General features: G+C 72.7%; 50 protein-coding genes and 4 pseudogenes (1 of these 54 cut by a window edge). 22 read left to right on the top strand and 32 right to left on the bottom strand.

Going from position 1 to position 56,576, the window contains the following annotated elements; translation table 11 throughout:
• Both IH00_RS0129080 and IH00_RS0129075 read right to left on the bottom strand, forming a co-directional pair.
• On the bottom strand, positions 1–231 hold the 5' portion of the coding sequence (locus IH00_RS0129080; protein ID WP_031078765.1) for a GNAT family N-acetyltransferase. The gene continues 636 nt to the left of window position 1, outside the view; the window shows 231 of its 867 coding nt (coding positions 1–231); it begins with the start codon at positions 229–231; its stop codon lies off the left edge, out of view.
• Between the two features lie 143 nt (positions 232–374).
• Positions 375–1,622 (bottom strand): extracellular solute-binding protein, encoded by a 1,248-nt coding sequence (locus IH00_RS0129075; protein ID WP_031078763.1) that lies wholly within the window; start codon positions 1,620–1,622, stop codon positions 375–377.
• Positions 1,623–1,915: 293 nt separating this feature from the next.
• Between IH00_RS0129075 and IH00_RS0129070 the strand changes: the two genes are divergently transcribed.
• On the top strand, positions 1,916–2,158 hold the full coding sequence (locus tag IH00_RS0129070; RefSeq protein WP_031078761.1) for a dodecin: 243 nt from the start codon (positions 1,916–1,918) through the stop codon (positions 2,156–2,158).
• Between the two features lie 215 nt (positions 2,159–2,373).
• Here the strand turns inward: IH00_RS0129070 and IH00_RS0129065 are convergent, their stop codons facing one another.
• Positions 2,374–2,862: a phosphatase domain-containing protein gene (locus tag IH00_RS0129065; RefSeq protein WP_031078759.1), complete on the bottom strand. Its 489-nt coding sequence runs from the start codon at positions 2,860–2,862 to the stop codon at positions 2,374–2,376.
• 47 nt (positions 2,863–2,909) lie between these two features.
• On the opposite strand from IH00_RS0129065, the gene IH00_RS0129060 reads away from it, so the two are divergent.
• The gene (locus tag IH00_RS0129060) at positions 2,910–3,953 is read left to right on the top strand and encodes an MsnO8 family LLM class oxidoreductase (RefSeq protein ID WP_031078756.1); all 1,044 of its coding nucleotides are present in this window, start codon (positions 2,910–2,912) and stop codon (positions 3,951–3,953) included.
• A 28-nt stretch (positions 3,954–3,981) separates the two neighbouring features.
• Here the strand turns inward: IH00_RS0129060 and melC2 are convergent, their stop codons facing one another.
• The 5 genes from melC2 to IH00_RS0129035 all read right to left on the bottom strand — a co-directional run bounded on the left by melC2 (position 3,982) and on the right by IH00_RS0129035 (position 8,920).
• Positions 3,982–4,806 carry a tyrosinase MelC2 gene (gene melC2 / locus IH00_RS0129055; protein ID WP_031078754.1) on the bottom strand — a complete coding sequence of 275 codons (825 nt, stop codon included), beginning with the start codon at positions 4,804–4,806 and terminating at the stop codon, positions 3,982–3,984.
• Positions 4,807–4,829: 23 nt separating this feature from the next.
• Positions 4,830–5,231 carry an apotyrosinase chaperone MelC1 gene (melC1, locus tag IH00_RS0129050; protein WP_031078752.1) on the bottom strand — a complete coding sequence of 134 codons (402 nt, stop codon included), beginning with the start codon at positions 5,229–5,231 and terminating at the stop codon, positions 4,830–4,832.
• Positions 5,232–5,527: 296 nt separating this feature from the next.
• A complete protein-coding gene (locus IH00_RS0129045; RefSeq protein WP_031078751.1) occupies positions 5,528–6,277 on the bottom strand; it encodes a succinate dehydrogenase/fumarate reductase iron-sulfur subunit in 750 nt (249 codons plus the stop codon).
• Complete coding sequence (locus IH00_RS0129040) at positions 6,274–8,214, bottom strand: fumarate reductase/succinate dehydrogenase flavoprotein subunit (protein WP_031078749.1); 1,941 nt, start codon at positions 8,212–8,214, stop codon at positions 6,274–6,276. Before IH00_RS0129040 ends, IH00_RS0129045 begins: the two co-directional genes overlap by 4 nt.
• 1 nt (position 8,215) lies before the next feature.
• Complete coding sequence (locus tag IH00_RS0129035; RefSeq protein ID WP_078888011.1) at positions 8,216–8,920, bottom strand: succinate dehydrogenase cytochrome b subunit; 705 nt, start codon at positions 8,918–8,920, stop codon at positions 8,216–8,218.
• Between the two features lie 83 nt (positions 8,921–9,003).
• On the opposite strand from IH00_RS0129035, the gene IH00_RS0129030 reads away from it, so the two are divergent.
• Positions 9,004–9,891: a LysR family transcriptional regulator gene (locus IH00_RS0129030; protein WP_031078746.1), complete on the top strand. Its 888-nt coding sequence runs from the start codon at positions 9,004–9,006 to the stop codon at positions 9,889–9,891.
• 277 nt (positions 9,892–10,168) lie between these two features.
• On the opposite strand, the gene IH00_RS0129025 is transcribed toward IH00_RS0129030, so the two are convergent.
• From IH00_RS0129025 to IH00_RS0129015, 3 genes are all read right to left on the bottom strand, one after another.
• A complete protein-coding gene (locus IH00_RS0129025; RefSeq protein ID WP_031078744.1) occupies positions 10,169–12,343 on the bottom strand; it encodes a putative bifunctional diguanylate cyclase/phosphodiesterase in 2,175 nt (724 codons plus the stop codon).
• Complete coding sequence (locus IH00_RS0129020; RefSeq protein ID WP_031078742.1) at positions 12,340–13,152, bottom strand: SAM-dependent methyltransferase; 813 nt, start codon at positions 13,150–13,152, stop codon at positions 12,340–12,342. The genes IH00_RS0129025 and IH00_RS0129020 overlap by 4 nt, the downstream gene beginning before the upstream one ends.
• 419 nt (positions 13,153–13,571) lie before the next feature.
• Positions 13,572–14,585, bottom strand: a complete 1,014-nt coding sequence (locus IH00_RS0129015; protein WP_031078740.1) for an SCO0930 family lipoprotein — start codon at positions 14,583–14,585, stop codon at positions 13,572–13,574.
• 813 nt (positions 14,586–15,398) lie between these two features.
• Between IH00_RS0129015 and IH00_RS0129000 the strand changes: the two genes are divergently transcribed.
• Both IH00_RS0129000 and IH00_RS0128995 read left to right on the top strand, forming a co-directional pair.
• Positions 15,399–16,163, top strand: a complete 765-nt coding sequence (locus IH00_RS0129000; RefSeq protein WP_031078737.1) for a bestrophin-like domain — start codon at positions 15,399–15,401, stop codon at positions 16,161–16,163.
• A 156-nt stretch (positions 16,164–16,319) separates the two neighbouring features.
• Positions 16,320–16,865 carry a hypothetical protein gene (locus IH00_RS0128995; protein ID WP_031078735.1) on the top strand — a complete coding sequence of 182 codons (546 nt, stop codon included), beginning with the start codon at positions 16,320–16,322 and terminating at the stop codon, positions 16,863–16,865.
• Positions 16,866–17,003: 138 nt separating this feature from the next.
• Here the strand turns inward: IH00_RS0128995 and IH00_RS0128990 are convergent, their stop codons facing one another.
• A complete protein-coding gene (locus tag IH00_RS0128990; RefSeq protein ID WP_031078734.1) occupies positions 17,004–17,510 on the bottom strand; it encodes a hypothetical protein in 507 nt (168 codons plus the stop codon).
• A 314-nt stretch (positions 17,511–17,824) separates the two neighbouring features.
• Here IH00_RS0128990 and IH00_RS0128985 point away from each other — a divergent pair, with 314 nt between their 5' ends.
• Entirely contained in the window at positions 17,825–18,481 is a 657-nt protein-coding gene (locus tag IH00_RS0128985; RefSeq protein ID WP_031078733.1) for a class F sortase, read from the top strand.
• A gap of 48 nt (positions 18,482–18,529) precedes the next feature.
• Here IH00_RS0128985 and IH00_RS0128980 read toward each other — a convergent pair whose 3' ends face one another.
• Together IH00_RS0128980 and IH00_RS44355 are read right to left on the bottom strand one after the other, a co-directional pair.
• Entirely contained in the window at positions 18,530–19,441 is a 912-nt protein-coding gene (locus IH00_RS0128980; protein WP_031078731.1) for a polysaccharide deacetylase family protein, read from the bottom strand.
• A gap of 137 nt (positions 19,442–19,578) precedes the next feature.
• Positions 19,579–19,844, bottom strand: a pseudogene (locus IH00_RS44355) (amino acid--tRNA ligase-related protein); the annotation flags it as partial.
• A gap of 179 nt (positions 19,845–20,023) precedes the next feature.
• Here IH00_RS44355 and IH00_RS0128975 point away from each other — a divergent pair.
• On the top strand, positions 20,024–21,478 hold the full coding sequence (locus IH00_RS0128975; protein ID WP_031078729.1) for an amino acid permease: 1,455 nt from the start codon (positions 20,024–20,026) through the stop codon (positions 21,476–21,478).
• A gap of 6 nt (positions 21,479–21,484) precedes the next feature.
• Here IH00_RS0128975 and IH00_RS0128970 read toward each other — a convergent pair whose 3' ends face one another.
• Positions 21,485–22,681 (bottom strand): CapA family protein, encoded by a 1,197-nt coding sequence (locus IH00_RS0128970; protein ID WP_031078727.1) that lies wholly within the window; start codon positions 22,679–22,681, stop codon positions 21,485–21,487.
• Positions 22,682–22,944: 263 nt separating this feature from the next.
• Between IH00_RS0128970 and IH00_RS0128965 the strand changes: the two genes are divergently transcribed.
• Entirely contained in the window at positions 22,945–23,475 is a 531-nt protein-coding gene (locus tag IH00_RS0128965) for a sigma-70 family RNA polymerase sigma factor (RefSeq protein ID WP_031078725.1), read from the top strand.
• 183 nt (positions 23,476–23,658) lie between these two features.
• Positions 23,659–24,159: a hypothetical protein gene (locus IH00_RS0128960; protein ID WP_031078723.1), complete on the top strand. Its 501-nt coding sequence runs from the start codon at positions 23,659–23,661 to the stop codon at positions 24,157–24,159.
• A gap of 56 nt (positions 24,160–24,215) precedes the next feature.
• On the opposite strand, the gene IH00_RS0128955 is transcribed toward IH00_RS0128960, so the two are convergent.
• The 5 genes from IH00_RS0128955 to IH00_RS0128935 all read right to left on the bottom strand — a co-directional run bounded on the left by IH00_RS0128955 (position 24,216) and on the right by IH00_RS0128935 (position 28,743).
• Positions 24,216–24,437 (bottom strand): DUF6296 family protein, encoded by a 222-nt coding sequence (locus IH00_RS0128955; protein WP_031078721.1) that lies wholly within the window; start codon positions 24,435–24,437, stop codon positions 24,216–24,218.
• 60 nt (positions 24,438–24,497) lie between these two features.
• The gene (locus tag IH00_RS0128950) at positions 24,498–25,718 is read right to left on the bottom strand and encodes a histidine kinase (RefSeq protein WP_031078719.1); all 1,221 of its coding nucleotides are present in this window, start codon (positions 25,716–25,718) and stop codon (positions 24,498–24,500) included.
• Complete coding sequence (locus IH00_RS0128945) at positions 25,715–27,448, bottom strand: sodium/solute symporter (RefSeq protein WP_031078717.1); 1,734 nt, start codon at positions 27,446–27,448, stop codon at positions 25,715–25,717. Before IH00_RS0128945 ends, IH00_RS0128950 begins: the two co-directional genes overlap by 4 nt.
• A 19-nt stretch (positions 27,449–27,467) precedes the next feature.
• Positions 27,468–27,872 carry a membrane protein gene (locus IH00_RS0128940; RefSeq protein ID WP_031078715.1) on the bottom strand — a complete coding sequence of 135 codons (405 nt, stop codon included), beginning with the start codon at positions 27,870–27,872 and terminating at the stop codon, positions 27,468–27,470.
• A 112-nt stretch (positions 27,873–27,984) separates the two neighbouring features.
• Complete coding sequence (locus IH00_RS0128935) at positions 27,985–28,743, bottom strand: LytR/AlgR family response regulator transcription factor (protein ID WP_031078713.1); 759 nt, start codon at positions 28,741–28,743, stop codon at positions 27,985–27,987.
• 112 nt (positions 28,744–28,855) lie between these two features.
• Between IH00_RS0128935 and IH00_RS0128930 the strand changes: the two genes are divergently transcribed.
• On the top strand, positions 28,856–29,482 hold the full coding sequence (locus IH00_RS0128930) for a zf-HC2 domain-containing protein (RefSeq protein WP_031078710.1): 627 nt from the start codon (positions 28,856–28,858) through the stop codon (positions 29,480–29,482).
• 57 nt (positions 29,483–29,539) lie between these two features.
• Here IH00_RS0128930 and IH00_RS0128925 read toward each other — a convergent pair whose 3' ends face one another.
• The 4 genes from IH00_RS0128925 to IH00_RS0128910 form a co-directional block, all read right to left on the bottom strand.
• A complete protein-coding gene (locus IH00_RS0128925) occupies positions 29,540–30,436 on the bottom strand; it encodes an Fpg/Nei family DNA glycosylase (RefSeq protein ID WP_031078708.1) in 897 nt (298 codons plus the stop codon).
• 14 nt (positions 30,437–30,450) lie between these two features.
• Positions 30,451–31,824 carry a wax ester/triacylglycerol synthase family O-acyltransferase gene (locus IH00_RS0128920; RefSeq protein ID WP_031078706.1) on the bottom strand — a complete coding sequence of 458 codons (1,374 nt, stop codon included), beginning with the start codon at positions 31,822–31,824 and terminating at the stop codon, positions 30,451–30,453.
• Positions 31,825–31,975: 151 nt separating this feature from the next.
• A complete protein-coding gene (locus IH00_RS0128915) occupies positions 31,976–34,084 on the bottom strand; it encodes a SpoIIE family protein phosphatase (RefSeq protein WP_052411703.1) in 2,109 nt (702 codons plus the stop codon).
• A gap of 73 nt (positions 34,085–34,157) precedes the next feature.
• Positions 34,158–35,450, bottom strand: coding sequence for a DUF6777 domain-containing protein (locus IH00_RS0128910; protein ID WP_063835450.1), 1,293 nt, complete (start codon positions 35,448–35,450; stop codon positions 34,158–34,160).
• Between the two features lie 172 nt (positions 35,451–35,622).
• Here IH00_RS0128910 and IH00_RS0128905 point away from each other — a divergent pair, with 172 nt between their 5' ends.
• Genes IH00_RS0128905 through IH00_RS0128895 form a run of 3 tightly spaced genes read left to right on the top strand, consistent with a single transcriptional unit; the run spans position 35,623 to position 38,433 of the window.
• A complete protein-coding gene (locus tag IH00_RS0128905) occupies positions 35,623–36,450 on the top strand; it encodes a YndJ family protein (RefSeq protein WP_031078701.1) in 828 nt (275 codons plus the stop codon).
• Positions 36,447–36,989: a DUF1990 family protein gene (locus IH00_RS0128900; RefSeq protein ID WP_078888009.1), complete on the top strand. Its 543-nt coding sequence runs from the start codon at positions 36,447–36,449 to the stop codon at positions 36,987–36,989. Before IH00_RS0128905 ends, IH00_RS0128900 begins: the two co-directional genes overlap by 4 nt.
• Before the next feature lie 22 nt (positions 36,990–37,011).
• Positions 37,012–38,433, top strand: a complete 1,422-nt coding sequence (locus IH00_RS0128895) for a lipase maturation factor family protein (RefSeq protein WP_031078697.1) — start codon at positions 37,012–37,014, stop codon at positions 38,431–38,433.
• A 115-nt stretch (positions 38,434–38,548) separates the two neighbouring features.
• Here IH00_RS0128895 and IH00_RS43475 read toward each other — a convergent pair whose 3' ends face one another.
• Both IH00_RS43475 and IH00_RS0128885 read right to left on the bottom strand, forming a co-directional pair.
• A complete protein-coding gene (locus IH00_RS43475; protein WP_199819828.1) occupies positions 38,549–38,719 on the bottom strand; it encodes a hypothetical protein in 171 nt (56 codons plus the stop codon).
• A 284-nt stretch (positions 38,720–39,003) separates the two neighbouring features.
• A complete protein-coding gene (locus IH00_RS0128885; RefSeq protein ID WP_031078694.1) occupies positions 39,004–40,467 on the bottom strand; it encodes an SDR family NAD(P)-dependent oxidoreductase in 1,464 nt (487 codons plus the stop codon).
• A 220-nt stretch (positions 40,468–40,687) separates the two neighbouring features.
• On the opposite strand from IH00_RS0128885, the gene IH00_RS0128880 reads away from it, so the two are divergent.
• Positions 40,688–41,659 carry a DMT family transporter gene (locus tag IH00_RS0128880; protein ID WP_031078692.1) on the top strand — a complete coding sequence of 324 codons (972 nt, stop codon included), beginning with the start codon at positions 40,688–40,690 and terminating at the stop codon, positions 41,657–41,659.
• Here the strand turns inward: IH00_RS0128880 and IH00_RS40655 are convergent.
• Positions 41,540–42,763: a transglycosylase family protein gene (locus IH00_RS40655; protein ID WP_039947525.1), complete on the bottom strand. Its 1,224-nt coding sequence runs from the start codon at positions 42,761–42,763 to the stop codon at positions 41,540–41,542. The two genes, IH00_RS0128880 and IH00_RS40655, sit on opposite strands and share 120 nt — an antisense overlap.
• A gap of 250 nt (positions 42,764–43,013) precedes the next feature.
• On the opposite strand from IH00_RS40655, the gene gndA reads away from it, so the two are divergent.
• The gene (gndA, locus tag IH00_RS0128870; RefSeq protein ID WP_031078688.1) at positions 43,014–44,453 is read left to right on the top strand and encodes an NADP-dependent phosphogluconate dehydrogenase; all 1,440 of its coding nucleotides are present in this window, start codon (positions 43,014–43,016) and stop codon (positions 44,451–44,453) included.
• Between the two features lie 332 nt (positions 44,454–44,785).
• Here the strand turns inward: gndA and IH00_RS0128865 are convergent, their stop codons facing one another.
• A complete protein-coding gene (locus tag IH00_RS0128865; protein ID WP_039947524.1) occupies positions 44,786–45,442 on the bottom strand; it encodes an aspartate/glutamate racemase family protein in 657 nt (218 codons plus the stop codon).
• 32 nt (positions 45,443–45,474) lie between these two features.
• On the bottom strand, positions 45,475–45,903 hold the full coding sequence (gene panD / locus IH00_RS0128860; protein ID WP_031078682.1) for an aspartate 1-decarboxylase: 429 nt from the start codon (positions 45,901–45,903) through the stop codon (positions 45,475–45,477).
• A gap of 260 nt (positions 45,904–46,163) precedes the next feature.
• Between panD and IH00_RS44350 the strand changes: the two are divergent.
• Positions 46,164–46,368, top strand: a pseudogene (locus IH00_RS44350) (SpoIIE family protein phosphatase); the annotation flags it as partial.
• A gap of 60 nt (positions 46,369–46,428) precedes the next feature.
• On the opposite strand, the gene IH00_RS0128855 reads toward IH00_RS44350, so the two are convergent.
• A complete protein-coding gene (locus tag IH00_RS0128855; RefSeq protein ID WP_031078681.1) occupies positions 46,429–46,668 on the bottom strand; it encodes a hypothetical protein in 240 nt (79 codons plus the stop codon).
• Between the two features lie 543 nt (positions 46,669–47,211).
• Between IH00_RS0128855 and IH00_RS0128850 the strand changes: the two genes are divergently transcribed.
• The 6 genes and pseudogenes from IH00_RS0128850 to IH00_RS44345 all read left to right on the top strand — a co-directional run.
• A complete protein-coding gene (locus IH00_RS0128850) occupies positions 47,212–49,878 on the top strand; it encodes a SpoIIE family protein phosphatase (protein ID WP_031078679.1) in 2,667 nt (888 codons plus the stop codon).
• 122 nt (positions 49,879–50,000) lie between these two features.
• A complete protein-coding gene (locus IH00_RS0128845; protein WP_031078678.1) occupies positions 50,001–51,143 on the top strand; it encodes an ABC transporter substrate-binding protein in 1,143 nt (380 codons plus the stop codon).
• Between the two features lie 980 nt (positions 51,144–52,123).
• Positions 52,124–52,240: pseudogene (locus IH00_RS43470) on the top strand (IS5/IS1182 family transposase); the annotation flags it as partial.
• 29 nt (positions 52,241–52,269) lie between these two features.
• The gene (locus tag IH00_RS37795; protein WP_234334992.1) at positions 52,270–52,665 is read left to right on the top strand and encodes a hypothetical protein; all 396 of its coding nucleotides are present in this window, start codon (positions 52,270–52,272) and stop codon (positions 52,663–52,665) included.
• Positions 52,666–52,672: 7 nt separating this feature from the next.
• Positions 52,673–53,314 (top strand): nucleotidyltransferase domain-containing protein, encoded by a 642-nt coding sequence (locus IH00_RS0128835; protein ID WP_052411706.1) that lies wholly within the window; start codon positions 52,673–52,675, stop codon positions 53,312–53,314.
• Positions 53,315–53,592: 278 nt separating this feature from the next.
• A pseudogene (locus IH00_RS44345) lies at positions 53,593–53,872 on the top strand (IS5/IS1182 family transposase); the annotation flags it as partial.
• Between the two features lie 43 nt (positions 53,873–53,915).
• On the opposite strand, the gene IH00_RS0128825 reads toward IH00_RS44345, so the two are convergent.
• Together IH00_RS0128825 and IH00_RS37790 are read right to left on the bottom strand one after the other, a co-directional pair.
• Positions 53,916–54,344, bottom strand: coding sequence for a DUF5959 family protein (locus IH00_RS0128825; protein ID WP_031078670.1), 429 nt, complete (start codon positions 54,342–54,344; stop codon positions 53,916–53,918).
• A 304-nt stretch (positions 54,345–54,648) separates the two neighbouring features.
• A partial coding sequence (locus IH00_RS37790; protein ID WP_039947523.1) for a DUF4118 domain-containing protein occupies positions 54,649–56,576 on the bottom strand: 1,928 nt, incomplete at its 5' end.

Below are 56,576 nucleotides of genomic sequence, written 5' to 3'. Positions count from 1 at the left end.
GCGCGCACCGAACTCACCGGCGAACACCTGGTGCCGCAGCCGCTGGGCGGCCCGGACCTCGTCCTGCTCGCGGGCGAGCGAGACGACGTACCGGGGCTGCGGCCCGTCGCCCGGTGCGGCGCCGGGCCGGCGCGCGCCCCGGGCGACGGGCGCGGAGGGCGTCGCGAGCGCCGGTACGGGTGCGGCGGGCGGGGCCGGTTCGGGGGCGAGGGGGGCGGGGAATGCGGGCACGGCGGTCTCCTCTGCCGGACGTAAGGGGCCGGACCACGACTGCGGTGCCCGGCTCCTTACTTCTTCCGTGACCGGCTGGATTCGACGTGACCGCCCGGCGGAGCGTGGATGTGCGCCTGCTGAATGGCCGGTACGGCAACTGCTCAGCCGCCGAGCGCCTCGGTGATCCGCTCCGACGCCGCCCTCGCCGCCCGCCGCGGGTCCTCCCCCTGGAGGACGGCCGTCATGTAGGGCTTGATGGGGTTGTTCTCCTCGACCGAGGCCCACTGGGGCGAGTTGGGCGTCGCCCGCCCGCGGGCCGCTCCCGCGGCCATCGCCGCGGTGGCCTCCTGCCCTTCGACGACGGGGGCGAGGGACTTCTTGTTGGGGACGTAGCTCATGGTGCGGGCGAGGTCGGTCTGCCACTTCTCGCCCGCCAGTGCCGTGACGAGTTCGATGGCGGCGTCCCGTTCCCTCGCCTTCTCCGGGACGATGAGGTCCGAGCCGCCGGTGAAGACGGTGCACGGCTCGTCGGCGCTCCTTCCGGGGATCGGGAAGAAGCCGAGCTTGCCCCGGAGGGCCGGGTTGCGCTCCTCGATGGCCGCGGCGACGCTCGGCGGCGCGATGATCTGCGCGACGTCGCCCCGGGCGAAGACGCCGGCCTGCGGCGGGGTCTCCTCGTCGGCGGCCTTCGGGCCCGGCCCGAGCTCCTGGAGCCGCTTGTAGAAGGCCATGCCACGCAGGGCTGCGGGGCTGTCCAGCGCGCCGGTCCACTCGCCGCCCTTCTCGACGGCGAGGTCGCCGCCCTCGTCCCAGATGAACCCGGCGAGCGTGTACCAGTCCTGTCCGGCGAGGTAGATGCCGTGCTTCCCGCCGGTGCCCAGTTCCTCGGTCAACTCGATCCACTGGGTGCGGGTCTTCGGCAGCCGGGTGATGCCGGCCCGCTCGAACAGCTCCTTGTTGTAGACGACGACGCGGTTGGCCGCGTACCAGGGGATGCCGTACTGGGAGCCGCGGAAGCGGCCGGGCTCCTTCAGGCCGGGCAGCCAGTCCTCCTGGCCGAGGTCGCGGACGGCCTCGAGCGTCAGGTCGTGGAGCAGGCCGGTCTCGGCGTACTGGGCGACCTGGGTGTTGCCGACCTCGATGACGTCGGGGGCGTCGTCGCCGGCGAGGGCCGCGGTGACCTTCTTGCCGATGCCGGTCCACTCCTGGACGGTGACGTCCAGTTCGACTGCGTGCTCCTCCTCGTACGCGAGGGTGAACCGCTGCAGGAAGTCGTCGGACACGCTGCCCTTCATCAGCCAGATCCGCACGGTGGGCCGGGCCGCCTCGCCGCCGGGCAGGAGGCCGCAACCGGAGGCCGTCAGGGTCAGGAGCAGAGCGACGGCGCAGGTGAGAAAGCGCTTCTTCACGTAGGTCACCTTTTGCGTGTGCTGGTGAGTGGACCCGACGTGGGGGGAAGCGAAGAGGGGTTCGCCACGGGTGTGATGGCTGGATTTTGGTATGGACCAATGGACGGGTCAAGTCCCCGGGCGCCGGGAGAAGGCCTCCGGGACGGGTGACACGTGTGCACCGGCCGGGGGCCGGTGTGCCCGCTCCCCGACCGGGCCGGTCCGCCGACGCCTCGCGGACCCCGGCGCGGTGCGGCACCGTGGAAGGACGCACCCAGGAAGGTGCGGGCCACCGGGCGAACGAGGAGACCTCCATGTCGCACCACACCTACCGCGTCACCGAGATCGTCGGCACCTCGCACGAGGGCGTGGACGACGCCCTGCGCAACGGCGTCACGCGCGCGGCGGAGACGCTGCGCAACCTCGACTGGTTCGAGGTGACGCAGGTCAGGGGCCACATCGAGAACGGCAGGATCGCGCACTACCAGGTCGGCCTGAAGGTCGGCTTCCGCCTGGAGGAGCCGTCGGAGCACGGCGCCGAAGCAGCCGGCGCCTGAGACGGCCGCCGCCCCGGCCCGCGCTCCCCGACCGGCGCCGACGGCCGCCGCTCGTGCTGGAACCACGCGTACGCGCGGGCGTCGGTGGCCGGGCCCGCCCCGACGCGCCCGCCATCGGCCACCGCCTCCGGCCCCGCTTCCCGGCCGCCGTCTCACGGCACCGGCGCACGCCTGCACGGGCGCGCGGCGCCGGCGGCAGCCGGCGCCGCGGGCTCTCAGGTGCGGCCCTCGTCCTCCTGGGCCTTCTTCAGCTCGGGAGAGCTGTCGGCCCACCGGGCCCGTACGACCCGGAAGCCCGCCCGTTCGGCCGCTTCGCAGACCAGCTCGTCGTCGTCGACGAGCACGCGGATATCGCGGCGGGCGGCCAGCCTGCGCAAGATCTCCAGCTTGGTGTGCCGGGCCGGCCGCCGGTCGTCGTTGCGCCGCATGTGGACACGGCCCTCGGGCAGGTCCTGCGCGGCCAGCCAGTCCAGCGTGTCCTGACGGCACCGCTCGGGCCGGCCGGTCAGGTAGACCACCTCGCAGTCCTCGGCCGCCTCCCGGCACATCGCCACGCCCTCGGCGAGGGGCGGGTCCTGCGGTGCGGCGGCGAAGAAGGCGTCCCAGTCACGCGGCCGGCGCTCCAGGAAGCGCTGCCGGTGACGGGCGTCGGACAGCGTGTTGTCCAGGTCGAAGACGGCCAGGGGCCTGCTGCTGCGTGTCACGCGCCCAGCGTAGGGAATCCCCGTGCGGCACGGGCGTTGAAAGAGGCGTGAGCACATTGATCGCCTCGACCCGGTTCTCGGTGCTGGACCGCTCCCGTACCCGTGAGGGGCACGACGGCCCCCAGGCGCTGCGCGACACCGTGCGCCTCGCCCAGGAGGTGGAGGCCCTCGGCTACCACCGGTTCTGGGTCTCGGAGCACCACGGGGTGCCGGGGGTGGCGGGCTCGGCGCCCACCGTGCTGGCGGCTGCCGTGGCCGCCGCGACCCGCACCATCCGGGTCGGTACCGGGGGTGTGATGCTGCCCAACCACCGGCCCCTGGTGGTGGCCGAGCAGTTCGGGGTGCTGGAGTCCCTCTTCCCGGGCCGGATCGACATGGGGCTCGGCCGTTCGGTGGGGTTCACGGACGGTGTACGGCGCGCACTCGGGCGGGGCAAGGAGGACGCCGACGACTTCGCGGGGCAGCTGGACGAGCTGCTGGGCTGGTTCCGGGGAGCCGGGGACCGTACCGCGCAACGGTCCGGGGTCCGTACGCCGCCTCCGCGGGTGCGCGCGCTCCCCGCCGACGGCCTGCGGGTCCCGCCGTACGTCCTGGCCACCGGCGGGGGCGCCGACATCGCCGCCGCGGCCGGTCTGCCGCTGGTGATCGGGGACCTGAAGGGCAGGTCCGAGGTGCTGGCCGCGATCGACCGCTACCGTGCCGCCTTCCGCCCGTCGGAGTGGTCCGGGGAACCGTACGTCGTCGTGGCGGGGACGGTGGCGGTCGCGGGCACGGAGGAGGAGGCGGCGCGGCTGCTGGTCCCGGAGGCGTGGGCGCTGGCGTACTCCCGCACGCGGGGCGACTTCCCGCCGCTCGCGCTGCCGGAGCGGATCGCCGGCCTGGCGATGACCGCGAAGCAACGGGAGTTGTACGAGTCGGGGCTGCGCGGCCACGTCCACGGCACCGAGGAGCAGGTGCGGGACGCGCTGGAGGAGGTCGTGAAGGAGACGGCCGCCGACGAGATCCTGGTGACGACCAGTACGTACGACCGCGCGGCGCTGCTGGACTCCCACCGCCGTCTGGCGCACGTGGCGGGCCTGGCCGGGGCGTGACCCCGGCCGGGCCCGGTCGCACGGGCCGTCAGGCCGCGGTGTCGTAGGTGTAGTGGGGGGTGTGGTCGAGCATGTCGGCCGGGGTCACGTCGTTCCACGGGCGCATGGTGTCGCGCAGGTCCACGACGTTGGGGGTGCCCGCGGCCGGGAGGTAGCCGGAGCCGGGGTGGCGGGCCTGCCAGTCGGCCCACAGCTTGTCGATGAAGGCGTGGTGCAGCCAGAACACCGGGTCGTTCGGGGATGCCCCGGTGGCCATGTGGCCGCCGACCCAGACGTGGACGCGGTTGTGCAGGTTGACGCCGCGCCAGCCCTCCAGGTGGTTGCGGAAGCCGTCGGAGGCACTGTTCCAGGGCGCCATGTCGTACGTCTCGATGGCGAGGACCGAGTCGACCTCGGCGCGGGTGGGCAGCTCACGGCCGCCGCCGAGGGAGCGCCGCAGGTAGTCCCGGCCGTCGACGCGCACGGTGACGCGCCAGCGGCCGCCGGACGCGGCGAACGGGCCGTCCGTGACCTGCCCGTCGCGGCTGCGTCCCGTACCGCCCATGAAGTCGGGTGCCCAGAGCGAGGCGCGGGGGGTGCGGTCGACGGTCCAGTCCCAGTAGGGCAGGGCGACGGACGGGTCGACGGCCTGGAGGGCCTGCTCGAACTGGAGGAGGAACCTGCGGTGCCAGGGCAGGAAGGACGGGGAGCGGTGGCCGACACGGTCCCCGTTGTCGGTGTCGCTCATGATGAAGTCGTTGTGGGTGGAGACGAAGGTGTCGTACCGGCCGCTGCGCTTGAGTTCCAGAAGGGCGTCGACGAAGCGCTTCTTCTCGGTGGCGGTCAGCTGGGCCTGGTTCTTGCGTACGGTCATGGTGGTGCGGCTCCGGGATCGGGTCAGGACGAGGCGAGCGGGACGAGCGGGGCGCCCTGCAGTTCGCGGACGGCGGCGCGGGCCGCCGCGAGGGGTGTGGCGACCGGTTCGTAGTGCGAGATCACGCTGATCCAGGTGCCGTCGGCGTTCTGCATGACGTGCAGTTCCTCGCCGTCGATCCGTACGGAGTAGCCGTTGGTGTGGCCGCCGCCGTGGTGTCCCCCGTGGTGACCGCCGGTGTTGTGCGCGGGGCCGCCCTGGATGCGGCGGCCCATGAATATCTCGTCGAAGGGAGCCGGGCCGGTGCCGGGGCGGGCCGGCGCGGCCTGGGCCTCGGCAGGGGCTGCGACGGTCCGGGCGGCGGCGAGGCCGGCGGCGGCCCCGGCGGCGACGCCGAGGGCACGGCGGCGGGTGATTCTGGACATGGGTAACCCCCTGGTGGTGCGGTGGTGCGGTGCGTCCGGGGGGTGGTCGTGTGCCCCCGGCATGTGCCATGCCTACCGGGGAGTAGTCGGAGCCTGGAATTCCGCATGAGGCAGGCGGCCGCGATACGGACAACTCGCCATTTTCAGTACGGATTTGAACCAGGTTGATCTTGCTGCCGCAGAGCACGAAGATGCCCCGGACCGAAGATTCTGCGGAGAACAAGCTGTTCTCCCGAAGGATCTTTCGTTCCGGGGCGTCCGGCGTGGCCCGGGTCACGCCCGGGAACTGACCGGAATCAGCTGCGGCGCACCGTGCGGGTGGCCCGCAGCCACTCCTTGTTCATGGCCGCGATCGACGGCAGCGGAATGCCCTTCGGACAGGCCGTCGCGCACTCGCCGGTCAGCGTGCAGCCGCCGAAGCCCTCCTCGTCCATGGCCTGCACCATGTCCAGCACGCGGGTCTCCCGCTCCGGCGCGCCTTGCGGCAGCACGTTGAGGTGGTTGATCTTCGCCGAGGTGAAGAGCATCGCCGAACCGTTGGGGCACGCCGCCACACAGGCGCCGCAGCCGATGCACTCGGCGTGCTCGAAGGCGTGGTCGGCGTCCGCCTTGGGCACCGGGGTGGCGTGCGCCTCCGGTGCGGAGCCGGTCGGTGCGCTGATGTAACCGCCGGCCTGGATGATCCGGTCGAAGGCGGAGCGGTCCACCACCAGGTCCTTGACGACCGGGAAGGCCGCGGCGCGCCACGGCTCGACGTCGATGGTGTCGCCGTCCCGGAAGGACCGCATGTGGAGCTGGCAGGTGGTGGTGCGCTCCGGGCCGTGCGCATCGCCGTTGATGACGAGCGAGCAGGCCCCGCAGATTCCCTCGCGGCAGTCGTGGTCGAAGGCGACGGGCTCCTCGCCGCGGAGGATGAGCTCCTCGTTGAGGGTGTCGAGCATCTCGAGGAACGACATGTCGGGCGAGATGCCGTCGACCTCGTAAGTGGCCATGGCGCCGGGGGCACCGGCGGTCTTCTGGCGCCAGACGCGCAGGGTGAGCTTCATGCGTAGCTCCGCTGGGTGGGGTGGACGTACTCGAAGACGAGGTCTTCCTTGTGCAGGACGGGGGCGCCGCCCGTGAACTCCCAGGCGGCCGCGTAGGAGAACGCGTCGTCCTTGCGGGCCGCCTCCCCCTCCGGGGTCTGGGACTCCTCGCGGAAGTGGCCGCCGCAGGACTCCGTGCGGTGCAGCGCGTCGAGGCACATCAGCTCGGCGAGCTCCAGGTAGTCGACGACGCGGTTGGCCTTCTCGAGGGACTGGTTGAGCTCCTCTCCGCTGCCGGGCACCTTGACGCGGCGCCAGAACTCCTCGCGGATCTCAGGGATCCGGCCGAGCGCCTTGCGCAGCCCCTCCTCGGAGCGGGCCATGCCGCAGAACTCCCACATCAGCTCGCCCAGTTCCCGGTGGAACGAGTCGGGCGTGCGGTCGCCGTCGACGGCGAGGAGCCGGGCCAGCCGCTCCTCCGTCCCGGAGACCGCCTCCCTCACCACCGGGTGATCCGCGGTGAGGGTGTCCGGCAGCGGGTTGCGGGCCAGGTAGTCGTTGATGGTGGACGGCAGGACGAAGTAGCCGTCGGCGAGGCCCTGCATCAGCGCGGACGCACCGAGCCGGTTGGCGCCGTGGTCGGAGAAGTTGGCCTCCCCGATGGCGAACAGGCCGGGGACGGTGGTCCGCAGGTCGTAGTCGACCCACAGACCGCCCATGGTGTAGTGCACGGCGGGGTAGATCCGCATCGGCACCTCGTACGGGTTCTCCGCGGTGATCCGCTCGTACATGTCGAAGAGGTTGCCGTACTTCTCCTCGACCCGGGCCCGTCCCATGCGGCGGATGGCGTCGGCGAAGTCCAGGTAGACGCCCTGGCCGCCGGGGCCGACGCCGCGGCCCTCGTCGCAGACGTTCTTGGCGGCCCGGGAGGCGATGTCGCGCGGCACGAGGTTGCCGAAGGACGGGTAGATCCGCTCCAGGTAGTAGTCGCGCTCGTCCTCGGGGATCTCGTGCGGCGGACGGGTGTCGCCCTTCGCCTTCGGCACCCAGATGCGGCCGTCGTTGCGCAGCGACTCGCTCATCAGGGTCAGCTTGGACTGGTGGTCACCGGTCCGCGGGATGCAGGTGGGGTGGATCTGCGTGAAGCAGGGGTTGGCGAAGTACGCGCCGCGCCGGTGCGCCCGCCACACGGCGGTGGCGTTGGAGTTCATGGCGTTCGTCGACAGGTAGAAGACGTTGCCGTACCCGCCGGTCGCCAGCACCACCGCGTCGGCGAAGTGGGTGGAGATCTCCCCGGTGATGAGGTCACGGGCGACGATCCCGCGCGCCCGCCCGTCGACCACGACGAGGTCCAGCATCTCGGTGCGCGGGTGCATCTCCACGTTGCCCGCCGCGATCTGCCGCGACAGCGCCTGGTAGGCGCCGAGCAGCAGCTGCTGGCCCGTCTGGCCGCGGGCGTAGAAGGTCCGGGAGACCTGGACGCCGCCGAAGGAGCGGGTGTCGAGGAGACCGCCGTACTCGCGGGCGAAGGGCACGCCCTGGGCGACGCACTGGTCGATGATCTCCACCGATATCTGCGCGAGGCGGTGGACGTTGGACTCGCGGGCGCGGAAGTCGCCGCCCTTGACGGTGTCGTAGAAGAGGCGGTGGACCGAGTCGCCGTCGTTGCGGTAGTTCTTGGCCGCGTTGATGCCGCCCTGCGCGGCGATGGAGTGGGCGCGGCGCGGCGAGTCCTGGTAGCAGAACTGGACGACGTGGTAGCCCTGCTCGGCGAGGGTCGCGCCGGCCGAGCCGCCGGCGAGGCCGGTGCCGACGACGATGATCGTGTGCTTGCGCCGGTTGGCCGGGTTGACGAGCTTCGCTTCGAAGCGGCGTTTGTCCCAGCGCTCGGCGATGGGCCCGTCGGGGGCCGCCGTGTCGGTGATCGGGTCACCAATCGTGTAGTCGGCGTAGGTCATGTCAGCTCACCACTCCGGTCATGACGGCGACGGGTACGGAGACGAAGCCCGCGGTGAGGCCGAGCGCGAGCACATCGGCCAGGGTCTTCAGCGCGCGGTCGCGCTTCGCGCTGCCCGCGCCGAGGGTCTGTGCGGCGGCCCAGAAGCCGTGCCGGATGTGCAGGCCGACGGCGAGCATCGCGATGATGTAGATGGCGTTGCCGTACCAGGTGGAGAAGGTCGCGACGACGTTCTCGTAGGGATGGCCGGGCTGCCCGTTCGGGTTCACGGTCAGCGTCGTCAGGTCGAGGATGTGCCAGACGATGAAGAGCGCGATGATCACGCCGCCCCAGCGCATGGTGCGGGTGGCGTAGCTCGCGCGCCGCCGCTTGTGCACGTACGCGGTGGGACGGGCCTTGAGGTCGCGCCTGCTGAGCTGGTAGGCGGACACACCGTGGGCGATGACGGCCGTGAGGAGCACCACCCGGGCGATCCACAGGCCCCACTCGTAGTGCAGGACGGGCTCGCCCATGGTGCGCAGCCAGTGGCCGTACGCGTTGAACTCGCCGGGGCCGAAGAAGACCTTGAGGTTGCCCATCACGTGGGCGACCAGGTAGGCGATCATGATGAGGCCACTGACGGCCATGACCGTCTTCTTGCCGACGGTGGATCCCCAGAACGTGCGCGTGAGGGACGGTTTTCGATCCGTCCGCGGTGCCAGAGCCATGGATCCGACGCTAGGCGGAGGGGAGGCGAGAGGTCCAAGACATGGTCCCGCTGATCTCCATAGATGGCGCCTATGGTGGCCGTATGCAGTTCCAGCAGCTGGTGTACTTCGTCGCGGTCGCCGAGACGCGCCACTTCACGCACGCCGCCGAGCGGGTCCACGTCTCGCAGCCGTCGCTGTCGCAGCAGATCAGGGCCCTGGAGAAGGAGCTGGGCGCGGAGCTGTTCAGCCGGGCCCGCGGCAACATCGCGCTCACGGACGCCGGTGAGGCGCTGCTGCCCCTGGCCCGCCGCATCCTCGCCGACGCCGACACCGCGCGCCACGAGGTCCAGGAGCTGGCCCAGCTGCGGCGCGGGCGGGTGCGGCTGGGGGCCACGCCGAGCCTGTGCACCGGTCTGCTGCCCGACGTGCTGCGCGCCTTCCACGACCTGCACCCGGGGATCCAGCTGCTCATCGAGGAGAGCGGCTCGCACGATCTCGTACGGGAGCTGGCGCGCGGCGCGCTCGACCTGGCCCTGGTGGTGCTGCCGCTGCCCAGCCCCTCCCCCGCGCTCACCACCGTGGAGCTGCTCCAGGAGGACCTCGTGGTGGTGTCCTCGGCAGCCGCCCCGGCGCCGGCTCGTCCGGTGCGGATCGCCGATCTCCGCGACCAGCCGCTGGTGATGTTCCGGCACGGCTACGACCTGCGGGAGCTCACGGTCGCGGCGTGCCGGGCGGAGGGCTTCGAGCCGTCGTTCACCGTGGAGGGCGGCGAGATGGACGCGGTGCTCGGGTTCGTACGGGCGGGTCTCGGGGTGGCGGTGGTGCCCGCGATGGTAGCGGCCCGGGCAGGCCGGGACCTGCGCGTCACCGCGCTCGCCCGCCCGGGGCTGCGCCGGACGATCGCGCTGGCGCACCGCAGCGACGTGGCACCTCCGCGAGCGGCGCGCGAGCTGCAGCGGCTGCTGCTGGCGCGCCGGAAGGGACCGTGAGGCCGAGCCGCCGGCAGCACGGCTGCCGGCCTCCTCCCGCACCGGAGGCGACGGCGGTCGAGTGCGGGTCCTCGGGTCGGCTGCGTCGCCGTCCCCGACGCGGGCGGCCCGCGCTCCCGACGACGGGCACCCCGGGCCCGCGCCGGAAGAGGGGTCCACGGGACCGGACCCCGCTCCGCCTTCCGGGCGATCCCGAACGCGCCGCGGCCGGGGCCGCTCGTGCCGCGCCGACCCCGCCGGCGCGGTCGGGCCGGGGGCCCTGCCGCGCCGGCGGGGGTCACACCGCGTCGGCGAGGACCAGCGAGTGGATGCGGTCCGGGGAGCCCGGGCGGGCGTAGTACCAGCCCTGGGCCGTGTCGCAGCCCAGCTCCCGCAGCTGTTCGGCCTGGACGCCGGTCTCCACACCCTCCACCGTCACGGCCAGCTCCAGGCTGTGGGCCAGGGAGACGATCCCCTCGACGATCTTCAGGTCGACGGGGTCGGCGGGGTGCTGCTGCATGCCCTGGGTGAAGGAGCGGTCCAGCTTCAGCACGCTCACCGGCAGCCGGCGCAGGTTGGCCAGGTTGGAGTAGCCGGTGCCGAAGTCGTCCAGGGCTATGTCGACGCCCATCTCGGCGAGTTGCCGCAGCGGCTTGAGCAGGTCCTCGTCCGCGCCGATCAGGGCCGACTCGGTCACCTCCAGGCACAGCGCCCCCGGTTCGAGGCCCGAGCGGTCCAGTACGTCGACGATGTCGGCGACCAGGCCCGGGTGGTGCAGCTGCGTCGGCGACAGATTGACGTTGATCCGCAGCGGCCCGCCGTCGGAGTGGGGGCGGCTCCAGAACCTCGCCTGGCGCACCGCCTCCTGCAGCACCCAGCGCCCGAGCGGCACGATGAGCCCGGTGTGCTCGGCGAGCGGGATGAACCGGTCCGGGCCGAGGACGCCGTGCTGCGGGTGGCACCAGCGCACCAGGGCCTCGGCGCCGTGCACGCTGCCGTCGCCGAGGTGCACCAGCGGCTGGTACTCGATGAAGAACTCCTCGCGCTCCAGCGCCGCCGGGAGCGCGGTGGTCAGGCCGTGCCGGGTGATGGCGCGGGCGTCGGCCTCCGGGTCGGCCCGCTCGAAGCGGTTGCCGCCCGCCGACTTGGCCCGGTACATGGTGATGTCGGCGCTGCGCAGCACCTCCGCCGAGCCGCGTTCCCCCGCCGGCCCTTCGACGACGCCCACGCTGCCGCGCACGGTCAGTTCGCGGCCGTCCAGACGGATGGGTGTCGCGAGGGCGGCGAGGATGCGCCGGGCCAGCTCGTCGGCCTGCCGCTGGGTGTCCGCGCCGGTGGTCAGTGCCACGAACTCGTCGCCGCCGAGGCGCGCGACCATCTCGCCCGGCCGGGTCGCCACGGACTGGAGCCGGTCGGCCACCTCCACGAGCAGCCGGTCGCCGGCCGCGTGGCCGAGGCTGTCGTTGATGGCCTTGAAGCCGTCCAGGTCGAGATAGCACAGCCCGAACCGCTGGCCCTCGCCCGCCGACAGGGCCTTGTCCAGCCGCTCGAAGAACAGCGTCCGGTTGGGCAGGCCGGTGAGCGCGTCGTGGGTCGCCTCGTACCGCAGCCGCAGGTTGAGCAGCCGCCGTTCGGTGGTGTCCTCCATGAGGGCGAGCTGGTACTGCGGGCGGCCCTCGGCGTCGCGCAGCAGGGACACCGTCAGGTTGGTCCACAGGACGGTGCCGTCACCCCGGTAGAAGGGCTTCTCGACCCGGAAGTGGTCGCGCTCGCCACGGACGAGCTCCCCGTACAGCTTCCACACCTGCGGTGCGTCCTCGGGGTGCACCCACTCGCTGACCTTGCGGCCGCGGACGTGGTGCTCCAGCCCGCCGAACATGCGGGTGAGGGCACCGTTGACCTCCAGGACGTTGCCCTCGAGGTCGGCGATGCCGATGCCGATGGCCGCGCCCTCGAACACCGCGCGGAAGCGGGCCTCGGTGGCGTGCAGCGCCTGTTCGGCGAAGCTGCGCGCGGTCAGCGCCGAGCGGGCGATCGACTCCTGCTCGACGCGGGTGCGTTCGCGCAGCGCCTGGGCGTAACCGGCCGCCAGCGCGTGCTGGAGGCGGGCGCAGCGGGCCCTGAGCTCCTCACCGGACAGGGCCGGTCCCGCCTCGCCGCAGTACAGCACTAGGTAGGAGTCGACCACGCCGAGGGTCCGGCTGAGCGCGTCCGGGTCGGTGCAGTGCGCGGCCACCAGGGCCGTGCCGGTGCCGTGCGCGGGCGACGGGTCGAACGGCCGCGCGTGGAGCGCGTCGCACAAATCCCGGGCCAGCGGCAGCAGATGTCGTTCGAACTCCGAGCGGGTCAGCGACGTGGCCGTGACGGGGAAGATGGCCCGGCTCCATATCGTCGCGAACCGCCGGAGTCTGTCCTCGAGGCCGTCCGGCTCCGCGCCGGACCGTGCCCCGGATTCCCGAGCCGGCACGCTCACCCTTTGCGCCCCACCCCGGCGAAGCCCGAGAAGGCGTACGGATCCTCCTGGTCGAGCGGTCCCTCCGGGCGCCAGTGCGGCATCGACACGACACCCGGTTCGAGGAGCTCGAAGCCGTCGAAGAACCGGGCGATCTCGTCACGCGAGCGCATGACCAGCGGGTTGCGGATGTCGCGGTAGACGCCGACCGTACCGCTCGCGCGCTCCTGGGGCAGCGGGATCCCTTCGTACGAGGCGTGCGTGAGGATCAGGAGGCTGCCCGGCGCGAGGGCGTCGCGCAGTTCGGCGACGGCCCGCTGGGGATCGTCGGCGTCCTCGAGGAAGTGCAGGACGGCGACGAGCAGCAGGCCGACCGGCCGGCCGAGGTCGAGCAGCGCCTCGGTCCCGGGGGCGGAGAGGATGTCCTGGGGCTTGCGCAGGTCGGCGGCGACGACGTCGGCGTTGTCGTTGCCCTCCAGGACGGCCTTGCTGTGGGCGACGGCGACCGGGTCGTGGTCGACGTACACCACGCGGGCGCCGGGGCTCGCGCTCTGGGCGACCTCGTGGACGTTCCCGAAGGTCGGGATGCCGGAGCCTATGTCGAGGAACTGGGTGATGCCCTCGCTCACGGCGTACCGCACGGCACGGCGCATGAACGCCCTGTTCGCCTGCATGATTTTGGGAAGGCCCGGCATGAAGTCCATGGCCCGGCGCGCTGCTTCCCGGTCGACCTCGAAGTTGTGCGAGCCGCCCAGGTAGTAGTCGTAGATTCGGGACACGCTCGGCACCGAAATGTCGATGCCCGGCGGGGCCCAGGCGGGACGCTCCATCGATGTCTCCAACTAGTCGCCACGGGGATGCGGCCATGTTCATGGCCGGTGTTCGAGCCGAGGCTACTGATCGTCCGCCAGGAGAGCGAGAGGAACCGGAAAATAGCGGTCCGTTCTTGGTCACACGCCGTTGGCACGTGCGACCGGCCCGCCGGTCACGCGGGGGGCGTGGGCCGGCGGGCCGGGGCGGGTGACCGGCCGGTGGGAGACCGGCCACCCGGGCCGGAGGCGCGTGGGGACTCTGCTGGCGCTCCGGCGGCTGTGGGGGCTTCGCTTGCTGTTGTACGAACGCTTTCCGCCACTTCGGGCCCGTGTTGCGGGGCCGGACCGCGCCGGGTCTTCCGTGGGCTCCGGTGAGGCGGGGGCGCGGCCCCGGGGTCCCGTCGGGGCCCGGGGCCGCTCGGCCGGTGCGGCCGGGGCTACTTGACGACCTTGCCCTCGGGCGAGACGGCGAACCACGTGCCGCCGACGCCCTGGCCGTTGGTGTCACCGGGCTTCTTGTCGCCGGCGAAGGTGTAGAGGGGCCAGCAGTCGATCGTCTGCTGCTGGATGCCGTCGGGCCGGTCGAAGGTCACGAAGCCCTTGAGCTTGATGCCCTCGGTGTCGTTCTTGTCGACGGGCGCCACCACCGGCCACTTCTTGAGGCAGTCACCCGTGCACGCCGTCTTCATCGGCCAGGCGGAGTCCTTCTGGAACCGGTAGACCGTCATGCCGTTCTTGTCGACGACGACCTCGCCGAGCTTCGGGTCCTTGCGGACCGACAGGCCGGCCAGGTCGGCCGGGGTGCCGGCGTCCTCGCCGCTCTCCTCCTCGCCCGCGCCCGCCTCCTCCTCGCCTTCGGCACCACTGCCCGCGGCGGCCTTCTTGCCGTCGGGGGACGCGGCGTACCACGTGCCGCCCACGCCCTGGCCCTTGGCCTCACCGGGCTTGGTGTCCTTGGCGTACCGGTACAGAGGCCAGCCGTCGAGGGTGAGTTGCTTGGTGCCGTCGGCGCGGGTCACCTCGCCCATGAGGGAGGCGTCCACGCCGGCCGGCGGCTTGGCGCCGTCGGCGGACACCACCGGCCACGTCTTGGCGCATTCCCCCTCGCAATTGGACTTCGGCGGGCTCGCCGAGTCCTTGTCGAAGCGGTACAGGGTGAAGCCCTCGCTGTCGGTGAGCACCTTGCCGAGTTCCTTGCTGTCCCACACGGCGAGCTGGCCGGCCGGCCCGGCCTCGGCGCCTCCCTGTGCGGCGCCTCCCTGCGCGGCGCCCCCGGAGCCGTAGTCCGAACCGTAGCCGCCGGCGTTCTCGGCGGGCGCTCCGGCCGGTGCCGCGGCGCCGACGGACTGCCCGTTGGTGTTCTGCGTACCCTTCTCCTGACCGCACGCCGTCGTCAGCGCCAGCACGGCCGCCGCTGTCACCGCGAGCGAGGCGTTCCGCCAGGTCTTCATGTCATCTCCCGTTGCGTCTCAGCCGGTTGCGGCGCCCCGTGTGCGCCGTTCATGGCCCTAGGTACGGGCGGGGAGGTGCCGGGTGTTCAACGCGCGCCGGAATTTTCTGCCGGCACGCCAACTGGCGACGCGCGGGCGGGAGGTCACGCAGAACCGCTCCTTCAGGGGAACGGGGCTCGATTCACCGGGTGCGGCACCCCGGATGTGATCAAGCTCGTGGCCGTGTACGGAAAGATCGCCCTGCGGCTGCTGCCGGCCACCGTCCTCACCTGTCTGCTGGCGGCACCGCCGCCCGCGGCCGCCGACGCCTGCGCCTACGCCACCGTCGGCCCGTCCGGGCCCGGTTCGGCGGTGTCGATCGCCGGAGGCTCCGCGTGCTCGCCGAGCCCGACCCCCGCTCCCACACCGACACCGACACCGACACCGACGCCACCGCCGCCTCCGCCGGAGCCGGAACCGACCCCCACGCCCACGCCCGAGCCGCCTCCCGCGCCGGCCGTGCCGGAACCGCCTCGGCGCCCGGCTCCACCTCCTCCCCCGCAGCCGGCGCCGAAGCCCGTGCCCGCGCCGAAGCCCAGGCCCGTGCCCAGGCCGGCCCCCGAGCCCCCGGCGCCTCAGCCCTCGGCGCGCCCGAAGCCGCCCCCGCCTCCCGTGCCGCTGCCCTCCTACCGGCGCGTGGAGCGCCCGGAACCGGACGGCGGCCCTTCGCCGGTGTCCCTGATGCTCCTGGTCACGGCTCCCGCGGTGCTCGCCGCCGCCGCACTGCGCCCCCGCTCGTCCCGCTGATCCTCACTCACCGACGGAGGAACCGCCTTGTCGGAATGGCTTGTTCTGTCCATCGCGATGGCCGCCGCGTGCGCCGTCGTCCTCACCATCGTCGTCATCAACAACCGGCGCGTCACCGACGACGACGACCCGAACGAGACGCCCGACGTCATCGAGTACATGACGATGATGATCGGCGTGGTGTACGCGATCGTCCTGGGACTGGCGATCGCCGGTGTCTGGGAGGGCCGCGGTGCCGCCCAGGAGACCGTCCGCCAGGAGGCGCAGGCCCTGCACGAGGTGGACCGGCGCGTCGCGGTCTGGCCCGACGCCGTGCGCGACCGCGTCCGCGACGACGTGGCGGCGTACGTGTCGTACGTCGTGGACACCGAATGGCACCACATGGCCGACCACGGCGAGCTGGCCGACGAGGGAACCGAGCTGCTGGACCGGCTGCGCCGGGACGTCACCGACTACCGGCCCGCCGACGAGCACGAGGGGGAGGCGTACCAGCCGCTGGTGGACCACGTGGCGATCGTCGACGACGCCCGCACCGCGCGCGCCGAGAGCGCGGGTGCCACGATGCCGGGAGTGGTGTGGTTCGGGCTGATCACCGGAGCGCTGGTGACCGTGGGCATGATCTTCATGCTGCAGATCCGGCGCACCTTCCGCGAGCTCCTGCTGGCCGGCCTCTTCAGCGCGCTGATCGCGTTCCTGCTGTTCCTCATCTGGGCGTTCGACGCCCCGTTCGGCCGGGGGGTGTCCGCGACGCCCGATGCGTTCCTCACGCTCTTCCCGCACCTGCGGAGCTGAAGGTGTCCCCCGTTCGGGGGACACCGGTGCCCCATTCGCCCGTCTGGGATCGCGCGTGTGGTACGGCACTCCTAGCGTTTCCGGCATCGAGGTGCATACCAGTCCCTTTGTGGAAATCCGTTCCGCAGCTGCTCCTCGGGACCCGGAGGAACGACCATGCGCGCGATACGTGCCGCCTCCGCCGCTCTGCTCGGAGCGGCCGCTCTCGCCCTCACCACGCCCGCCGCCGCGCAGCAGGGCGATTTCGTCGTCAGCCCGAGGACCGTCCAGCCGGGCGGCAAGGTGGTGCTCTCCGCCCCCGGCTGCCCGGGCACGGCCATGGCGTCGTCGGGCGTCTTCGACACCGCGACCATCCCGGCCGGCGGCGCGGCGACCGCGACGGTGGACTGGGACGCCAAGCGGGGCGCGGTCTACACGGTGAACTTCACCTGCGCGGGCGGCAGCCCGGGCTCCGCGGACCTCACCATCGCCCTGGCCACGGCCACTCCCACGAGCAGGTCCACAGCCGTCCCGACCGTGACCCGGACGGCCACCGCCACGAGGACTGCCATCGCGCCCCCACAGGGCGTGCGGGGCGGCCTCGGCGGCAGCGTCAACGGCTGGAACACCGGCCAGATCGCCCTGGGCACCGGACTCGTGGTGGTCGCGGCCACCGGCGTCATCTTCGTGGTGCGCCGCCGGGCCCAGACCCGCCGCCACTGACCCGCCCGCGGGCCGGAGAACCACCGCAGGGCCCCGACCGCACCACCGGTCGCACCACCCGAAAGCCCGTCGCCCCGAGTCCTTCGTCGAGGACTCGGGGCGACGGGCGTGTACGGCCGGACCGGGAGGTTCGGCCGGTCAGACCTGTCCGCCGATCAGGCGGCGACGCCGGCTGATGAACAGCCCGCCGCCGATGGCCGCCGTGCCGACGAGGGCGGCACCGATGGCCATCTCGGTGGAGCTCGGGGCCATGGAGCCGCCGAGGCCGCCCACGGCGCCGCGGCCGGCGATCACGGTGAAGGTGCGGGTGACGACGAGCGAGCTGTCGTTGCACCGGACGGCCAGGTTGTACTGGCCGGGCGTTGCGTGGTCGTAGATGCGGGGGGTCGCGGCGGACTGGCCGGCGCGGTTCAGGGTGAGTGCGGTGGGAGGGAAGGCGTTGGACGTGACGCTGCCGCCGCGGTTGCAGCCCGAGGCACTCACCGCCAGCTGACCGCCCTGGTGCACCTGGGTGGGACGGACGGTGACATTGGTGGGACCGTTGCCGCCGCCGCTGCCACTGTCGGTGGCGGCGGCGGTGGGAGCGCAGACCCCGACGGCCGCGAACGCGGTGGCGGCCACCGCGAGAGCGCGTGAAGCACGCATGGTTGAACCTCCAGTGGAAGACGCCCCAAAGCGGCGCTCCGGGAAATTCGACGAGTACGCCTTCCACGACGAACCTTCACAAGCCGGTCTGATCACCGCATTTCGACAATTGGTCCACCTCAGTGAGACGACACGCCGGTGAGGCGGTGCTGAAGCTGATGGAGCCGCAGGTCACAGACCGTCAGGGAGGTCCATGACGAGTACTCGGATGGGTCATCACCCGTCCGGCGTCCCGGCCACCCGTTCGCCCTCCACTGATCGCCCGCCGCGTGCGCCGCCCTTAGCGTGCGTACACACGCCTCGAAGGGAGAACCATGGGTCTGGAGCACAGCGGCTTCGAGTGGAGGAGACGCTCGCCGTGGGGCGCACTGGCCCTCGTCCTGCTCACCGGTACTGCGATGTTGCGGAACGGCCTGGACGACCGGATCGGGCCACCGCAGCCGGCGGCCCTCGCGACGCCCTCGGAGCGCGGCGTCGCCATGGCCCCCACCCCGCCGGCCTCGTTGCAGACATTGGCATACGCGCCCGCGTCGCGCATCCGGATCGAGGCGATCAACGTGGACGCCCCGATCATGGACGTGGGACTGGACAAGGAGGGCTGGATCGACGCGCCGCCGCCCCAGGACCCCAATCTGGCGGGCTGGTACCAGAACGGCATCTCGCCGGGCCAGCGCGGTACGGCCGTCATCGTCGGCCACGTCGACAACCATTCGGGGCCGGCCGTCTTCTACGGGCTCGGTTCGGTCAAGCGGGGCCAGCTGGTGGAGGTGACGCGCTACGACGGCCGCGTGGCGGTCTTCGAGGTCTACGGCATCGAGGTCTTCTCCAAGCAGGACTTCCCGGGTGTGCGCGTCTACGGCGACACCGGCCACGCGGAGCTGCGCGTGATCACCTGCGGCGGCGGCTACTCCAAGGCCGGCGGGTACGACGGCAACGTGGTCGTCTTCGCGCGGATGGTGGAGACCCGCTGAGGGTCCGCCGCACGCGGCGCCCGCGCGGCCGGCGCGCGGGCGCCGCGTTCACCGACGCGGCACGGTGAGGTGGTACCCGGCGTCGAGCAGCCGGGGCAGATAGGTCTTCAGTGCCTCCACGCTCTGCGAGCGGTCGCCACCCGCGTCGTGGGAGAGCACCACGACACCGGGTGCGGCCCCGTCCATGACGCGGCGCACGATGGCCGAGCTGCCCGGTTCCGTCCAGTCGAGGGTGTCCACGGTCCAGGCGAGCGGCTCCATGCCGAGCTCGGCCCCGATCTCGAACGAGTCCCGGTTCCAGGCCCCGTAGGGGGCCCGGTACCACAGGGGCGGGGCGCCGGTGCTGCGCTCGATCACGTCGCAGGTCCTGCCGAGCTCGTCGCGGATGCCGGAGGGGGCGAGTTTGCTGACGTTGGGGTGGGACCACGAGTGGTTGCCGACGACGTGGCCGTCGGCGGTCATCTCGCGCAGCAGGTCGGGACGGTACGCGGCCATCTCGCCGCAGACGAAGAACATCGCCCGTACTTGGTGCGCCCGCAGGGTCCGCAGGACGGCGGGGGTGTAGCGGGGGTCGGGCCCGTCGTCGAAGGAGAGCACCATCGTGCGGCCGATGCCGGACACGCGCAGGAGGGGCCGCTGCCGCACCGGCGGCAGGGCGCGGCGGTAGCGGGGCGGGCTCTCTGAGGTCATCGGCTGGAGGCGGTACGCGGACGGCGCCAGACGCGCCCCGGCCTGCGGGCCCGCGGCCGCGGGCGGGGCGGCGGCCGCCCGTCCGGGGCCGCGGGCGGGGGCGGAGGCTGGGGCTGGGGCTGGGCGGGCGGTGGACGGCCCGGACGGTGTGCCGGCCCGCTCGGGAGTGAAGCGGTCGTTGGCGAAGAGTCCGACGGTGGTGGTGGCCCCGAGCACGGCGGCGATGCGGAGCACCATCCGCCGCCCTGTGGGCATCTCATCGTTTTTCATGATTAATAACTCGCATGGCGGATGCTCCCGGTCGCCGTCCCACACCGGTGGGGGCGGTCGATTGCACTCGATAGGAGGAGCCGGCCCCGGCGTGTCGTCGCCCTGCGACGGGTCCGTTCAGTGCCGGCGGACCTGTGAGGAAGGGCAGGTCTCCCGGATGGCCCGGCCGGGACCATGACGAGCCGGTCCGCGCCGATGCCGAGCCCGCCCGTCGGCGGCATCGCGAACTCCAGCGCGTCGAGGACTCCCTCGTCCCGACCTCCATCGCCTCCGGGTCGCCGGGCGCCGACGGCAACGACCGCTCGGTGAACCGCCGCCACTGCTCCACGGGCTCGGTCAGCTGCGAGCGGGCCGTGCCCGGTCCGGTGCCGAGGACGACCAGGAGCCGTCGATCGGCGAGCCGGAGGGGCACGCCGGTTCCGCCGGGCCGCCCGCCGGCGGGGGCAGGACGGGGCAGGCGGCCGTAGCCGGGCACTTCTCGGGCCACTGGTCCGGCGGGCCGTGTGGCGTCTTCCGCCGCACCCCCCGCTGCGCCATCATGATCGGCCGTCAGCCGATGCCGTCCGCAAAGAGGTGACGCTCATGGCCAGGATCCGCGCGGGGCAGGGAATTCTGCGCCGCAAACCCATCGAACTGATCGAGGAGGGCGGCGCGCAGGAGCAGCTCACCCGGACGCTGGGGCTGTGGCAGCTCACGGCGATCGGGGTGGGCGGCATCATCGGCGCGGGAATCTTCACCCTCGCCGGTACCGTCGCCAACGGCACGGCCGGTCCGGCGGTGCTGGTGTCGTTCCTCGTCGCGGGTGTGGCGAGCGCGGCCGCCGCCTTCAGCTACGCCGAGTTCGCCGGGCTCATCCCGAAGGCGGGATCGGCGTACACGTACGGCTACGCGGTCCTCGGTGAGCTCGCCGGCTGGTTCATCGGCTGGGACCTGCTGCTGGAGTACACCGCGATCGTGGCGGTCGTCGCGATCGGCATCTCCGGCTACTTCAACTTCCTGCTCGGCGAAGTGGGGGCGGAACTGCCCGCCTGGATGCTGGGCGCGCCCGGCACGGGAGAAGGCCACCGGGTGGACCTGTTCGCCGCCCTGCTGTGCCTGCTGATCGCTTATCTGCTCACGCTCGGCATCAAGAACGCCGCCCGCTTCGAGACGGTGGTCGTGGTGCTGAAGGTGCTCGTCGTGCTGCTGGTGATCGTGGTCGGCTTCTTCCACATCACCTCGGCGAACTACACCCCCTTCTTCCCGTACGGCGTGGGCGGGGCGTTCACCGGTGCGGCGACGGTGTTCTTCGCGGTGTTCGGGTACGACGCGATGTCGACGGCGGCGGAGGAGTCCAAGGACGCGCAGCGGCACATGCCGAAGGCGATCCTCTACTCGCTGGCGATCTCGATGGTCCTGTACGTGCTGGCGTGCCTGGTGCTGACGGGCATGCAGAACTACACCGAGATCGACAAGGAGAGCGGCTTCTCCACGGCCTTCAAGTCGGTGGGCCTGGGCGCGCTGGCGGACGTCATCGCGGTGGGCGCCATCATCGGCATCCTCACCGTGATGTTCACGTTCATGCTGGGTGTGACCCGTGTGTGGTTCTCCATGTCCCGGGACGGGCTGCTGCCGCGGTGGTTCGCCAAGACGCACCCGACGCGGCACGTGCCGACCCGGGTGACGTGGATCGTGGGCGCCGCCTCGGCGCTGATCGCCGGGTTCCTGCCGATCGGCGAGGCGGCCGAGCTGACGAACATCGGCATCCTGCTGGCGTTCGTCGTGGTGTGCGTGGCGGTCATCGTGCTGCACTACAAGCGGCCGGACCTGCCGCGCACGTTCCGCACGCCGGGGATGCCGGTGGTGCCGGCGCTCGGCGTGGTCTTCTCGGTCTGGCTGATCACCTTCCTGCAGTGGCAGACGTGGGCGCGGTTCGCCGTCTGGCTCCTGCTGGGGCTGGTGGTGTACTTCGGCTACTCCTACCGCAACTCCAACCTGGCGAAGCGCGGGGCCCGCGCGGAGGGGGAGCCGCCGCCCGGGCCCGGGGCCGGGGTCTGACGCCTGTCACTTGCCCATCCGCAGGCCGTCCTTGTCCGCGCCGCGGCCGAGGACGGCCTGCTGGATCTCGTTCCGGACCGCGGTGAGGTCCTGGCCGCCGTCGATGGCGGCGTTGACGTTGATCACCCGGCCGGTGGCGGTGTTGAACCACTGCGGGAGGTACTCGGCCTTCTCGACCTCCCAGCGACCGCCCGGGCCGTCGGGGGGCGTGAAGGTGAAGCGGCCGATGGTGCCCTGGTTGCCGCGCGGGTCGCGCGCCCCGAGGTTGTTGATCATGTCTCCGGCGATCTGGTCGCCCATGCCGTAGATGACCCAGGTGCCGTTGACCTTCTCGTAGGCCTGCGGCGCGTGGACGTGGGTGCCGACGATGAGATCGATGTCGGGACGGCCGTCGCGGGCGGAGGCGGTGAGGCTCCGGGCGAGGTCGAGCTGCTGCTGATCGGGGTCGCTCTGCCACTCGGTGCCCCAGTGCATGCTCACCACGACGACGTCGGCGCCGGCCTCGCGCGCCGCACGGGCGTCCGCGACGATCGTCTCCTCGTCGATGAGGTCGACCGCCCACGACTGCGCCTCGGGCAGCGGGTCGGCGTTGGTGCCGTAGGTGTAGGCGAGGTGCGCGACCGTGGCGCCGCCCGCCTTCAGCAGGGTGGGCCGGGCGGCTTCGTCCGCGGTGCGCGCCGATCCGGCGTGCTTGACGCCCGCCTTGTCGAGTGCGTCGAGGGTGCGGCCCAGTCCGTCGAGGCCGTCGTCGAGGGTGTGGTTGGACGCGGTCGAGCAGGAGTCGTAGCCGGTCTCGGCCAGCGCGGCGGCGACCTGCGGCGGTGACTTGAAGCTGGGGTAGCCGGTGAAGGGGCCGCCGTCGGGGCCGTACACGGTCTCCATGTGGCAGAGGGCGAGGTCGGCCGCGGAGACGACGGGTTTGACGCCGGAGAGCATCGGGCGGAAGTCGTAGCCCTGACCGTTCGCGTCCGCCTGTGCCTGCCGGATGATCGAGGCGTGCGGCAGGACGTCGCCGCTGGCCACGAGGGTGAATCCGCGGCGCTCGTCGTGTGCGGCGGCGCCGGCGGCCGACGAGGGAACGGCCGCCTGCCGGCCCGTCTGTGCGGGTGCGCCGTGCGGCTGCGTGCCTGCGCAGCCCGCCGTGGCGGCGAGCAGTACGGCGGTAGCGGCCACCGTGGTGTGCCGGGTGCGTGGGGTGGTCATGGCCGGGCTCCGTAGGACGTGGGGGCATCGGATGCTGGCTCCCTGATCCCTACGGAATCCGAGGATCATTCAATCCTTATCATCGCAGAATCACACTAATTCCCCGAAGCGGTGCGTACCGCCGCCCGACGACCGTTCGCCGCACCATTCGCCGCTCGGTGCGACCGCTCGCCGCACATCGCGGTGCGCCGCCTGTCCCTGGCCGCCCGGATGCGTTCGGATACGGGTCCAGTGACGCGGCACGGCGCGAAAGGGTGTGAACGATGACGACGGCGACGGCGGACACCACCGACGAGCGGACGCTGGCGCAGCTCCAGCGCGACCACGGGCCCGCGCTGCTGAGCTTCCTGCTCGGACTGACGTACGGGGACCAGCAGCGCGCCGAGGACCTGATGCAGGAGACGCTGGTCCGGGCCTGGCAGCATCCCGAGGCGTTCGAGGCGCCGTACGAGTCGATGCGGCCCTGGCTCTTCACCGTCGGCCGGCGCCTCGCGATCGACGCCCGCCGCTCCCGCATGGCCCGTCCCACCGAGATCGGTGACGGGATGCTCGCCGCCCTCCCCGAACCGGCCGACCCCACCGAGTCGGCGGTGGCGGCCCTCGACGTCCGGGCGGCCGTACGGGAGCTGAGCCCCGAGCACCGCGCGGTCCTGGTGCGCATCTACTTCGACGGCCTGACGGTGAACGAGGCGGCGGCGGACCTCGGTATACCCGCCGGCACGGTGAAGTCGCGCTCCCACTACGCGCTGCGCGCCCTGAGCCGGTACCTGCCCGGCTATCCCGTACGCCCCTGACAGCCCTCCCGGTATCCGCTCCCCCGTGCGTCACGGCGCGGACCGGAACGTATTCGAAACCACAGCACCGAGTTGAGAAAAGCGGCGCCCCGGCCGCCTCCCACGGTGGAGGCTCGTCCCCGGGAGGCGCGCGCCGCTGCAGGAGCACGCGCACCGACGTACGTCCGGGAGAAGGTGGGAACGTTGCAGCCCGAGAGCACCAACGGCACCGACGGAGGCGGGCTCGCAGTCCCGATGGCCTGGTTGTGTGCCGAGTACGTGGCCGATGAGCTGCTGCGGGCGGGCGGCCTCGTGGAGCCGGGCTCGCTCGAGTACCGGGCCGGCCGGCGGACGCTCGCGCTCACGGTCTACCTCTGCGGCAATCCCCATGCGTCCTCCGGCACCGGCACCGAGGACGTCATGGAGGAGTGGCTGGCGCTCACCGCGTACGGACACCCCTGGGAGGACTGGGTGCGCGACCGGCTGGCCGCGCGGGAGGAACGCGACGGCGACGAGGACGAGGGGCTCGGGCTCGCCCGCGAGACCTGGCGGCTGCTGGAGTCCACGCAGCTCCTCGCCACCGACCTCGGCGCCCTCTCCGCCGCTCCGGCGGCCGGCCTCATGGTGGACGAGTCCGCACGCGTATGGCTGCCCGCCTGGCAGGTGGGCCTCACGCTCGGCCACCTCGCGCTGCGCCTGTACTGACTCCGCGCGCCGCCGGGACGCCGTGACGACTGCGCGGGCGCCCGGGGCCGGCCCGCTCAGTGCGGCTGCACGGGACGCGCCCGGACCCTGGAGGGAAGGTCCTGGTGCCCGCCGCTGGCGAGCATCCGCACCTCTCCCCGGTCGCTTATCTCCGCCAGGACGATGCCCGTGTCGTCGGCGTAGACCGGATGCCCGCCGGCGCCGGTGCGCTCCGTGCGGTGCACCTCCACGGTGTCCTCCCGCCCGAAGTCCAGCTCGTAATGATCATGGATGCGCATGGCCGCCTCCCGGTGGAGCGATGGGCACCATGACACCCCGCGTCCCCATAACGGGACTATTCATTCCTTTCGGGGCGCCGGGCGGTCACGGTGGACACCGGCGTGGTACTTGGGGACACGGACCGTGACCTTCATGCCCGCGCCCACCCCCGTCTCGACGACCAGTCCGTACGCGTCCCCGTACACCTGGCGCAGCCGCTCGTCCACGTTGGACAGTCCGATGCCGGACGCCTGCGGGCGCTCGCCCGCGAGGATCGCCCGCAGCTGGTCCGGGTCCATGCCGACGCCGTCGTCCTCGATGGTCACGACCGCCTCGGCGCCCGCGTCACGCGCCGCGATGGTCACCCGGCAGGTGGTGCGCGAGTCCTCCAGACCGTGCTTGACCGCGTTCTCGACCAGCGGCTGGAGGCACAGGAACGGCAGGGTCACCGGCAGCACCTCGGGGGCCACCTGGAGCGTGACCTGGAGGCGGTCGCCGAACCGCGCGCCCGCGAGCGCCAGGTACTGCTCGATGGAGCGCAGCTCGTCGGCGAGCTGGGTGAACTCGCCGTGCCGCCGGAAGGAGTAGCGGGTGAAGTCGGCGAACTCCAGCAGCAGCTCGCGGGCGTGCCCGGGATCGGTGCGGACGAACGAGGCGATGGCGGCGAGCGAGTTGTAGATGAAGTGCGGCGAGATCTGGGCCCGCAGGGCGCGGATCTCCGCCTCGGCCATGCGGGTACGCGAGCGGTCGAGCTCGGACAGCTCCAGCTGGACCGAGACCCAGCGGGCCACCTCCGTCGCGGCCCGTACGAGCACGGCCGACTCGCGCGAGCCGTACGCGACGAGCGCGCCGAGCACGCCGTCCTCGCCGGTGAGCGGGGCGATCACAGCCCAGCGCAACGGGCAGTCGAGGTCGTCGCACGCGACCCGCACGCTCTGGCTGCGGCCCGAGTCCAGCGGCTCGGCGACCAGCTCCATCGCGCGGTCGCGGTGGTGGCCGGCGCCGGGCCCGTCCCAGGCGAGCACGGCGGTGCGGTCGGTCAGGCACAGCGCCTCGGTGCCGAGCAGGGGCCGCAGGCGCCGGGCGGCCCTGCGGGCGGTGTCCTCGGTCAGACCGGCGCGCAGGGGCGGGGCGGCGAGGGACGCGGTGTGCAGGGTGTGGAAGGTGGCGCGTTCGACGGGGGTGCCGAGGTCGAGGACGTCCCTGCCCGCCCGGCGGGCGGTGAGCCGGCCCACGGCGAATCCGGCGGCGAGCAGGACCGCTCCGGCGGCGGTCAGCGCGGCGAGGAGCGTTCCGTTCACCGGGCGGCCCCCTCGGGGTCGGGACGGCCGACGAGGTCCTCCGGCAGGTGGAGCCGGGCCAGGATCGCGGGGGTGCCGGCGGGTATGCGGCGGGGTGTGGCCAGGGAGACGGCCACCATGGTGAGGAAGCCGAGCGGCACGGACCACATGGCGGGCCAGGCCATCAGCGTGTGCGGCCAGCCCTCGGGGGCGAGCCCGGCGCGAGTGGCCATCACGGCGGTGAGCGCCGCGCCACCGCCGGCGACCAGCCCGGCCACGGCGCCGGGCGGGGTGAGCCGCCGCCACCAGATGCCCAGCACCAGCAGTGGGCAGAACGACGACGCCGACACCGCGAAGGCCAGGCCCACCGCGTCCGCCACGGGGACCTTCGTCGTCACCAGGCTCAGGCCGAGCGGCACGGCCATGGCGAGCGGGGCCGCCAGCCGGAAGTGGCGTACGCCGCGGGTGGGCAGCACGTCCTGGCCGAGCACCCCGGCCACGGACATCGTGAGTCCGGAGGCCGTCGACAGGAACGCCGCGAAGGCACCGCCCGCCAGCAGCGCTCCGAGCAGCTCCCCCGCCAGGCCGCCGACGACGCGGTCCGGCAGGACGAGGACGGCGGCGTCGGCCGCACCGGTCAGGGCCAGCTCGGGTGCGTAGATCCGGCCGAGGGCGCCGTAGACCGGGGGCAGCAGGTAGAACGTGCCCACCAGCCCGAGCACCACCAGGGTGGTGCGGCGGGCCGCGCGCCCGTTGGGGCTGGTGTAGAAGCGGACGGCGACGTGCGGCAGGCCCATGGTGCCGAGGAACGTCGCGAGGATCAGCCCGTAGGTGGCGTACAGCTGGTTGCCGTCGCGGCCGCCCGCGAGCGGCTGCGACCACCCGAGGGGGTCGGTCCCGGTCCCGGCCCGCTCCGGCACGCGCGCGCCCTCGGGGAACCGCAGCGAGGTGCCCGCCTCGACGCGGTGCGTGCCTTCCCGGAGCGTCACCGTGTCACCCGCGTACGGGACGGAGTCGACACGCCCGGTGACCGTGAGCGTCAGCGGGGCGTCGACGTCGATGCGCACCGTGTCGTCGACGCGCACCACCGTGTGCTCGCGGAAGACGGCGGGGGCGTCGAACCGGGCGCGCGGGGCGCCGTCGCCGAGCCAGGCGGTGACCAGGAAGAGCACCGGCACCAGCAGGGCGGTGAGCTTGAGCCAGTACTGGAAGGCCTGGACGAAGGTGATGCTCCGCATGCCGCCCGCCGCGACCGCGCCGGTGACGACGACGGCGACGACGAGTCCGCCGACCCATTCGGGTGCTCCGGTGAGGATCTCCAGCGTCAGTCCCGCCCCCTGGAGCTGCGGCAGCAGGTAGAGCCAGCCGATGCCGACGACGAACAGGCTGGCGAGACGGCGCGCCCCGGGCGATTCGAGGCGGGCCTCGGCGAAGTCGGGCAGCGTGTACGCGCCGGAGCGGCGCAGCGGGGCGGCGACGAGGACCAGCAGCACCAGGTATCCGGCGGTGTAGCCGACGGGATACCACAGCATGTCGGGGCCCTGGAGCAGGACGAGCCCGGCGATGCCGAGGAAGGAGGCGGCGGAGAGGTACTCGCCGCTGATGGCGGCGGCGTTGAGGCCGGGCCGCACCGTGCGGGAGGCGACGTAGAAGTCGGAGGTGGTGCGGGAGATGCGCAGGCCGAGGGAGCCGATGAGCACGGTGGCGACGACGACGGCGGTGACGGCGGTCACCGCGTAGGTCTGGTTCACGTCCGGTCGTCCACGCCGGTCAGCGGCCTTCCACCAGACCGGTGAAGGCGCGTTCGTTGCGCTCGGCCCGGCGGACGTACCAGCGGGCGGTCAGCCACATGACGGGGTGCACGCCGACGCCCAGGGCGGCCCACACGAAGGGCGCGGGCGACGGGGCCGCGGGGTCCAGGGCCTCGGGCAGCGCGAACAGCAGCGGCAGGGTGCCGACCAGCAGGGCGAGTGTGCCGAGCGCGTACAGCGCGGCGCGCAGCTGGCTGCGCATCAGCGAGCGCACGTAGGTGTGGCCGAGGGAGGTCTGCTCGCTGATCTCGGAGCGGGCGGGGGCGTGCAGCCGCGGCGGGCGGGGCGGCCTGCGGGCGGCGCGCGGCACTCCGGTCACGGTCTCGCGGCGGGGGCGGCGCGCGACTGGGTGCTCTGCGGGCATCGTCGTCCGGGGCGGCTCGTCGGGGCTCGACCGGCTCGGTTCGCCGGTCCGGTGCGTGGAGTCTACGCAGAAGCGATGGCCGAAGGTAGACCCGTTCCCCCACCGCACGGGCTCAGCCGCGGACGTGCCGCATCAGCAGGTCGCGCAGCTGGCGGGCGTGCCGGCGGCTGACCGCCAGCTCGGCGCTGCCGACCCTCACGGTGGTGGCGCCGGCGTCGAGGCGCAGCTCGTCGATCCGGCCGAGCGCGACGAGGTGGCTGCGGTGGATCCGTACGAAGCCGCGGGCCGCCCAGCGCTCCTCCAGGGTGGACAGCGGGATGCGGACGAGGTGGCTGCCCTCGGACGTGTGCAGCCGCGCGTAGTCGCCCTGGGCCTCGACGTGGGCGATGTCGTCGATCGGCACGAAGCGGGTGACGCCGCCGAGTTCGACCGGTATCTGCTCCGGCGTCGCGCCGGCGGCACCAGGCCGGTGGTCGGCGGGTGCGGTGAGGTCGCTGACCCGGCGGACGGCTTCGGCCAGCCGCTCCTTGCGCACGGGCTTGAGGACGTAGTCCACCGCCTTCAGGTCGAACGCCTGGACGGCGAAGCCCTCGTGGGCGGTGACGAACACGATCAGCGGCGGGCGGGCGAAGCCGGCGAGCAGCCGGGCGATGTCGAGTCCGGTGAGCCCGGCCATGTGGATGTCGAGGAAGACGACGTCGATGGCGTCCTCGCCGTCGGGGCCCGCGTCGAGGGCGCGGCCGATGCGGCGCAGGGCCTCGGTCGCGTCGGTGGCGCCTTCCGCGCTGCGCACCCGGGCGTCGGAGCGGAGCAGGTGGAGGAGCTCTTCCAGGGCGGGCTTCTCGTCGTCGACGGCCAGTGCGCGCAGCATGGTGCGGAGTGTAGGCGTGGGGTGATTGAGCGAGAAGCCGCTCGTATGCGTACTTGTTCACGACAGCACAGCAGGACACATGTCGACGATTGACGGGGAATGAGGCACACCCATGGGTCTGCGGGAGCGGCATCACGATGTCGCCGCTTATGCGCTGGGCGTGCTGGAGCCGGCCGACGCCTTGCGCTGCGAGGAGCACCTGGCCGGGTGCGTGCCGTGCGCGGTGCGGCTGACGGACTTCGAGGGGATCGCCTCGGGCCTGGCGCAGCTCGCCGGCCGGGAGCCGCTGGAGTCGGGGCGCGTGCCCGCCGTGGCGGCGCCCGTGCGGGTGGTCCGGGTGCGGCGGTGGCGCACGCACCTGGTCGCGGTGGCGGCGGCGCTGGCGGTGGGTGTGCCGGGCGCAGCCGTGCTCCTGAACGACGCGGGCGGCACCGATCCGGCGCTGCGGCGGGTGGCGGCCGCTGATCCCGCCACGGGAGTTGCGGCGGCGATGGCGCTGCGGGACCGGGTGTGGGGGACGGAGCTGGCGGTGCGGGTGGCGGGGGTGCGGGGTCCTCGCGTCTGCGAACTGGTGGCCGTCGGCACGGACGGGCGGGAGTGGCCCGTGATGAGCTGGGCGGTGCCGGTGGACGACGACGAGCCCGTCGTGGAGGGCGCGACCGCGCTGCACAGCGGGGAGATCGCCCGGCTGGAGGTCCGGGACCGCGACGGCGGGCGGCTGGTGGCGCTCCGGCCGTAGGGCGCCCCCGGGCCTTCCTCGGCAGGCGTCCGGGCCGGTTCCGGCGGGTCTGCGGGCCTATTTCAGCAGGCGGGACAGACGGCGGTCGGCGAGCGGTGTGCCGCCGGTCTGGCAGGTGGGGCAGTACTGCAGCGAGGAGTCGCTGAAGGACACCTCGCGGATGGTGTCACCGCAGACGGGACACGGCTCGCCGGTGCGGCCGTGGACGCGCAGCCCGCTCTTCTTCTCGGCCTTGAGCCGACCGGCGGCCAGCCCGTGCGAGCGCTCCACCGCCTCGCGCAGGGTGCTGCGCATCGCCTCGTACAGCTCGGTCGTCTCCTCGTCGGTGAGGTTCCGGACGGGCTTGAACGGGGACATGCGGGCGGCGTGGAGGATCTCGTCGCTGTACGCGTTGCCGATGCCGGCGATCAGGCTCTGGTCGCGCAGGGCGCCCTTGACCTGGCGCCGCTCCCCGGCGAGGAGGGCGGCGAAGGCGTCCCGGTCGAAGTCGTCGGCGAGCGGGTCGGGGCCGAGCCGGGCGACTGCGGGGACGTCGGCCGGATCGTGCACGAGATGGACGGCGAGCCGCTTGGTGGTGCCGGCCTCGGTGAGGTCGAAGCCGTCACCGCCGGTCAGGGCGACGCGCAGGGCGAGCGGGCCCTTGCCCGGGCGGGGCGGCCCGGAGGGCAGGACGTCACGCCACTGGAGCCAGCCGGCCCGGGCGAGGTGGATCACCAGATGGAGGCCGTCCGCAGGCCCCGCCGCCGCGCCTGCGGCGGTGGGCTCCACGGCGATGTCCAGGAACTTGCCGCGGCGTGCGACGCCGGTGACCCGGGCGCCGTCGAGCACGCCGAGCGGCGGGTCGTACGTCTTGAGCACACTGATCGCGACCGGCAGGGCGCGGGCGATCTCCTTGCCGACGAGGTTCCCGTCGAGGAACTCCCGCAGCGCTTCGACCTCGGGCAGCTCGGGCATGGTTCCAGCTTGCCTTAGAGGGGGTGGGAGCGGTCGGTGGCCTTCACGAGTCCGGCGAGTTCGGCGTGCAGGGCGTGACCGAGGCGGTCCAGGTCGGGCAGGGCCTTGCCGTCGGCGACGAGGCCGACGTGGACCTGTCCGCCGTACGGGGACATCGCGACGGTCAGCGACTGGCCGCGGGCGAGCGGCGCCATGGGGTGGAGGGCGCGCAGCGGGCTGCCGGCGAGGGAGAGGGCCGAGCGGGGCAGCGGCACGTTGGTGACCAGGACGTCGAACAGCATCCGGGCCGCCCCTCCGGCCAGCGCCGCACCGAACCGGTGTGCCAGCGGAGGAAGCTGGTCGGCGAGTACGGCGACGGCCCCGGCGCCGCGGGAGGGCCCGGCGGCCTTGTTGCGGTCCATGCCGCGGCGTACGGCGTCGAGCCGGCTCAGCGGGTCGGGGTCGGTGAGCGGCAGATCGAGGAGGTACGCGGAGAACGTGTTGCCCGAGTCGGGCGGGGAGCCGGGCCTGCGCCGGGAGACCGGCACCAGGGCGCGCGGGTCGTCGGCGGGCAGCCGGTCGCCGCGCTCCAGCATCCAGTGGCGCAGCGCCCCGGCGACCACGGCGAGCAGTACGTCGTTGGCCGTGCCGCCCGCCTCGCGGCGCACCCGGCGGATCTCCTCCAGGTCCAGCTCGGCGGTGACCAGGCGCCGCGTCCCGCTGGACTCGGCGGTGAGCGCGGGCGTTCCGCGCGGGTCGAGGCGGCTGGCCCGTACGACGGAGGCACCGACGCCCAGGGCGTGGCCGAGCTCCTCGATGCGGCCGCGCGCGGCGCCGCCCACCAGCCCGGCCGCCGACCAGGGACCCGGCAGCCAGGAGCGGGGCGGCACGGGGCGGGGGCGTCGGCGGCCGACGCCCCCGCGTCCGGTGACGTCGGCGATCTCGTCGAAGATGCCCGCGCCGATCGCGACGGCCCGCATGCCGTCTGCGAGGGCGTGGTGCAGCTTGACCAGCACCGCGAAGGGGCCACCGGGGGCGCCGGTCAGCAGGTACATCTCCCAGGGAGGCAGCCCTCGTTCGAGCGGGCGTTCCATCAGCTCGCCGGCGAGCCCGGCGGCCTCGGCGGCGAAGTCGCCGCCCCCGGGCAGCCGGATGTGCCGGACGTGGCGGTGGACGTCGAAGGACTTGTCCACGCTCCAGCGGGCACCGCCGACAGGCAGCAGCACGTCGCGGACGCGCATCCGCAGCCGGGGGATGGCCGCGGCGCGCTCGGCGAGCAGTTCCAGCACGCCGGCCGGGTCGGCGGGTCCGGGGTCGAAGCGGGCCAGCGCCCCGAGGTGCATCGGGTGATCGGCCGTTTCGAGGTGCCAGAAGGCCAGGTCGAGAGGTGCCAGCAGCTCACTGCTCAAGGGATCCTCATGTCGTCCGGGGCCGGGGCCGGGCCTTGCGGCCGGCCGGAGGGCCGTGCGTGCGGCCCGGCTCCTGGAGGGCCACGGGAAAGCAGTCAACGCCTTCGGCCGGTCACGGTCAAGCACGGTCCGCACACGTACGGTCAACGACTCATGTGGGCCGCGCTTCCGGAGGTACCGGTGACCGGGTGATCCCTTGGCGCTCCCCGACGGCGAACTCGCACCAGACGCACTTGCCGCTGCCGCGGGACTCCACGCCCCACACGTCGGCGAGCCGGTCGACCAGCAGCAGTCCCCGTCCGGACACGCCCGACATCCCGGCGTCCCGGCGGCGCGGCAGCACGCTGGAGCGGTCCTCCACCTCGACCCGCAGCCGCCGTTCATGGCCGGCCGGCATCCGCAGGGTGACGATCGCCCCGCCGTCGGTGTGCAGGAGGGCGTTGGTGATCAGCTCGTCGGCGACCAGTTCGATCTCGTCGGCCCGCCCGGCCGCGCTCCACGCGCGGACGGCGGCCCCGATCATGTGCCGCGCGGAGCGCAGCGCCTCGGGGTCGTTCTGCGCGACGTGCTGCTGGAGCCGGCCGCCGGCCTGCGGGGTGTAGCCGCCTCTGCGGCGCAGCAGCAGGACCGCCACGTCGTCGTCGCCGCCGCGCTCGTCGACGACGTCGCACAGGTGGTCCGCGAGCAGTTGGAGGTCGCTCGGACCGCTGCGCACCAGCGCCGTCAGCCACTGCATGCCGTCGTCGAGGTCGGCGCCCGGCTCTTCGATGAGGCCGTCGGTGTACAGCAGCAGGGCCTGGCCGGGGTCCAGCTCCAGGATGGAGACGGGGTACTCCAGCCGCCCGAACTCCGCCGACAGGCCCAGCGGCAGGCCGCCCTGGACGGGGACCCGGCGGCAGCTCCCGTCGGTGTCGCGCAGGAGCGGGTCCACGTGGCCGGCGCGCACGATCTGCACCACGCCCGTCGCCAGGTCGGCCTCCAGGTACGTACAGGTGGCGAACCGTTCGGTGTCCAGTTCGTGCAGGAAGACGGAGGCCCGGGCCATCACGGTGGCCGGGGTGTGACCCTCGGCGGCGTAGGCCCGCAGCACGATGCGGAGCTGCCCCATGACGGCGGCGGCGTGCGTGTCGTGGCCCTGGACGTCGCCGATGACGGCGCCGACCCGCCCGCCGGGCAGCGGGATGATGTCGTACCAGTCGCCGCCGATGTCCCGGCCGAGGCGGGCCGAGCGGTACCGGACGGCGATCTGCGCGCCGGGGACGTGCGGGATCCTGCGCGGCAGCATCGCCTGCTGGAGCCCCTCGGCGAGGTCGTGCTCCTGCTCGAAGAGCATGGCGCGCTGCAGGCTCTGGGCGATGCTGCTGCCGAGTGCGACCAGGACGTTGCGGTCCTCGGCGGAGAAGCCGTACTTGTCGCTGTAGAGCAGGCCGAGGGCGCCGATGGGCCGGGCCTGGGCGATGAGGGGCAGGTAGGCGGCGGAGGTGATGCCGAGGCCGCTGATGTGGGGCCACAGGATGGGGTACGACGCGGCGAAGTCCTCGGGCGACTCGATGTACCGGGGTGCGAGGGTGCGGACGACTTCGCTCATGGGGTACTGCTCGTCCACCCGGGTGTAGCGGGTGCCGGGCACGAAGGAGCCCTCCGGTCCGTCGGCGACGAGGTGGATGCGGCCGGCCTCCAGCAGGCCCATCACCAGACTGGTGGCGCCGAGGTGTTCCAGGCCGTGGGAGTCCTTGAGCACGTCGATGACGTCCTTGACGGTCCTGGCGTGGGCGAGCGCCGCGGTGGTGGCTTCCACGACGCTGGTCTGCCGGCGCCGTTCGGCGTCGACCTCGAAGCGCGCGGTGGACTCGGTGAGCTCCTGGGTGGCGTCGCGGACGATTCCGATGATGCGGCGCGGGCGGCCGCTGCCGTCGCGCCGGATGAAGCCCTGGGTGTGGGTCCAGCGCAGGTTCCCCTTGCGGTCACGGATGCGGAAGTAGGCACCGTAGTGGCTGCTGCCGTTCTTCAGCGCCTGGGTCACCATGCCGTCGAGGCGGATCGCCTCGGTGGGCGGGACGCGCGGGGCAAGGCTCTCGGGCCGCCCGTCGTACTCCGTGGCATCCACCTGGAACACGTCGAGGGCGGCCTGGTCCATGTGCATCAGCCCCGCGTCCAGGTCCCAGTCAAAGCTGCCCATGCGATTGAGGGACAGACTCAGATCCGGGTGGGCGGGCCAGTCCTCAGGGAGCGACAGGGCATCCGCTGCCGGATCAACCATGGAGCCACTCTGCCATCATTCGTCTGCTTTTTCGACCGTATGCAAGAGCACGGGGGCGGACGCGGGAGGGCCGTCAGCCCTCGTACGGCTCCGGCTCGACAGCGCCGTCGTCCAGTCCTTCGCCCGGTCCGGCGTCCGGGCCCATCAGGCCCCCGGCGCCCATCTCCGTCTCCAGGTCCTCGTCCGGCCCTTCGTCCGGTCCCGCGCCCGGCCCTTCGTCCGGTCCCGCGTCCGGCGCGTCGTCCGGTCCCGCGTCGGGCTCTGCTTCCAGCCCCGCGTCCGCCCCCGAGAACGAGCCGTCGTCGTCGGGCACGGAGCCGATGCCGCCGTCGGGACCGGCGTCCGGTCCGGCGTCCATTCCGTTGTCCGGGCCCATCAGGCCCCCGGCGCCCTCCTCGGCGCCGCCCCGGTCCACGCCGGCATGGAACTCCGGTTCCGGGTCGACGGAAGGTGGCGCGGGGCACCCGGGCGGCGCGGGTGGATCGGTCGGGCAGATGGTCGGCCCCACCGGCTGCGGGGCGACCGGGAGGGGCTCCGCGGACTGGGGCGGGGGCTCGGCCGGCCGGTTCAGGACGCTCTCGTCGGTGACGATGCGGTCCTTCTCGCCGTCGGTGCCGGTCCTGCGCTCGATGAGCGTGTTGCTGACGACACTGACGATGAGCAGGCTCTCGACGACGTGCTGGGTGGCGGTGACGGTCACGACCCGCCCGGGGTCGAACCCGGGCCACGGCTGCCCCTTGTGCTCGACGCCGCCGTCGTCGCTGGCGGGTGAGCGCAGCGGGCTGCCGGAGGCGCAGCGCACCCGCGGTGCGCCGTACTCGTCGACCAGGACGGCGGTACCCGCCTGGAGGACCGCTTGGAAGGGGGCGGCGGAGTCCTCGCGGTAGCCGTGGCCGGTGACCCGAGTGTCGGACCGCAGCACCACGGGCGTCAGGCCGCGCAGCCAGGGCGCGAGCCGGGTCGGGCTGACTCCGGCGGCCTGGGCGAAGGCGGCCGTCCGCGCCCGGTCGGAGGTCAGGAGGCGCACCTGCCGTTCGACGTCGCAGCTGGCGACCGAGCGGGCGCCGCCGTACAGCCCGGGGGTGGCTCCGGAGACGATGCCCGTGACCGGCGGGGCGCCGGGCCCGGCCGACGGGGGCGCGCTCGCCGCGTCGGGGGACGGTCTGACCGTGGAGGGGGTGAAGGGCGCGGGGCCGTGGGCGGCGGCCGGCTGGAGCAGGACGTCCCGCGGCCCCGGCAGGCCCGACTGCGCCCCCGGGCCCTCGGCCGGCCGGCCTTCGCCGTCGCTGCCGCACCCCGCGACGAGGAGTCCCGCGGTCACCGCGGCGACCGCGCCGCACCGGCGACGACGTGTGGTGGTACGCACGGAGGCCCTCCCGCCTTTCGGTACCGCTTCAGCCCTGCATGATCTCTATGTCTGCCGGATCGGGCAGACCCCCGCAACCGGAGGCCCGCTCCCCGCCCGCTGCTTGAACGCGTTCAAGAGACCCTCTAGGCTCACCCTGCCGGTTGAACGCGTTCAACAAGAGGGGGTCGCCGTGTCGGTACTGGTCGGTCCGATCGTGGCGCTCGGCATGCTGGTGATCGTCCCGGCGGGCCTGCGCCTGATGGACGCGGAGGGGACGGCCGCCATCCGGAGGCTGTGGCCGCTGTTCGCGCTGCCGGGAGCGGTGTGCCTCTGGCTCCCGCGCGGCACGGCCGCCACCGCGCTCGCCGCCTGCCACGCGGCCGGCACCGTGCTGCTGGCACTTCACGCGCCGCGCCGTCTGCTGCGTACGCGCTCGGCGGCACCGGCCGAGATCGCCGTCCTCACCGCACTGGTGAGCCCGTCGGTCGCCGGACTCGCGCTGGTCGCCGAGCGGACCGGGCACCGGTTGTTCGGCTTCGACCTGGAGATCCTCGCGCTGACCGTGCCGCACTTCCACTTCGCCGGCTTCGCCGCCGCACTGGTCGCGGGCCTGGTCTGCCGGGCGGCCGATGGACCGGGCGGCCGGTTCGCCGCCCTCAGCGTGCCCCTGGGCACCCTGCTCGTCCTGTTCGGCTACTTCCTCGACGACTGGGCGGAGCTCGCGGGGGCGCTCGTCCTCACCGCCGGAATGTGGGCCGTCGCGCTGCTGACGTGGCGGGACGTGCGCGGCACCCGGGCCGCTGCGGACGACCGGCTCACCCGTACGCTGCTCGCCGTCTCGGCCGGCGTCCTGGTCGCGACCATGCTGCTCGCGCTGAGCTGGGCGCTCGGCGAGGCGACCGGACTGCCCCACCCCGACCTGACCTGGATGGCCGCCACCCACGGCCTCGGCAACGCCCTCGGCTTCGCACTGTGCTCGGTGCTGGCCTGGCGACGACTCGAGGGAGCCGTTCCGTGACACGCCTCATCCGCAGCCTGAGCACCGCGGACACCCCCTCCTTGAGCTACCCGGAAGTCGGTGCCACCGCCGCCCGGCCGCTGCCGGAGGGCTACCAGCACCTGCACGAAGAGGTCCTGATCGGCAGCGGCCCAGACGTCTTCGAGCGGGCCGGCGCAGCCGTCACCACCTGGCGCATGCACCGCGCGTCGGGCGTCCGGGTGCGCGCCGACGCCGGGCGCGCCGCGCCCGGCGTCGCCGTCGAGGTGGCGCTGGGCGCCGGGCGGCTGCGGATCGCCGCGCCCTGCGAGGTGGTGTGGACGGCGTACGAGGCGACACGGGCGGGCTTCGCCTACGGGACCCGGACGGGCCACCCGGAGCGCGGCGAGGAATCGTTCGTCGTGGATCTGCGGGCGGACGGCTCCGTGTGGTTCACGGTCACGGCCTTCAGCACGCCCGCCCGCTGGTACACACGGGTGGCCGGGCCGCTCGTGCCCGTACTGCAGCGGTGGTACGCGCGACGGCTCGGCCGGACCCTGCGAAAGATCGCCGCGGAGTGATCCCCGGCCGATACTGGAACCGATGGAGTGGTTCTGGTTCACCTCGTCCGACTACTGGCTGAGCCGGCTGGTATTCCAGCGGGCTCTCGCGGGGCTCTACCTGGTCGCCTTCGCCGGCGCCGCGCTCCAGTTCAAGGCGCTCATCGGTGAGCGCGGCATGCTGCCGGTCCCCGCCCACCTGCGCCGGGTGACACCGCGGCAGGCGCCCAGCCTCTTCCACCGGCACTACTCGGACCGGTTCTTCGCGCTGTGCGCCTGGACCGGGGCGGCGCTGGCCGCGGCCCTCGCCGCGGGCGCGGGCGACGCGGTGCCGCTGGCCGTCTGCATGCTGATGTGGGCGGTGCTCTGGGCGCTGTATCTGTCGATCGTCAACGTCGGGCAGACCTGGTACGGCTTCGGCTGGGAATCGCTGCTGCTGGAGGCGGGGTTCCTCGCCGTCTTCCTCGGCAACGAGCGCACCGCGCCGCCCGTGCTGATCCTGTGGCTGCTGCGCTGGCTGCTGTTCCGGGTGGAGTTCGGCGCGGGGCTGATCAAACTGCGCGGCGATCCCTGCTGGCGGGACCTGACCTGCCTCTACTACCACCACGAGACCCAGCCGATGCCCGGGCCGCTGAGCTGGTTCTTCCACCATCTGCCCCGGCCGCTGCACCGGGTGGAGGCGGCGGCCAACCACGTGACGCAGCTGGTCGTACCGGTGCTGCTGTTCACGCCGCAGCCGGTGGCGAGCGTCGCGGCGGGCGTGATCATCGTGACGCAGTTGTGGCTGGTCCTGTCCGGCAACTTCGCGTGGCTGAACTGGATCACGATCGTGCTGGCCGTGCCCGCCGTGGACGGCTCCCTGTTCGCGCAGGCCCCGGCCCTGCCCGCTCCCCCGCTCTGGTACGGGATCCTCGTCCTCGCCGTCACCGCGCTCGTGCTGTTCCTGAGCCGGAACCCGGCCCGCAACCTGCTCTCCCGCCGCCAGGCGATGAACCGGTCCTTCGACCCGCTGCACCTGGTCAACACCTACGGAGCGTTCGGGACGGTCGGCCGGATCCGGCACGAGATCGTCATCGAGGGCACGGACGAGACGGTGCTGCACGCGGGGACGGTGTGGCGCGCGTACGAGTTCAAGGGCAAACCGGGCGACGTGCGGCGGCTGCCGCGCCAATTCGCGCCGTACCACCTGCGGCTGGACTGGATGATGTGGTTCGCCGCCCTCTCCCCCGCCTACGCCTACTCATGGTTCGGCGGGCTGGTGGAGCGGCTGCTGGACGGCGACCGGGACACGCTGCGGCTGCTGCGGCACAACCCGTTCCCCGACGCGCCGCCCGCGGTCGTCCGCGCCCGGCTCTACCGCTACCGGTTCACCACCTGGCAGGAGCTGCGGGCGACGGGTGCGTGGTGGCACCGGACCTACGTACGGGAGTTCATGCCGCCGACGCGGCTCGGCACATCGGAGTGACGACCCGGCTCGGGGCCGGCGCGGACGTGCGCGGCGCGGGCGGACGTGCGCGGCGCGGGCGGACGTGCGCGTGCCCTCCGCCGGATCGGCGGAGGGCACGGGCGAAGCGGGTGGATCAGTCGATTCCGGGCAGGATGTGCGGCTCGGCGAGGTCGTCCTCGTAGCCGGCGAGCCGGATCGGGGCCGAACGGGCCCACACTTCGAGGCTGCCGAGTCTGTCCGATCGTGCGGACGGGTCGCCGTCCTCCGCCGGACGCTGTTCCTGCTTCGTCAGTTCTGGTGTCACCGCGCACTCCTTCGTGTCGCGAACCTATGAGGACATGGAAGATGCCGATCGGTCGCGGTGGCGCCGGTACTGGGGCGGGACCGCGGCCTTGGTGGCAGGCCTTGTCCCGGGTCGGCCTCGAAGGGGGTTTCGTGGATCCCTGTCGGCCGACCGTCGCTCCAGGTTAACCAAATGAGCACGCTCGCGCTCGATGGAACGCGTCACATGGGCAATTTCCGGACACTCCGTAGGCATCCAGTCACTTCATGGTGCACCTCGCGTGTGACCGTGGGGTCACCGCGGTGTTACCACTTGGCGGGCGCGTAGTCCTTGAGGAAGCAGCCGAAGAGGTCCTCGCCCGCCTCGCCGCGGACGATCGGGTCGTACACCCGGGCCGCGCCGTCGACCAGGTCCAGCGGGGCGTGGAAACCCGCCTCGGCCAGCCGCATCTTGTCGGGGTGCGGTCGCTCGTCGGTGATCCAGCCGGTGTCGACCGCGGTCATCAGGATGCGGTCCTTCTCGAACATCTCCTGCGCGCTGGTGCGCGTGAGCATGTTGAGCGCGGCCTTCGCCATGTTGGTGTGCGGGTGCCCCGCGCCCTTGTAGCCGCGGCTGAAGACGCCTTCCATCGCGGAGACGTTCACCACGTAGGTGCGCCGGGCCGGCGACGCGGCCATCGCCGAGCGCAGGCGGCTGATCAGGATGAACGGCGCCGTGGAGTTGCACAGCTGCACTTCGAGGAGCTCGACCGGGTCGACCTCGGAGACCGTCTGGATCCAGCTGTTGGTGTCGTGCAGGTCCGGCACCAGACCGCCGGCGTCGATCGCGGTGCCCGCGGCGATCCGCTCGAGCGACGCCGAGCCGCTGACCAGGGCCAGGTCGGTGACGTCCTGGGCGGACAGCCCGCCGCCGCGGGACGACGGCAGGGCGGCCATCGTCTCGACGGCGCCGCTGCCGAACGTGCCGATGACCTCGGCGGCCGGCAGCTCGCCGGCCGGCAGCGGGGCCGACTCGGCCGTGACCAGCTCCCGGTACGCCTGCGGGGAGCGCCGGACGGTCTGGGCGGCGTTGTTGATCAGGATGTCCAGCGGGCCCTCGGCGGCGACCGAGTCGGCGAGCGCGACGACCTGCGCCGGGTCGCGCAGGTCGATGCCGACGATCTTCAGCCGGTGGATCCACTCGTCGCTGTCGGGCATGGCCTTGAAGCGGCGGATCGCGTCCTTGGGGAAGCGGGTGGTGATCGTGGTGTGGGCACCGTCGCGCAGCAGCCGCAGCGCGATGTACATACCGATCTTGGCGCGGCCGCCGGTGAGCAGCGCGCGGCGGCCGGTCAGGTCCGTGCGGGCATCGCGCCGGGCCCGGTTCTCGGTGGCGCAGTCGCGGCACAGCTGGTGGTAGAAGGCGTCGACCTCGACGTATCGGGTCTTGCAGATGTAGCAGGAGCGGGGACGCCGCAGTACGCCCGCGATCTCGCCGGCGACCGAGGACGACGGCAGCAGGCCCTGCGTCTCGTCGTCGATCCGCTCGGCGGAGCCGGTCGCGGTGGCCTCGGTGACCGCCTTGTCGTGCGCGGTCTTGGCGGCCCTGCGCTCCTGGCGGCGGCGCTGCTTCACGGTGCGGTAGATGCCGGCGGTGGCGCGCCGGACGGTGATCGCGTCCGGGTGGTCCACGTCCAGCTTGTCGAGCTCCTCGAGGACGCTCAGGCAGACGGCCAGACGCTCGGGGTCGATGCCCGGCCCGTACGCCTGGTTCTCTTCTGTCACCGTCATGGCCGCTTCGGTTCCTCGATCACTCGTTTGCCGCGTTTCAAAAGCCGAACTTTACGTCAGCGCGGGGGCTCCCCGCCAAACGGGCGGGCTCCGGAGGTCCGGAGGTGTCCCCGTGAGTCCGGAGATGTGCGCCGTCCTCCGCCCGTACTCCATCGGCAGTACTACGGAATGCCTGCTCAGGAAGGACGATGTGAACGGTCCCGCGCGCCAGGGTGGGCGCATGAGCTTCCTCGCACTGTGCGTGGTGCTGTCGCTGGTCTCCGCCGTCGCCTACGCGGCCGGGGCGATCGTGCAGGAGCGCGTCGCGGCGTCCACCGCCGGGCACCGCACCTGCGCGCCGCTGCGCAGCGCCGCCTGGTGGGGGGCCGTGGGGCTGAACGGGGCGGGCGCGCTGCTGCACGTCGTGGCGCTGGCGTACGGGCCGCTGACCCTGGTGCAACCACTGGGCGCGCTGACGATCGTCTTCGCCCTGCCGATGGCCGCGCTCCTCGTCCGGCGGCGGGCGGGAGCGGTCGCGTGGCGCGGCGCGCTGATGGCGACGGCCGGACTCGCCGGACTGCTCGCGCTGACCGGGGAGTCCGGGGCGCGGTCGGTGGACGGCGGGTCGCGGTTGCTGCTGGCGGGGCTGGGCGCCGGCTCGGTGGCACTGCTGTACGGGGCGGCGCGGGGTGTGCGGCGGCCGGTGGCGCGCGGTGTGCTCCTGGCCGCCGGTGCGGGGGTGGCGTTCGGGGTGGCCTCGGTGTTCACCAAGACCGTCGCCGTGGACTTCATGGCGCGCGATGCGCCGGCCCGGTGGCCGGGTCTGCTGGCGATCGCGGCGCTCGCTGCCGCCGGGATGCTGCTGTCGCAGGCGGCCTACCGGGGGGCCGGGCTGACGGCGCCCCTGGCGGCGGTCACCGTGACGAACCCGGTGGTGGCCGCCGCCGTGGGGCTCACGCTGTTCGGCGAGGGGTTCCGGTACGGCGTGCCGGGCACCGCGCTGGCGCTGGGCTGCGGGGTGCTGGCGGCGGGCGGCCTGATCCTGCTCACGGCGGTGCCGCCGGAGTCCCGGCACACCGGTGCACCGGCTCCGTCACAGCCGCACGCCGCCGGACCTCAGGTACGCGAGGGGGTCGATGTCCGACCCGTACCCCGGCCCCGTACGCACCTCGAAGTGGAGGTGCGGTCCGGTGCTGTTGCCGGTGGACCCTGAGCGGGCGATCCGCTGGCCGCTGTTGACGCGCTGGCCCTCGCGCACGGTGAGCGCCGAGAGGTGGGCGTACTGGCTGTAGCGGCCGTCGTCGTGCCGGATGACGATCTCGTATCCGTACGCGCCGCCCCAGCCGGCGGAGATCACCCGGCCCGGTGCGACGGCCTTGACGGCGGTGCCGGTGGGGACGGGGAAGTCGACGCCGGTGTGGTAACCGCGGGCCCAGGAGGAACCGGCCTTGCGGTAGGCGGTGCCGGGGCCGGCGTCGACGGGGGCGCTGAAGCCCGCGCTCTGCGGTGGTTTCACGGAGGCGGGGCGGGCGGCCGGCTTCGGCTTCGCGGCCGGTTTGGCGGCGGGCTTGGCGACCGGTTTGGCGACCGGCTTGGCAGCGGGCTTCGCGGCCGGCCTGGCGACGGGCTTCGCCGGCTTCGGCTTGGCGGCGGGGCGGGGCGGGGCGGTCGCCGGCTTCGCCGCGGGCTTGGCAGGCGCCCCGCGCAGCGTCAGTCTCTGCCCCGGCATGATGATGTCGGGGTCGTCGCCGATGACCGTGCGGTTGGCCGCGTACAGCCGCTGCCAGCCACCCCTGACCTGCTGGTCCCGGGCGATGGCGGACAGCGAGTCGCCGCGCGCCACCGTGTAGCTCTCGCGCTGCGTGGGCACCGTGGTGGGTGTCGCGGGCGCCGATCGCGGCGCGGCCTTGCGCTGCGGCGCGATGTCCGGCGTGTCGCCGCCCCGGGTGAGGCCGGCCTTCACCGAGCAGGCGGGCCAGGCACGCGGGCCCTGCCCCTTCAGAACCTTCTCGGCGACGGCGATCTGCTGGTCCTTGGTCGCGAGGTCGGCGCGCGGCGCGTAGCGCGTGCCGCCGTACGCCTCCCAGGTCGACTGGGTGAACTGGAGCCCGCCGTAGTACCCGTTGCCGGTATTGATCTTCCAGTTGTTGGTGGACTCGCAGGCCGCGACCTTCTCCCACACGTCCACCGACGCGGCGTGGGCCGCTCCCGCCCCGATGAGCGGGAGCGCCATTCCGGCGCCGCCCGCCGTGACGGTGAGCGATGCCCTGTTGATCCGGCTCGGCTGATACCGGCGGTGTCGTCCTCGTACGGCCATGGGTCCCGTTCCCCCCTTGCACACAGCAGCGGCCGCCCAAGCTAGAGGGAGCGGCGGGCGGTGACAAGGGGGCACGCGGGGCACGCGGGGGCGCTCAAAACCCCGGTCGGGGCCGCCGGTTGGGCGCTCCGGCGAAGCGCCGGCGCCCGCGGCTCCTCGGCGATCGGTGAACACGCGCCCACCGCGCCTCGTATGCCTACGGGTGGCGGGGCGGCGCCTCGCCGTCGGCTACGGATCCCGGGAGTACAGCATGAGTGGCACTGCGCAGATCGGCGTCACGGGCCTCGCGGTCATGGGACGCAACCTCGCTCGCAACTTCGCCCGCAACGGCCTGACCGTGGCGGTGCACAACCGGACGCCCGCCCGGACGGAGGCGCTGGTCGGGGAGTTCGGCCACGAGGGGACGTTCGTCGCGGCGAAGAGCGCCGAGGACTTCGTCGCGGCACTGGAGCGTCCCCGGCGCCTGGTCGTGATGGTCAAGGCCGGTGGGCCGACGGACGCGGTGATCGAGGAGTTCGCGCCGCTGCTGGAGCCGGGCGACGTCGTCATCGACGGCGGCAACGCGCACTTCGAGGACACCCGGCGACGTGAGCGCGAACTGCGGGCGCGCGGCCTCCACTTCGTGGGCGCGGGCATCTCGGGCGGCGAGGAGGGCGCGCTGCGCGGTCCGAGCATCATGCCGGGCGGGCCGGCCGAGTCGTACGCGTCCCTCGGCCCGCTGCTGGAGAGGATCGCCGCGAAGGCACCGGACGGTACACCGTGCGTGGCGCACGTCGGGCCGGACGGCGCGGGGCACTTCGTGAAGATGGTGCACAACGGCATCGAGTACGCGGACATGCAGCTGATCGGCGAGGCGTACCACCTGCTGCGTGACGTCGCGGGCTACTCCCCCGGGCGGATCGCCGAGACCTTCCGGGCGTGGAACACCGGGCGCCTGGACTCGTACCTGATGGAGATCACGGCGGAGGTGCTGGCGCACACCGACGCGGCGACCGGGAGGCCGTTCGTCGACGTCGTCGCCGACCGGGCGGAGCAGAAGGGGACCGGCCGCTGGACGGTGCAGATCGCGCTGGACCTCGGTGTGCCGGTGTCGGGCATCGCGGAGGCGGTGTTCGCGCGCTCGCTGTCCGGGCACGCGGACCTGCGCGAGGCGTCCCGCGCGCTGCCGGGGCCGGTGGAGCGGCCGCTGGAGGAGGGGGCCGCGGCCCGCTTCGCCGAGCAGGTGGAACAGGCGCTGTACGCGTCGAAGGTGATCTCGTACACGCAGGGCTTCCACCAGATCCGGGCCGGGAGCGAGGCGTACGGCTGGGGGGTGGACCTGGGGGCGGTGGCGTCGCTGTGGCGGTCGGGATGCATCATCCGGGCGGCGTTCCTGGACCGGATCCGCGCGGCGTACGAGGCGCGGCCGGAGCTGGTGAGCCTGCTGGCCGACCGGCGGTTCGCGGAGGAGACCGGGGCGGCGCAGGACGCCTGGCGGGCGGTGGTGGCCACGGCGGTGCGGCGGGGCGTGCCGGCGCCGGGCTTCTCGGCGGCGCTCGCGTACTACGACGCGCTGCGGGCGCCCCGGCTGCCCGCCGCCCTCACACAGGGGCAGCGGGACTACTTCGGGGCGCACACCTACCGGCGGACCGACCGGGAGGGGTCGTTCCACACCCTCTGGGGCGGTGACCGCTCCGAGGTGGGCGGCTGAGCCGGTCAGCTCATCGGGCCGGGCTCGGGCTCCGGCCCGGGCACCGGGTCGGGTCCGGGCGGCTTGGGGACCGGATCGGGAGCCGGCCCGGGTGGCGGCCCGGGGTGCGGCGGGGCCGGCGGTACGGGGCCGGGAGCGGGGCCCGGCTCCGGTCCGGGCGGGCCCGGCTGGGGCACGGGCGTCGGCGGCACGGGGTCCGGCGGCACGGGGGTCGGCGGGGTCGGCGCCGGGGGCACGGGGTCGGGGGTCGGCGGGTTGGTCATGGCATCCCCTCGGTGGATCGTCCGGGCCTGTTCAGCCTCTCGCGCTGCGCGTTCCCCCGCGCGGCGGGATCACTCTCCGGTGTGCCGACCCGGGTGCCGTTCCGGCGCGGCGGCCGCGGCGGCCGCGGCGGCGAGACCGGGGCGGGGGCTGGAGAGCACGGGTACGGCGGTACGGGTGCGGGCGGCGGCGTCCGCCATGGAGGCCTGGGCCAGCACGATCGCGTCGGCGTCCCGTACGCCGTCGACAGCGGCGGCCACCACGTCGAGGTAGCCGTCCCGGTCGCCCGCCACGAACAGGGCCCAGGCCCCGTCCACGAGCAGGGTGTCGATCCGCGGACTCCGGCGGCCGGCCTCCTCGCGGAGGAGCTCCACGGTGGGTTCCACGGTGCTCGCGACCGCGGCGACCACCACGATCCGGCGCCCCATGGCCGCCGCCGCGGCGGCCATGGGGCGGTCGACCCGGAGGACCGGCACGCCGGCCGCCACCCGTTCGGCGACGGCACCGATGGTCGAGCAGGTGCACAGCACGGCCCGGGCGCCGTCGCCCACGGCCGCGAGCACCGCCGCCCCGACCGCGCCGCCGACGGCCTCGGGGCCCTCGGCGCGGGCGTGCTCCAGGAGCGCGGCGTCCACGGTGTGCCGCAGCACGAGGCCCGGGTGGTGGGCGTCGCGCAGCGCGTCGAAGACGGGCACGTGGACGGGTGAGGTGTGGAGGAGCGCCAGCACGGGGCGCGGTTCCGTCACGCCGGAGCGGCCCGTCAGCCGCGGGCCGCGGGCACGGCGTGCGGGCTGCGCGCGGTATCGCTGCCGGGCACGGGCGCGGAGGCGTCGGAGCCGAGCTCCACGATGCGGTTGGCCGCGTCGACGTGGACGACCCGCGGGACGAACGAGCGCGCCTCGGCGTCGTCCATCTGGGCGTAGCTGATGAGGATCACCAGGTCCCCGGGGTGCACCAGATGCGCCGCCGCACCGTTGATGCCGATCACACCGGATCCGCGCTCGCCCTCGATGACGTACGTCTCCAGGCGGGCGCCGTTGTCGATGTCGACGATGTGCACCAGCTCACCGGGGAGCAGATCGGCCGCCTCCATGAGGTCGGCGTCGACGGTGACCGACCCCACGTAGTGCAGATCGGCCTGGGTCACGGTTGCCCGGTGGATCTTGGACTTGAACAGAGTGCGCAGCACTTTGGACTCCTCGAAGACGGCTCCCTGCCTGCTTCCTGCAGGTCAAGGGCGGTCTCGACTGTACACCGGCATGCGCCGAACGATGTTTGTGAGGAACATCGCTCCGGCCAGGTAATCCGGCCCCACCTGGGCTTTCACGCCGTCACGGGCGGCTGTTCGGGCAATTCTGCGGGAACGCACTGCGGCTCATGCTGACCGAATGCTGACTTACCTGATGAGCCAGCAACCGAGCGAGACCCTCGACGATCGGCGAGGCCACCGGCACCTCCGGGGAGGTCGGATTGCCGGAGGTACCGATCGGACCGCCCCTCGGCCTGGGAGGGCTCCCTTTCGAGACGACCGAGTTTCGAGCTGCCGGAGGACAGCCTGCCGGTCCTGCACACCGATGGGCTGATCGCGGGCCGCACGCGTGACGTGGACCTCGGACTCGCCACGCTGCACGATGTCCTCACCTCGGCACCGGACTGTCACGATGCCGGGCCGGCAGCCGCCCCCTCCAGTAACCCTGGGTCCGGCCGCGCTCGGTCAGCCGGGCGCACGGATCGGGGGCGCCCCGGGGCCGTCGGCGAAGAGAACGGCGCCGGGCCTCGACAGGACGGCGGTGGCGTCATATCCGAAGAGGTCCCGCGCGCCGGGCACCCAGTAACAGACGAGGTCCCCGTCATCGAGGCCGAAGACGGCCACGGGCACGTGCTCGAGCAGCGTCCCCGGCTCGGACCAGAACGGGCCGTGGGTCTCCTCGCCCCCCGGCCGAGCCGATGGCACGAGATGTCCCCTTCCACTCGCCGTTCCATCCATTATCCGGACACCATGGGCATTCCGCGGCGCGAAGTGCGCCGTGGCGAGGATTGAGCCAAGGGAAACGCCCCGGCCGCCGGTGGCCGGCTCAGCGCAGCAGGGCGGTAACGGCGGCCGGCACGTCGTTGAACTCGTCCCGTCCACCCCTCCATTTTTCTGAACCAGCATGACTTCTTGCACGGCGTGTGGGCGTGGGATCCCCATCGGCGCGGCGGCGCCCCGGATCCCGCCCGCGCCCCCACGCGCGGCGCCACACCCTCGCTCCGCGGAAGGGCCCGGATCGCCGGCTCGGCGACCGTCGCTCCCCGCTGCCGACGGCCCATAGACGTTAGAAGATGGAGTATGAGCCACCTACCTGGACGCGTCCGACGTCGGCTGCTCGGCTCAACCACGAGCTCTTCCTCTCCCTCTCGGCGTCCCCGCTCAGGAAGCCACCAGGAGCGTCCGGAGCACGCCCAGCCCCCCAAGGGAGAGGCGCGGCGGCCGCAGCGTCTGTCCTCCCTTCTGAGCGTGCGCAGCGTGGCCGGCGAGGTGTTCCTCCTGCAGCTGGCCGTCGTGGTGCTGCTCGTCGCCGCCGCGGTGGTGGCGCTCGTGGTGCAAGCCCGGAGCGCCGGCATGGTGGACGCCCGGCACCGTACGCTCGCCGCCGCCGGAACGTTCGCGGAATCTCCGGGAATCGTCGCGGCCCTGCGCAGCCCCCATCCGAGCGCAGTGCTACAGCCGAGCGCCGAGGCGGCCCGGAAGATCGCCGGGGTCGACGGCATCAACGTGTACACACTTTCCGGGGTCACCCTCGCCCACAGCGACCCACGGCAGATCGGGAAGCACGTCGTCGGCCCCTTCTCCAAGGCGGTGGCCGGCCAATCCTTCACCGAGACCTTCGAAGGGTCCTTGGGGCAGTCCGTGGTCTCGGTGGTCCCCGTCAAGGACTCCGACGGCCGCGTCATCGCCATCGTCTCCTCCCCGGTCACGGTGCAGAACGTGCAGAGCATGGTGAACCGGCAGCTGCCGGTCGTCCTCGGCAGTGCAGCCGCGGTGCTCGCCCTGTCTGCGGGCGGAACCGCTCTGGTGAGCCGTCGGCTGCTGCGCCGGACGCATGGCCTGGGACCGGCCGAGATGACGAGGATGTACGAGCACCACGACGCGGTGCTGCACGCGGTGCGAGAGGGCGTACTGATCGTCGGCGGCGGCGGACGGTTGCTGCTGGCCAATGACGAGGCGCGGCGGCTGCTGGACCTGCCGGTGGACGCGGAAGGGCTCCCCGTCGCGGACCTTGGTCTGGAAGAGGGGATCGCCGATCCGATCGCATCGGGCCGTTCCGCGACCGACGAGCTGCACATGGCAGCCGATCGGCTGCTGGCGGTGAACATCCGGCCCACCGCGCCCTACGGGCAGGCCGGGACCGTCGTCACGCTGCGGGACACCACCGAGCTGCGGGCGCTCTCCGGCAGGGCCGAGGTGGCCCGCGAGCGGCTGAAGTTGCTCTACGACGCGGGGATGCAGGTCGGAACGACGCTGAACGTGGAGCGCACCGCGGAGGAGCTGGCGGAGGTGGCGGTCCCACGGTTCGCCGACGTCGTCACTGTCGACCTGCTGGACCCGGTGCTGCGCGGCGAGGAGCCGCCCGAAGCAACCACCGAGATGCGCCGCACCGCCCGCGTCGGCCTTCAGGACGACCACCCCCTCTACCCCGTCGGCCAGCTGATCCGGTTCGTTCCCACCAGCCCCATGGCCGCCGGGCTGGCCGGCAGCCGCGCGGTCCTGGAGGCGGACCTGCGCGCCACCCACGGCTGGCGGACCCAGGACCCGGCCAACGCCCTGCAGATCCTGGACCGCGGCATCCACTCCATGATCGCCGTGCCCCTGCGGGCCCGGGGCGTGGTGCTGGGGATGGCCGGCTACTGGCGGACCCAGGACTCCCCGCCCTTCGACGAGGAGGACGTGTCCTTCGCCGAGGAGCTGACCGCCCGGGCGGCGCTGTCCGTCGACAATGCCCGCCGCTACACCCGCGAGCACACCATGGCCGTCACCCTGCAGCGCAGCCTGTTGCCCCGGGGCGTACCGGAGCAGTCCGCCGTTGAGGTCGCGCACCGCTATCTGGCCGCCCAGGCCGGTGTGGGCGGTGACTGGTTCGATGTCATCCCGCTGCCCGGCGCCCGAGTGGCCCTGGTGGTCGGCGACGTCGTCGGCCACGGTCTCCACGCCGCCGCCAACATGGGCCGCCTGCGCACCGCCGTGTACAACTTCTCCACCCTCGACCTGCCCCCGGACGAACTCCTGAGCCACCTGGACGAGCTCGTCGCCCACATTGACACCGACGAGCAGGAGTGGCAGGGGATCACCGGAGCCACCTGCCTGTGCGTCCTCTACGATCCCGTCTCGGGGCAGGTGACGGCCGCCACCGCCGGGCATCCGGGCCCCGCTCTGATCCTTCCCGACGGAACCGTGTCCTTCCCCGAGGTGCCGGTCTCCCCGCCGCTGGGCCTGGGCGAGGGCCTGCCCATGGAGACCATGACGGTCACCCTGCCCGAAGGCTCCCGGCTGGCACTCTTCACCGACGGGCTGATCGAGAGCCGCGACCGCGATCCGGACGCGGGCCTGGCAGCGCTACGCGCCGCTCTGGCCGGGCCCGCCCGCACCCCGGAGGACACCTGCACCGTGGTGATCGACGCGATGCTGCCCACCAGGCCCAGCGACGACGTCGCGCTGCTGGTGGCGCGCACCCGCCGACTGGACCCCGCGCGGATCGCCGAGTGGGACGTACCCCCCGACCCCGCGGCGGTGTCCCCGGTGCGCAACGCCTGCGCCCGCCGACTGGCGGACTGGGGCCTGGAGGACATCGCCTTTACCACGGAACTCATCCTCAGCGAGCTGATGACCAACGCCATCCGCTACGGCACCGAGCCCATCCGGGTGAGGCTGCTGTACGACCGCAGCCTGATCTGCGAGGTCTTCGACGGGTCCAGCACCTCCCCGCACCTGCGCCGGGCCGAGGCCACCGACGAGGGCGGTCGCGGCCTGTTCCTCGTCGCGCAGTTCGCCGAGCGCTGGGGCACCCGCTACACCGCCCGCGGCAAGATCATCTGGAGCGAGCAGGCCCTCCACGACGGGGCCGCACCGCCCGCGATGGATCTCGGGGAGGCGCTCCTGGCCGGGTGGGACGACGAGGGGTTCTGAGAACGCGCCGGTACGGCAGCCGCAGGGAAGACAGCGGACACCACCGTCTGGGACTGCGCTGCCGAGGCCGCCGAACGTACGCTGGCCTCGATCAGTACGCGACCGCCCGTTATGGAGCCTTTGTGCCCGCACCTCGTCTCCGGACAGCCTTCGTCGCCGCCTGCCTGGTCCTCGCAGCGCCCCTCGGCGCCTGCGGAGACAAGCCCACCACCGCGCCCAGGGCACCCGCGGTGGCCACCTCCGCCGCGGACGCCGGCGGCATGGCAGCACTGACCACAAAAGCGAAGAAAGAGGGCTCGCTCAACACGATCGCGCTCCCGAGCGACTGGGCCAACTACGGCGCACTGATCGACGGCTTCGAGAAGAAGTACGGGATCAAGGTCATCGTGGAGAACCCGGAAGGTACCAGCCAGGACGAGATCAACGCCCTGAAGGAGCACAGGGGCGAAGGCCGCGCCCCCGATGTGATCGACGTGGGGGGCTCGTTCGCGCAGTCCGCGGCACGGCAGGGCCTGCTCGCTCCGTACAAGGTCGCCGCGTACGACGAGATCCCCAAGGAACAGAAGGACGACCGGGCCCGCTGGTACAACAACTACGGCGGTTACGTCTCGATCGGCTGTGACGCCAAGCGTGTCAAGACCTGCCCCGCGACCTTCGCCGACCTGCGCAAGCCCGAGTACAAAGGCAAGGTCGCGCTCAACGGCAACCCCACCAAGTCCGGCTCCGCCTTCGCCGGGGTCTACGCGGCGGCCCTGGCGAACGGGGGTTCCTTCGACGACGTCCAGCCCGGCATCGACTTCTTCGCCGAGCTCAGCGAGAACGGCAACTTCATCCCGGTCGAATCCACCCCGGCCACGATCGCGAAGGGCCAGACCCCGATCAGCATCGACTGGGACTTCCTCAACCTCGGATACGCCGACGAATTCCGCGAGAATGGCACGGACGTCGACTGGCGGACCGCCATCCCCTTCGACGGCAGCTTCGCTCAGTACTACGCGAACGGGGTGAACAAAGACGCTCCGCACCCCGCGGCGGCACGTCTGTGGCAGGAGTACGTCTTCAGCCCGGAGGGCCAGAACATCCGGCTCGGCGCCTATGCACGCCCCGTCCTCATGGACGCCATGGAGAAGGACGGCACCCTCGACAAGGCCGCCGCGGAGAAACTGCCGACGGTCGAGGGCACGCCGACGTTTCCGACGGAGGCGCAGACGGAGAAGGCAAGAGAGACCGTCAACCGCGGCTGGGCCGAGGCCGTCTCGAGCTGAGGGCGGGGGCTCCTGGCCAGGCGTGACCCGCCCGTCCGGGCCTCACACCGGTGGCCGTGGCACTCGCGGCCGCTGGCCGGCCCACTACAGGCCGTGCTCACCGTTTGACGATCGGATCGAGGAGCTCGGCGAGACGGCGCCTGACCGCCTCACAGGGGTGAAGGGCGTCAGGTGTCGACTCAGCGCTCGGCCGCGCCCCCAGGTCCGCGAGGACATAGAGCGAGCGCTCCTCATCGGAGAACGGAACACCGCACGGGCCCGGCTCCGGAAAGGCGACCGCGGACCGGCCTGCAGGAGGCCGTCCCCCCTGCGGAAGCATCGCTTCGGCAGCCGGAGCGTTCAGGCAAGCCGCCGCGCCCGGCCGATCCATGTTGAGTGGGATGCCCGCGTCGACCGACACGTCACCTGACACAACGGTAGTTCCCAGCGGTCAGCACCGCGGCAGGGCTCCATTCACCTCCGGGTACTACCGGCGATGCGCTCCTTCCAGCGGTCATGCGACTGCTCTCCGCCGAGGGACGGGGATTCTTCCCCTGCGTCACGCCCCGGGCGGCGGATGCACCCGATCCCTTTACCCACGCCAGAGGCCCGGCCGGGACCGATGCTGGCCACTTGCTGACCTCGACCCGGGCAGTACGGCGTTGACCTGCGCAAACGCCCAGATGCTAGATCTTGGACTTGAACATGGTACGCATCTTCGAGGTACTCCTGGATCTAGGCTCCCTGCCTGCGTTTATGCAGGTCAAGGGCGGTTTCCTACCCTACAACGAGTCGCGTGTCCGGGCAGCATTCCCAGGTTCTCCAGGACTCATGCTGACCACTTGCCGACTTTTCTGACACATCATCAGGCGACTGAGGGAGGCTTCACCCCCTCTCGCCACCCACCGCGACGACTACACAAGCGTACGCAGCACCCTGCGAGCGCATGTTCGGTCGGCCGTCGCTCCCGACCGCCGCCCAGGCCGCCAGAGTGACGGTGATACGACTACGACCACCTGCGCCGTTGGCTCCGCTCGCGTGGCATCCGCCACCGCATCGCCCGCAGAGGCGTCGAATCCTCCACGAGGCTGGGGCGGTATCGCTGGACGATCGAGCGGCGACACCCGCAGGTGGGACGATCCCCAGCGTGATCGGATGGATGCACCACACCCCGCGCCGGGCGGTCATGTCGGCCTGCGTCATCGCAGCCGTACTGCTCTTCGTCGGCGCTTCCGCGCACGTCACCGACCTCCTCAGCCACGGCCTGCACCCGTACGACTGGGCACCTGGGTGGCTCAACCTCTACTGGTCGTCGCTGGCGCTGTTCGACACACTCGCCGCCGTGCTGCTGATCCGGGGCAAACGCCGAGGAATCGATCTCGCCTGCGCCATCATGGCGACCGACCTCGCCGCCAACTGGTACGCGGTCCACGGCATCCAGCACAGCAACCTCGCTGCTCAGCCCGGCCTTCAACGACTGACCGTCTTCGCCGCACTTGTCCTGGGTACGGCACCATTCATCCGACGACACCTCACCAATTGAGATGACGATGACGACCGACCCTCCCGCGTGGGTGCCCGCCCCACTGGCCGAAGTCGCCGACCTCTTCTCACGAGCCCGCTGCGCCTGGTGGATCGCGGGCGGCCACGCCATCGAACTCGCCGTTGGGCACGCGGTCCGCGCGCACGACGACATCGACGTCCTGCTGTTACGCGAAGACCAGCACGCCGCCCAGCAGGTACTCGCCGGATGGGAGTGGTGGGCGGCCGACCCACCCGGCAAACTGCGTCCGTGGCTACCCGGCGAGTACCTGCCCATGGGCGTCCATGACATCTGGTGCCGCCCCGAGCCCGGCACGCCCTGGCGCATCCAGATCATGCTGGATGAAGCGCAAGACGGCCTGTGGGTGTCCCGCCGCGACACCGCCGTGCACCGCCCCGTGGCGGAGCTGGGCGCGATCAGCACGGACGGCATCCCCTACCTGCGCCCTGAAGTCCAGCTCTACTACAAGGCCAAGAACCCCCGACCCAAGGACGACACCGACCTCGCCGCAGTCCTTCCAACGCTCGGGCCGGCACAGAGGATCTGGCTCGCCGAAGCCATCCTCGGCACGTATGGGGATCACCCGTGGGTCCACCGCCTCGACGTGCCGAACTCAGCGTCGGCGGCCGCAACGCCGACAACGAGCTGACGCACTACAGCAGTCACGTATCACGCAGATGTCACCTGGTCCAGTTCTGGCCGGCCGCTGACTGAGGATGGAGGAGAAGCGGCTCCTCCCCCCCACTGTGTCAGGTGGTGATCTTTACGAAGAAGCCGTCGTCCATGCCGTCGATGATGCGGTTCCTCTTGGAGAACTGGCCCAGCAGCGTGCCGGCGTCGCCGTTCTGAGCGGCTGGCACGGGCAGTGCGGAGAAGTTCTTCTTCGGTGCCCGCGGGTCGTACTCGGACTGTGCGCAGGCCTCACCCCCGCTCCTGCAATCGCTGCCGCCCGTGCGCGGCAAGCGAGGCCGGTCCCGGCGCCGTCCGGACGTGGTGCCGGCCGACCGCGGCTACGACCACGACAAGTACCGCCGCCCGGTCCGGGATCTCGGCGTGAAAGCCGCGGATCGCCCGCCGCGGCACCGAGCACGGCTCCGGGCTCGGCCGCCAACACCGGGGCGCGGAGCGCGCGTTCGCCCATCTGCACTGGTTCCACCGCCTGCGGATCCGCTGGGAGATCCGCCACGACATCCACGAAGCCCTCCTCACCCCGGGCTGCGCCCCTGATCTGCCGGCGGCGGCTTGCCTCCCTACGCTGACAGCATCGGGACCCAGTGATCGATCACCCTGTGCAGACGCTTCTGGTGGTCGGCAATCCAGTCGTCCGGCGGAACGAGGGGAACCCGCACGGTGACCATGGACCCCGACTCGTCCTCGACCACCACTTCTGGGCACTCACGCTCACCGGTGAGCTGAATGAAGACGGACGGCCCCCTGCTCATCTCCATCCAGGCGACATCCTCGCCGGCATCAAGCCTCTTCAGCGCGTCGGACCAGTCTTCAAGCTTCGAGGCGGAGAGCGCCAAGGCGACACGGCCGGACACGAATGAGGTCGTGACCACGATCTCGGCTTCGAGTCCGGCGCTCCACCGGGGATCGCGCCCCAGGACGTTGACGGTGACGCTGTTCCCCTCGTCATTGGCGAGACGGATGAGCTCCGTCGGAGCGATGTCGCTCATGGATGCTCCTTCATATGCGAGTACCAGAGATCATCGCCCTGCCCAGGAGTGCGCGGCCAACCCATTTCGTCAGGGGTTCTTACGACGAGATGCCGGTGCTGCTGATGCCGGAGGCGCAGGACGGCCTCGGCAACGAGTACACCGACCGGGGCGGGGCCTTCGGTACGACCGAGGACGGCACCCGCACCGATGGAACGGTCACCGGGCGGCACGCGCTCGACGCCCGCGCCCTCACGGTGCGCTTCACCTTCCTGCGCGGGGGCGAGGAGTACCCGTACGAGCTGTCCCTGCCCTTGCAGGGCCTTCAGGTGGTGACGGTCGCCGGGAGGTCGGGGCTCGTCGGCGGATGGCCGGTAGCCGGTCGGAGGGTCAGGACCATCGTCAGGCCGCCGCCGGGGGTGTCCTCGGCGCTCAGGGTGCCTCCGACGGCCTCGGCGAAGCCGCGGGCCACGGCGAGACCGAGACCGACTCCGGCGCCGCCCGGGGCGTCGCCGTAGCGCTGGAAGGGCGCGAAGATACGGTCCTTCGCCTCGTCGGGGACGCCGGGGCCGCGATCGATGACGCGGAGTTCGACGCGGTCGGCGATGGCGCTGGCCGACACCAGGACCGGCGTGCCGTCGGGGCTGTACTTGACGGCGTTCTCGACGATGTTGGCGACCGTACGCTCCAGCAGTCCGCGGTCGACGGCGACCATGGGGAGCGATTCGGGAATGTCGAGCTCGACGCTGCCCTCCGGTACGCCGCCCAGCGCCATCGGCACGACTTCGTCCAGATCCGTCTCGCGGATCAGCGGGGTGACCGTGCCCGTCTCCAGGCGGGACATGTCGAGGAGGTTGCCGACCAAGTGGTCGAGGCGGTCCGTGCCGACCTCGATGCTTTCCAGCAGCTCCGCCTGGTCCTCCTCGGACCAATCGACGTCGTCGGAGCGCAGCGAGGTGACCGCGGCCTTGATGGCGGCCAGGGGCGTACGCAGGTCATGGCTGACGGCCGCCAGCAGCGACGTACGGATCTTGTTGCCCTCGGCGAGCTTGCGCGCCTCCTCGGCCTCACCGACCAGCCGCTGCCGGTCCAGTACGACGGCGGCCTGGGCGGCGAAGGCGCCCAGCACCCGGCGGTCCTCGGCGGGCAGCGCCCGCCCGGACAGCGCGAGGGACATGCGGTCGCCGACCGGCATGTCGACGTCGGCGTCCTCGGGCCGAGCGGCCGGGTGGGGGCCGACGCTGCCGGCGCAATCCCACGGTTCGACGTCGCTCCCCCGCTCCAGCAGCGCCACCGACTCCATGGAGAACGTCTCGCGGACCCGCTCCAGCAGGGCGTCCAGGCTCGACTCTCCGCGCAGAATGGTGCCGGCCAGGAAGGACAGCGTCTCGGACTCGGCGCGCAGCCGGGCGGCCTGTTGGGTCCGGCGAGCGGCGAGGTCGACCACGGAGGCAACGGAGATCGCCACCCCTACGAAGATCAGGAGGGCCACCAGGTTCCTCGGGTCGGCGATGGTCAGCTCGTGGACAGGGGGCGTGAAGAACCAGTTGAGCAGCAGCGAGCCGACGGCCGCCGATGCCAGCGCCGGGAGCAAGCCGCCGAGCATGGCGGAGGCCACGGTGAAGGACAGGAACAGCAGCACGTCGTTGGCCAGACCCAGATCGGCGTCGACGTGGGTGAGCAGCAGGCTGAGCAGCACCGGTCCTGCCAGGCCGGTCAGCCACCCCCGGATGGTGCGGGAGCGGCCGAGCCGCGTGGTGCGGGCGGTGGGCAGGCGACGGCCCTTGGCGGCCTCGTCGTGGGTGACGATGTGGACGTCGAGGTCGGGGCCGGAGTCTCGGGCGACGACGGCGCTGACGCCCGGCCCGAAGATGTACTGCCAGGTGCGCCGGCGGCTGACGCCCAGGACGATCTGAGTGGCGTTGACGCCGCGCGCGAATTCGAGCAGCGCCGTGGGCACGTCGTCGCCTATGACGTGGTGGAAGGTGCCGCCCAGGTCCTCGACCAAGGTGCGCTGGACCGCGAGTTCCTTGGGCGAGGCGGCTGTCAGGCCGTCGCTGCGGGCGATGTAGACGGCGAGGACCTCTCCGCCCGCGCCCTTCTCCGCCAGCCGGGCGGCCCGGCGGATGAGGGTGCGGCCCTCGGGGCCGCCCGTGAGACCGACGACGATGCGTTCGCGGGACCCCCAGATCTTCGAGACCCGGTGCTCGGTCCGGTACTGCTGGAGGTACTCGTCGACCCGGTCGGCGGTCC

Origin of the sequence: Streptomyces sp. NRRL S-118 (assembly GCF_000716335.1) — a bacterium.
Taxonomy (GTDB): domain Bacteria; phylum Actinomycetota; class Actinomycetes; order Streptomycetales; family Streptomycetaceae; genus Streptomyces.
Note: the sequence above shows the minus strand (reverse complement) of the source record. Positions and strands in the feature narration are given on the sequence as shown.

Coding starts and splice junctions, on each gene's coding strand:
- IH00_RS0129070 (WP_031078761.1), top strand. CDS start 1,916: ATGTCGCACCACACCTACCGCGTCACCGAGATCGTCGGCACCTCGCAC.
- melC2 (WP_031078754.1), bottom strand. CDS start 4,806: ATGACCGTACGCAAGAACCAGGCCCAGCTGACCGCCACCGAGAAGAAG.
- melC1 (WP_031078752.1), bottom strand. CDS start 5,231: ATGTCCAGAATCACCCGCCGCCGTGCCCTCGGCGTCGCCGCCGGGGCC.
- IH00_RS0129045 (WP_031078751.1), bottom strand. CDS start 6,277: ATGAAGCTCACCCTGCGCGTCTGGCGCCAGAAGACCGCCGGTGCCCCC.
- IH00_RS0129040 (WP_031078749.1), bottom strand. CDS start 8,214: ATGACCTACGCCGACTACACGATTGGTGACCCGATCACCGACACGGCG.
- IH00_RS0129035 (WP_078888011.1), bottom strand. CDS start 8,920: ATGGCTCTGGCACCGCGGACGGATCGAAAACCGTCCCTCACGCGCACG.
- IH00_RS0129030 (WP_031078746.1), top strand. CDS start 9,004: ATGCAGTTCCAGCAGCTGGTGTACTTCGTCGCGGTCGCCGAGACGCGC.
- IH00_RS0129020 (WP_031078742.1), bottom strand. CDS start 13,152: ATGGAGCGTCCCGCCTGGGCCCCGCCGGGCATCGACATTTCGGTGCCG.
- IH00_RS0129015 (WP_031078740.1), bottom strand. CDS start 14,585: ATGAAGACCTGGCGGAACGCCTCGCTCGCGGTGACAGCGGCGGCCGTG.
- IH00_RS0128995 (WP_031078735.1), top strand. CDS start 16,320: ATGCGCGCGATACGTGCCGCCTCCGCCGCTCTGCTCGGAGCGGCCGCT.
- IH00_RS0128990 (WP_031078734.1), bottom strand. CDS start 17,510: ATGCGTGCTTCACGCGCTCTCGCGGTGGCCGCCACCGCGTTCGCGGCC.
- IH00_RS0128985 (WP_031078733.1), top strand. CDS start 17,825: ATGGGTCTGGAGCACAGCGGCTTCGAGTGGAGGAGACGCTCGCCGTGG.
- IH00_RS0128980 (WP_031078731.1), bottom strand. CDS start 19,441: ATGAAAAACGATGAGATGCCCACAGGGCGGCGGATGGTGCTCCGCATC.
- IH00_RS0128975 (WP_031078729.1), top strand. CDS start 20,024: ATGGCCAGGATCCGCGCGGGGCAGGGAATTCTGCGCCGCAAACCCATC.
- IH00_RS0128970 (WP_031078727.1), bottom strand. CDS start 22,681: ATGACCACCCCACGCACCCGGCACACCACGGTGGCCGCTACCGCCGTA.
- IH00_RS0128965 (WP_031078725.1), top strand. CDS start 22,945: ATGACGACGGCGACGGCGGACACCACCGACGAGCGGACGCTGGCGCAG.
- IH00_RS0128955 (WP_031078721.1), bottom strand. CDS start 24,437: ATGCGCATCCATGATCATTACGAGCTGGACTTCGGGCGGGAGGACACC.
- IH00_RS0128940 (WP_031078715.1), bottom strand. CDS start 27,872: ATGCCCGCAGAGCACCCAGTCGCGCGCCGCCCCCGCCGCGAGACCGTG.
- IH00_RS0128935 (WP_031078713.1), bottom strand. CDS start 28,743: ATGCTGCGCGCACTGGCCGTCGACGACGAGAAGCCCGCCCTGGAAGAG.
- IH00_RS0128930 (WP_031078710.1), top strand. CDS start 28,856: ATGGGTCTGCGGGAGCGGCATCACGATGTCGCCGCTTATGCGCTGGGC.
- IH00_RS0128925 (WP_031078708.1), bottom strand. CDS start 30,436: ATGCCCGAGCTGCCCGAGGTCGAAGCGCTGCGGGAGTTCCTCGACGGG.
- IH00_RS0128915 (WP_052411703.1), bottom strand. CDS start 34,084: ATGGTTGATCCGGCAGCGGATGCCCTGTCGCTCCCTGAGGACTGGCCC.
- IH00_RS0128895 (WP_031078697.1), top strand. CDS start 37,012: ATGGAGTGGTTCTGGTTCACCTCGTCCGACTACTGGCTGAGCCGGCTG.
- IH00_RS0128885 (WP_031078694.1), bottom strand. CDS start 40,467: ATGACGGTGACAGAAGAGAACCAGGCGTACGGGCCGGGCATCGACCCC.
- IH00_RS0128880 (WP_031078692.1), top strand. CDS start 40,688: ATGAGCTTCCTCGCACTGTGCGTGGTGCTGTCGCTGGTCTCCGCCGTC.
- IH00_RS40655 (WP_039947525.1), bottom strand. CDS start 42,763: ATGGCCGTACGAGGACGACACCGCCGGTATCAGCCGAGCCGGATCAAC.
- gndA (WP_031078688.1), top strand. CDS start 43,014: ATGAGTGGCACTGCGCAGATCGGCGTCACGGGCCTCGCGGTCATGGGA.
- IH00_RS0128835 (WP_052411706.1), top strand. CDS start 52,673: ATGACGACCGACCCTCCCGCGTGGGTGCCCGCCCCACTGGCCGAAGTC.
- IH00_RS0128825 (WP_031078670.1), bottom strand. CDS start 54,344: ATGAGCGACATCGCTCCGACGGAGCTCATCCGTCTCGCCAATGACGAG.